Source organism: Roseibacillus ishigakijimensis, from assembly GCF_016595415.1.
Taxonomy (GTDB): domain Bacteria; phylum Verrucomicrobiota; class Verrucomicrobiia; order Verrucomicrobiales; family Akkermansiaceae; genus Roseibacillus; species Roseibacillus ishigakijimensis.
Genome location: NZ_JAENIO010000007.1, coordinates 1 through 57,671 on the forward strand (window position 1 = coordinate 1; position 57,671 = coordinate 57,671).

General features: G+C 59.3%; 43 protein-coding genes (1 of these 43 running past the window's edge). 22 read left to right on the top strand and 21 right to left on the bottom strand.

The window, feature by feature from the left end; all coding sequences use genetic code 11:
* The coding region (locus JIN78_RS04180; protein ID WP_234037786.1) for a DUF6714 family protein at positions 1-658 on the top strand (658 nt) is incomplete at its 5' end.
* 87 nt (positions 659-745) lie between these two features.
* On the opposite strand, the gene JIN78_RS04185 is transcribed toward JIN78_RS04180, so the two are convergent.
* The 9 genes from JIN78_RS04185 to galE all read right to left on the bottom strand — a co-directional run bounded on the left by JIN78_RS04185 (position 746) and on the right by galE (position 13,178).
* Positions 746-964, bottom strand: coding sequence for a hypothetical protein (locus JIN78_RS04185; RefSeq protein WP_200390685.1), 219 nt, complete (start codon positions 962-964; stop codon positions 746-748).
* 174 nt (positions 965-1,138) lie between these two features.
* Entirely contained in the window at positions 1,139-2,014 is an 876-nt protein-coding gene (locus tag JIN78_RS04190) for a ThuA domain-containing protein (RefSeq protein ID WP_200390686.1), read from the bottom strand.
* A 19-nt stretch (positions 2,015-2,033) separates the two neighbouring features.
* Positions 2,034-5,756 (bottom strand): PVC-type heme-binding CxxCH protein, encoded by a 3,723-nt coding sequence (locus tag JIN78_RS04195; protein WP_200390687.1) that lies wholly within the window; start codon positions 5,754-5,756, stop codon positions 2,034-2,036.
* A gap of 86 nt (positions 5,757-5,842) precedes the next feature.
* The gene (locus tag JIN78_RS04200) at positions 5,843-7,174 is read right to left on the bottom strand and encodes a DUF1501 domain-containing protein (RefSeq protein WP_200390769.1); all 1,332 of its coding nucleotides are present in this window, start codon (positions 7,172-7,174) and stop codon (positions 5,843-5,845) included.
* Between the two features lie 11 nt (positions 7,175-7,185).
* On the bottom strand, positions 7,186-9,507 hold the full coding sequence (locus JIN78_RS04205; protein WP_200390688.1) for a PSD1 and planctomycete cytochrome C domain-containing protein: 2,322 nt from the start codon (positions 9,505-9,507) through the stop codon (positions 7,186-7,188).
* Between the two features lie 181 nt (positions 9,508-9,688).
* Positions 9,689-10,600 carry a prepilin-type N-terminal cleavage/methylation domain-containing protein gene (locus JIN78_RS04210; protein ID WP_200390689.1) on the bottom strand — a complete coding sequence of 304 codons (912 nt, stop codon included), beginning with the start codon at positions 10,598-10,600 and terminating at the stop codon, positions 9,689-9,691.
* A 21-nt stretch (positions 10,601-10,621) separates the two neighbouring features.
* On the bottom strand, positions 10,622-11,338 hold the full coding sequence (locus JIN78_RS04215; protein ID WP_200390690.1) for a type II secretion system protein: 717 nt from the start codon (positions 11,336-11,338) through the stop codon (positions 10,622-10,624).
* A gap of 27 nt (positions 11,339-11,365) precedes the next feature.
* Positions 11,366-12,058 (bottom strand): prepilin-type N-terminal cleavage/methylation domain-containing protein, encoded by a 693-nt coding sequence (locus JIN78_RS04220; RefSeq protein WP_200390691.1) that lies wholly within the window; start codon positions 12,056-12,058, stop codon positions 11,366-11,368.
* Positions 12,059-12,173: 115 nt separating this feature from the next.
* Complete coding sequence (gene galE, locus JIN78_RS04225; RefSeq protein ID WP_200390692.1) at positions 12,174-13,178, bottom strand: UDP-glucose 4-epimerase GalE; 1,005 nt, start codon at positions 13,176-13,178, stop codon at positions 12,174-12,176.
* A 55-nt stretch (positions 13,179-13,233) separates the two neighbouring features.
* Here galE and JIN78_RS04230 point away from each other — a divergent pair, with 55 nt between their 5' ends.
* On the top strand, positions 13,234-14,088 hold the full coding sequence (locus tag JIN78_RS04230) for a protein-disulfide reductase DsbD domain-containing protein (RefSeq protein ID WP_200390693.1): 855 nt from the start codon (positions 13,234-13,236) through the stop codon (positions 14,086-14,088).
* 68 nt (positions 14,089-14,156) lie between these two features.
* On the opposite strand, the gene JIN78_RS04235 is transcribed toward JIN78_RS04230, so the two are convergent.
* The 3 genes from JIN78_RS04235 to nuoB form a co-directional block, all read right to left on the bottom strand.
* Positions 14,157-14,885 (bottom strand): rhomboid family intramembrane serine protease, encoded by a 729-nt coding sequence (locus JIN78_RS04235; protein ID WP_200390694.1) that lies wholly within the window; start codon positions 14,883-14,885, stop codon positions 14,157-14,159.
* Between the two features lie 98 nt (positions 14,886-14,983).
* Positions 14,984-15,556 (bottom strand): NADH-quinone oxidoreductase subunit C, encoded by a 573-nt coding sequence (locus tag JIN78_RS04240; protein WP_234037787.1) that lies wholly within the window; start codon positions 15,554-15,556, stop codon positions 14,984-14,986.
* The gene (gene nuoB / locus JIN78_RS04245) at positions 15,553-16,098 is read right to left on the bottom strand and encodes an NADH-quinone oxidoreductase subunit NuoB (protein ID WP_200390695.1); all 546 of its coding nucleotides are present in this window, start codon (positions 16,096-16,098) and stop codon (positions 15,553-15,555) included. The genes JIN78_RS04240 and nuoB overlap by 4 nt, the downstream gene beginning before the upstream one ends.
* A 265-nt stretch (positions 16,099-16,363) precedes the next feature.
* Between nuoB and JIN78_RS04250 the strand changes: the two genes are divergently transcribed.
* Together JIN78_RS04250 and JIN78_RS04255 are read left to right on the top strand one after the other, a co-directional pair.
* Entirely contained in the window at positions 16,364-18,580 is a 2,217-nt protein-coding gene (locus tag JIN78_RS04250) for a hypothetical protein (protein ID WP_200390696.1), read from the top strand.
* A 29-nt stretch (positions 18,581-18,609) separates the two neighbouring features.
* Positions 18,610-21,828 carry a sulfatase-like hydrolase/transferase gene (locus tag JIN78_RS04255; protein ID WP_200390697.1) on the top strand — a complete coding sequence of 1,073 codons (3,219 nt, stop codon included), beginning with the start codon at positions 18,610-18,612 and terminating at the stop codon, positions 21,826-21,828.
* 63 nt (positions 21,829-21,891) lie between these two features.
* On the opposite strand, the gene JIN78_RS04260 is transcribed toward JIN78_RS04255, so the two are convergent.
* Positions 21,892-23,685, bottom strand: a complete 1,794-nt coding sequence (locus tag JIN78_RS04260; RefSeq protein ID WP_200390698.1) for an SLC13 family permease — start codon at positions 23,683-23,685, stop codon at positions 21,892-21,894.
* A gap of 364 nt (positions 23,686-24,049) precedes the next feature.
* On the opposite strand from JIN78_RS04260, the gene JIN78_RS17700 reads away from it, so the two are divergent.
* The 3 genes from JIN78_RS17700 (at position 24,050) to JIN78_RS04275 (ending at position 27,256) form a co-directional block, all read left to right on the top strand.
* Positions 24,050-24,853, top strand: a complete 804-nt coding sequence (locus JIN78_RS17700) for a PEP-CTERM sorting domain-containing protein (protein WP_200390699.1) — start codon at positions 24,050-24,052, stop codon at positions 24,851-24,853.
* A gap of 78 nt (positions 24,854-24,931) precedes the next feature.
* The gene (gene rph / locus JIN78_RS04270; RefSeq protein ID WP_200390700.1) at positions 24,932-25,711 is read left to right on the top strand and encodes a ribonuclease PH; all 780 of its coding nucleotides are present in this window, start codon (positions 24,932-24,934) and stop codon (positions 25,709-25,711) included.
* 27 nt (positions 25,712-25,738) lie between these two features.
* Complete coding sequence (locus JIN78_RS04275) at positions 25,739-27,256, top strand: PAS domain S-box protein (protein WP_200390701.1); 1,518 nt, start codon at positions 25,739-25,741, stop codon at positions 27,254-27,256.
* A 19-nt stretch (positions 27,257-27,275) separates the two neighbouring features.
* On the opposite strand, the gene JIN78_RS04280 is transcribed toward JIN78_RS04275, so the two are convergent.
* Positions 27,276-28,985: an ABC transporter ATP-binding protein gene (locus JIN78_RS04280; RefSeq protein WP_200390702.1), complete on the bottom strand. Its 1,710-nt coding sequence runs from the start codon at positions 28,983-28,985 to the stop codon at positions 27,276-27,278.
* A 103-nt stretch (positions 28,986-29,088) separates the two neighbouring features.
* On the opposite strand from JIN78_RS04280, the gene JIN78_RS04285 reads away from it, so the two are divergent.
* Complete coding sequence (locus tag JIN78_RS04285; protein ID WP_200390703.1) at positions 29,089-29,856, top strand: phytanoyl-CoA dioxygenase family protein; 768 nt, start codon at positions 29,089-29,091, stop codon at positions 29,854-29,856.
* Here JIN78_RS04285 and JIN78_RS04290 read toward each other — a convergent pair.
* A complete protein-coding gene (locus JIN78_RS04290; RefSeq protein WP_200390704.1) occupies positions 29,816-32,059 on the bottom strand; it encodes a hypothetical protein in 2,244 nt (747 codons plus the stop codon). The two genes, JIN78_RS04285 and JIN78_RS04290, sit on opposite strands and share 41 nt — an antisense overlap.
* 353 nt (positions 32,060-32,412) lie before the next feature.
* Between JIN78_RS04290 and mgtE the strand changes: the two genes are divergently transcribed.
* Positions 32,413-33,786 (top strand): magnesium transporter, encoded by a 1,374-nt coding sequence (gene mgtE, locus JIN78_RS04295; RefSeq protein WP_200390705.1) that lies wholly within the window; start codon positions 32,413-32,415, stop codon positions 33,784-33,786.
* 12 nt (positions 33,787-33,798) lie between these two features.
* On the opposite strand, the gene JIN78_RS04300 is transcribed toward mgtE, so the two are convergent.
* A complete protein-coding gene (locus tag JIN78_RS04300; RefSeq protein ID WP_200390706.1) occupies positions 33,799-34,104 on the bottom strand; it encodes an HPF/RaiA family ribosome-associated protein in 306 nt (101 codons plus the stop codon).
* Between the two features lie 114 nt (positions 34,105-34,218).
* Here JIN78_RS04300 and JIN78_RS04305 point away from each other — a divergent pair, with 114 nt between their 5' ends.
* The 3 genes from JIN78_RS04305 to JIN78_RS04315 all read left to right on the top strand — a co-directional run bounded on the left by JIN78_RS04305 (position 34,219) and on the right by JIN78_RS04315 (position 36,930).
* Positions 34,219-35,325 (top strand): tetratricopeptide repeat protein, encoded by a 1,107-nt coding sequence (locus JIN78_RS04305; protein ID WP_200390707.1) that lies wholly within the window; start codon positions 34,219-34,221, stop codon positions 35,323-35,325.
* A 75-nt stretch (positions 35,326-35,400) separates the two neighbouring features.
* Positions 35,401-36,267, top strand: a complete 867-nt coding sequence (locus JIN78_RS04310; RefSeq protein ID WP_200390708.1) for a hypothetical protein — start codon at positions 35,401-35,403, stop codon at positions 36,265-36,267.
* Between the two features lie 63 nt (positions 36,268-36,330).
* Positions 36,331-36,930: an N-acetylmuramoyl-L-alanine amidase family protein gene (locus JIN78_RS04315; RefSeq protein ID WP_200390709.1), complete on the top strand. Its 600-nt coding sequence runs from the start codon at positions 36,331-36,333 to the stop codon at positions 36,928-36,930.
* A gap of 33 nt (positions 36,931-36,963) precedes the next feature.
* On the opposite strand, the gene JIN78_RS04320 is transcribed toward JIN78_RS04315, so the two are convergent.
* Together JIN78_RS04320 and JIN78_RS04325 are read right to left on the bottom strand one after the other, a co-directional pair.
* Positions 36,964-37,602, bottom strand: coding sequence for a response regulator (locus tag JIN78_RS04320; protein WP_200390710.1), 639 nt, complete (start codon positions 37,600-37,602; stop codon positions 36,964-36,966).
* A gap of 7 nt (positions 37,603-37,609) precedes the next feature.
* Positions 37,610-39,565 carry a sensor histidine kinase gene (locus tag JIN78_RS04325; protein ID WP_200390711.1) on the bottom strand — a complete coding sequence of 652 codons (1,956 nt, stop codon included), beginning with the start codon at positions 39,563-39,565 and terminating at the stop codon, positions 37,610-37,612.
* Positions 39,566-39,735: 170 nt separating this feature from the next.
* Here JIN78_RS04325 and JIN78_RS04330 point away from each other — a divergent pair, with 170 nt between their 5' ends.
* The 3 genes from JIN78_RS04330 to JIN78_RS04340 are packed head-to-tail and all read left to right on the top strand — an operon-like array spanning position 39,736 to position 46,365.
* Positions 39,736-44,025 carry a sulfatase-like hydrolase/transferase gene (locus JIN78_RS04330; RefSeq protein WP_200390712.1) on the top strand — a complete coding sequence of 1,430 codons (4,290 nt, stop codon included), beginning with the start codon at positions 39,736-39,738 and terminating at the stop codon, positions 44,023-44,025.
* A gap of 27 nt (positions 44,026-44,052) precedes the next feature.
* Complete coding sequence (locus JIN78_RS04335; RefSeq protein WP_200390713.1) at positions 44,053-45,561, top strand: response regulator; 1,509 nt, start codon at positions 44,053-44,055, stop codon at positions 45,559-45,561.
* Between the two features lie 48 nt (positions 45,562-45,609).
* Positions 45,610-46,365, top strand: a complete 756-nt coding sequence (locus tag JIN78_RS04340) for a PEP-CTERM sorting domain-containing protein (RefSeq protein WP_200390714.1) — start codon at positions 45,610-45,612, stop codon at positions 46,363-46,365.
* Positions 46,366-46,474: 109 nt separating this feature from the next.
* Here the strand turns inward: JIN78_RS04340 and JIN78_RS04345 are convergent, their stop codons facing one another.
* Genes JIN78_RS04345 through JIN78_RS04355 form a run of 3 tightly spaced genes read right to left on the bottom strand, consistent with a single transcriptional unit; the run spans position 46,475 to position 51,432 of the window.
* The gene (locus JIN78_RS04345) at positions 46,475-47,167 is read right to left on the bottom strand and encodes a response regulator transcription factor (protein ID WP_200390715.1); all 693 of its coding nucleotides are present in this window, start codon (positions 47,165-47,167) and stop codon (positions 46,475-46,477) included.
* Positions 47,164-48,936: a sensor histidine kinase gene (locus JIN78_RS04350; protein ID WP_200390716.1), complete on the bottom strand. Its 1,773-nt coding sequence runs from the start codon at positions 48,934-48,936 to the stop codon at positions 47,164-47,166. Before JIN78_RS04350 ends, JIN78_RS04345 begins: the two co-directional genes overlap by 4 nt.
* Positions 48,937-48,966: 30 nt before the next feature.
* Positions 48,967-51,432, bottom strand: coding sequence for an ankyrin repeat domain-containing protein (locus JIN78_RS04355; RefSeq protein WP_200390717.1), 2,466 nt, complete (start codon positions 51,430-51,432; stop codon positions 48,967-48,969).
* A gap of 157 nt (positions 51,433-51,589) precedes the next feature.
* On the opposite strand from JIN78_RS04355, the gene JIN78_RS04360 reads away from it, so the two are divergent.
* From JIN78_RS04360 to tmk, 7 genes are all read left to right on the top strand, one after another.
* Entirely contained in the window at positions 51,590-52,015 is a 426-nt protein-coding gene (locus JIN78_RS04360; protein ID WP_234037788.1) for a Fur family transcriptional regulator, read from the top strand.
* 12 nt (positions 52,016-52,027) lie between these two features.
* On the top strand, positions 52,028-52,777 hold the full coding sequence (sufC, locus tag JIN78_RS04365; RefSeq protein ID WP_200390719.1) for a Fe-S cluster assembly ATPase SufC: 750 nt from the start codon (positions 52,028-52,030) through the stop codon (positions 52,775-52,777).
* The gene (gene sufB, locus JIN78_RS04370; protein ID WP_200390720.1) at positions 52,774-54,213 is read left to right on the top strand and encodes a Fe-S cluster assembly protein SufB; all 1,440 of its coding nucleotides are present in this window, start codon (positions 52,774-52,776) and stop codon (positions 54,211-54,213) included. Before sufC ends, sufB begins: the two co-directional genes overlap by 4 nt.
* A gap of 17 nt (positions 54,214-54,230) precedes the next feature.
* Positions 54,231-54,434 carry a hypothetical protein gene (locus tag JIN78_RS04375; RefSeq protein ID WP_200390721.1) on the top strand — a complete coding sequence of 68 codons (204 nt, stop codon included), beginning with the start codon at positions 54,231-54,233 and terminating at the stop codon, positions 54,432-54,434.
* 275 nt (positions 54,435-54,709) lie between these two features.
* A complete protein-coding gene (locus JIN78_RS04380) occupies positions 54,710-55,948 on the top strand; it encodes a SufB/SufD family protein (RefSeq protein ID WP_200390722.1) in 1,239 nt (412 codons plus the stop codon).
* A gap of 215 nt (positions 55,949-56,163) precedes the next feature.
* Positions 56,164-57,363, top strand: a complete 1,200-nt coding sequence (locus tag JIN78_RS17930; RefSeq protein WP_200390723.1) for a cytochrome P460 family protein — start codon at positions 56,164-56,166, stop codon at positions 57,361-57,363.
* A 96-nt stretch (positions 57,364-57,459) separates the two neighbouring features.
* A protein-coding gene (tmk, locus tag JIN78_RS04390) for a dTMP kinase (protein WP_200390724.1) crosses the window boundary here: on the top strand, positions 57,460-57,671 show its 5' end (the start). The gene runs 376 nt beyond the window's last position; only the first 212 of its 588 coding nucleotides appear in the window; its start codon is at positions 57,460-57,462; its stop codon lies beyond the right edge, outside the window.

Consider the following 57,671-nt stretch of genomic DNA (forward strand, 5'->3'; position numbering starts at 1 on the left):
CTTTCATTTTATGGGGTTGGGTTTGGCGTTTTTCGCCGTTCCTCACCACCAAAATTATCGCTTAACCCCTGGCCCGATTTTCGGGGTCCACCTCAATTGGAGAATGAGACGAGCCTCGGAAAGCGACATCGTGGAAATGAGGTCCTTGGGTTATGACTCCGTCACAATTGAGGAGGCCAAGCGCGATTTGGAGAGGAGCAAGGTCGCTGATGAGATCATCCGGAGTATCGAAGTCGCCTTCGCAGGGGTAACGCTTGGTGAAGGGGTGGGGCTGCGAGAAGCACAAGGGTTGGATGATTATGAGGATGAAGCTACCTGTGCACAATATCGTGAGGGCGACGAGAAGGAGGATTGGTCGGCGATTACGTCTGATCAACTGAATGCTTGTAATAGCAGTTTGAGTTTTTTTGACGCTGAGGGAATGCGCTTTCACCTGCCAGCCTATCTGATTTCAGATCTGCGGGGAGAATATAATTTTGAGGTAGATTTTAGCCTAACGTATCTGACACAGCAATGCAGAGAGCAGTATTCGCTCTTTTCACGAGAACAGCGGGCTGTGGTCAGGACGTATCTTCTGTTTCTTCGCGAGGACCCAGAATACGGGTTTGAACGTCCAAGTATTGAACGAGCCCTACGTGTTTTCTGGACAAGCGGTTAGGCTATCTGGCGCGAAAAACGGCGTCTTCGCGATTTCTGCTTCCGCTCAGCGAGGAGGGAGGGTGCCCGCGGGACTCGATCCGGTGGCTTATTGTTTGACGGTTTCCACTTCGCGGGTGGATCCGTCGGCGTTGGCTTCGGTTTTGCGAGTGCGCACGACTTTGCCAGCGGCGGAGGTGATGGCGATGCCGGTGGCGATGAGGGCGATGACGATGAGCCAGACTTGGGGGACGCCGAGGGCCATGGCGCCGTAGATGATGCCTCCAATGACGAGTAGAGAACCGATGAGATAGGCGGTGATTTTCATAGCAAGCTTCTCTTTGCTATTGCCGGGCCAAGTGGTTGGTGGAGTTTCCGGGTGTCTTGTGATAAGCAGGTTATCGAGATGGAGCGAGGGGGAGGGGAGTCTTTCTCGGCGGCCCCAGCTGTGATCGCGCAAGCATGCACCATGCAACTTGCGCGATTGAGCGGGCGGATTTTATCAGTTGCCGGGGGGGATGGGGAGGCCTGCGGGGGGGATCTCCGCTTCCCGGCCCAGGCACCAGAAGGCGCCGTTGAGGAAGAGCCGGGTGACGCTAGGGTCGTCGAAGCTCTTGCGGGCACCGATGGTGCTGACGAGGCCGCGTCCGGGGAAGTCCGCGATGGTCCAGACCACGGGGTGGGGGCTGCCGATGAGGCGGGTGGCGTCTTTCTCGGCAAGGATGTGGCAGTGGTTGCGCTGGAGGAAACCTTCGCCTAGGTCGCTGACGAGCTCGGCTTGACCGGTGCCCTGCAGGGCCTGGCCAATGACGAGGGGGGTCACTTGGCCCGCGAGGGGATTGGCCCCGTAGACGAAGTCGGGGGTCCAGAAGCGGGGTTCCACGCCACGTAGGATGGGGTGCCGGGCGATCATTACGGAATTGACCTGACTGGTCTGGTGCCCGTGGTGACCGCGATAGGGGGTGCCAAAGAAGCGGAGGGGAAAGGCTTCGTTTTCTTCCTCCAAGGGGTGGCCGGCGGGGTAGCGGAAGGGATGGGTGCTGGTGCGCACCGCGAAGTAGTTCCCGCCTTTTTCCATATAATCCGCGAGGGCGGTGACCTGGGCTTCGGGGAGAATGAGGAAGCGTAGGTAGAGGATGAGGAGGTCGCTCTCCGCGAGCGCTTTCTGGAGGCCGGGGAGGTGGTCGGTTTCTCCTTGTTTCTCTGCCCGGAGGTGGACCACGTCCAAGTCATGCTCGTCCTGCAAGATGCGGCCAATGCGCCCCAGGGTGGTTGCCGAGCCATACTCGGGCTCCCCGGTGACGATGAGGACCTGCTGGCGCTCGGCTGCGAGGAGGGTGGCGGTGCAGCTGAGGAGAAGGAGGATCAGTGTTTTCATCTGGGTCGGTGGCTGGGATTCACTTCACAACGAGGTAACCCTTCATGACCCGCCAGTGGCCAGGCACGGTGCAGAGGTAGGGGTAGCGGCCGGGCTCGCTGGGCACGCGGAAGCGCACTACGACGGTTTCCTCGCCATCGGCCATGGGGGTGTGGAAGAGGACCTCCTCCATATCCGGGATCCAGTCGCGGCTCATGGCGGTGGGATCGGCGAGGAGGGTATCGACGCCGTTGCCGATTTTTTCCAAAGAGCCGGGGGTGCCGATGACCACGTTGTGCTGGAGGCCGTCGATGTTGTGGAAGCGTAGCTCGAGGGGGACTCCGGCTTCCACTGTCACGGTTTCCTCTGCGAATTTCAGCTGATCCGGCACGGTGGAGATGGTGGCTAGGCGCAGGCTGAGGTCGGCAGCGGCGGCGGCGAGAGCGTCCTGCCCGTCATCGCGGGCGAGGGCCTGCAACAGTTGGTTGGAGAGGACGAAGGCGGGCTCGCCCCGGTGGGCCACGGGGGTCTCCCGCAGGGTTTGCAGGCGCGCCTGCAGGAGTTTGGCCGGGCTCTCGGTGGGCCAGTTGTCTGCGCCACGGGTCAGCAGGGCTTGGGCGGCGGCGGCGGTGTAGGCTTCCTGAGGCCAGAGCTCGTGGGCGAGAAGGGTGAAGATTTCCTCTTGGTAGCCGGGTGCTGCGCCCAGGGAATGGATGGCGGCCTGGCGGAGGGTGGGAGCGAGGTCCTTGTCTTTGGCCAAGGCGAGGAGCTCTTGGGTGAAGGCGCTGCGCACCCTGGGTGAGGCGATGCGGGCCACGCTGCGCACGGCCTCGGCTTCCTCGGTCAGCAGTTGGCGGGTTTGCTGCAGTCTCTGGGCATGGAGAGCCTCGCGGGTCTGTGCGCTCTGGGCTTGCGCCAGGGCGTCATCGAGGGCCGGCAGGGGCAGCTCGAGGGGGTCTCCGGTCCAGTGATTCAGGAGCTGCAACCAGTCGGGGAGGGAGTCGCTCTGGCGGGTGTCGACCTCGGTGATGATGGCCAGGAGGGTGTCAGCCAGGGGGGCTTGTGTTTTTTCGGCCTGATAGGTCAGAGCTTTGTGGCGCAGTTCGGCGGGTAGTCCGGCGCGGCGCACGAGGGCCTGTTGCACGGTGGGGGTGAGGGCCATTTTTGCCAAACGTGCGGGCTCGACCATCATGGGGTGGTCGGCGAGGACGGGCTCCAGCGCTTGCACGGCATTCTGGTAGGCGGCTTCCAAATGTTTGTCGCGAGGTTGGTCGCCGATGGCTTCGAGCACGGGCACGGCGATCTCGGGGGAGGCCCAGGTAGCGGCGACGACGGCTTCCAAGCGCACCTTGGGATGGCTGTCGCGCGCTTGTTGGAGGAAGAGCTCCTTGGCTTGCGAGAGGTCCGGCCACCAGCGGGCGAGGACTTGGGTGGCTGCGGAGCGGGCCTGGTGCACGGGCGAGGTGAGGCAAGCCTGCAGCAGCTCTTCGTTCACCCAGCCGCGTTGCTGGTGCAGCCAGAGAGCCTCCATCTGGTGGAGGGCAAAGTCTTCGCGCTGCGGGTCGAGGGCCTGCACCCAGGCGGTCAGGGCGGGCTGCAGGGTCTCATCGCTCAGCTTCCAGAGCTCGCGGCGCACACGGTAGCGGGTGCGGTTTTCGTAGGTCTTGAGGAGGGCGAGCAGGGCGGGGGCGTCTTGGCCGGCGATCTTGGCGGGTTCCACGAGGTCGCGTCCTTTCGCCGTGATGCGCCAGATACGGCCGTGGTCGTAGTCGCGGCGTTCGTCGCGCAGGGAATACTGCATGTGGCCGAGGACGGGATTATACCAATCAACCACGTAGAGCGAGCCATCGGGGGCGAACTTCAGGTCCACGGGGATGAAGCTCTGGTTGCGGGCTTCCATCACTTCGCCCAGATTCTTGTGGTCGAATCCGCTGCCCTCTTCTTTCCAGTCTTCCAGCAAGACGCCGTGGTAGTTTTTGTAGATGTTGGAAAAGACCTTGCCTTGTAGTTCCTCGGGGAAATGGCGGCTGGAGATGAATTCCTGGCCGCAGAAGCGGGTGTCCTCGGTGACGCGCAAGGCTTTGGCTCCAAAGCCGGGGTAGTGAGGCTGATTGACCATGGCGGGGTTGAGGTAATCGCCCACGTAGAGGTGTTCTTTCCATTTGTTGATGGCATGTCCCCAGGGATTGCCTCCGGGGGGGCGGCGGCTGACTACATCCAGCTCGCCAGTGCGGGGATCGTAGCGGAACATCCCGTTGTCAGCGGTGCGGCGGGGGCCGTGGGGGGTCTCGATTTGGGAGTGTTGGAAGACGCTCTCCTGCATGTAGAGAGCGCCGTCCTGTCCCCAGACGAAGTTGTGGATGGCATGGTGGCTGTCCTCGGAACCAAAGCCATGGAAAAGAATGGTCGTTTCATCCGCGCGGTCATCGCCGTCGCGGTCGTGAAGATAGACGAGATTGGGCTCTTGGGAAACGTAGACTCCCTCGGTGCCGAGCTCGAAGCCGAGGGGGAGATAGAGTCCATCGGCAAAGACGGTTTGCTTGTCCGCGCGTCCATCGTTGTCGGTGTCTTCCAGGATGAGGATTTTGTCGTCGGGCTTTTCTCCCGGCAGGGCATGGGGATAGGAAGGCATGGTGGCGACCCAGAGGCGGCCCTTGGCATCGAAGAGGAAACAGACCGGATTCTTGAGGTCGGGAAAGTCCTGCTCACTGGCAAAGAGCTCGACTTCATAGTCGTCCTGCACGCGAAAGGTCTTTCGCTCTTCGGCGGGGTCCAAGAGCTCCGAGACTGCCCGGGGGGAGACAATTTTGGCCGCAATCTGCTCGGTATTTGAGTAATCGGCCTTCGCGGGAAGTTCTTCTCCGCGGGCGCTTTGCCAGATTCTCTCGTCGTGCAGGCGCGCCATTTGACGAAGCTTTTTCCGCTCGGCGGGGAAGTTGGTCACGCCGAAGGGGTGCTTGCGCTCTCCGTGGATGTAGAAGCTATTGACGGTGCGGAACCACTCGAAGAAGACCTCGTTCTTGGCGATCACTTCCCGTTGCAGATTACTACGAACTTCCTCACTGAGGTCTTGTTCTTGCGGGAAAAGGCGATGGGGCAGGAGATGGGGGAGAAGCTCGCGATAGCCCCCGGGGGTGAGGTGGATGCCGTTGATCGTCCAGGCTCCGCCGGGATTGTCCTTTTGGAAGAGGGCTTGGGAGGGGGTGAAGAGATCGACGAAGGGGACATTCTTTGTGGCCGCGACCTCGGCCATGGCATCGCGGTAGAGGGCGAGGAGGCGGTTGCGCTCGTCTTTGTCGGGGACGCGTTCGTCCTCCACCGCGAGGGGGGAGTAGAGGACGATATCCGGCGCTGACTCACCATTGTAGTGGTGCTTCTGCAGCTCGGAGAGAAAGGCGGCCAGGTCTTTCCGGAAGCGGGGGAGCCCGTCCTCGCCGCCGTATTCCCAGGTTTCATTGAAGCCGAAGCAGGCCAGAATGACATCGGCTTTGACCTCGCCCAGATAGTGGTGGGTATCGCCAAACTGGGGAGGCCGCGGCTGGAGGCTGACGGTATCAGCGGGCCAAGCGAGGTTGCGGACAGTGAGGTTGTGGGAGGGGAAGCGAGCGTGGAGCGAGGTCTCGACCTCTCCGAAATATTGCATCCGCTCGGCGAAGGTGTTGCCGATCCAGACGACGTGATCGTCCTTTTCGAGGAGTTGTCCTTGGGAGAATAGCGAGGGAGTGAGGCCCAGAAGCAGGCCGCTTACGAGTCGTTTGGTCATGAATGATTGGTGCCGGTTTGACAGGCTCACGAAAGAAAAGCCTCCGGCCATGAACTTCCGCGAGGGGGTAGGATTGCCCTGAAAGATCAGGCAAAAACCTCGTGGGCCACCTTGCCCGCGACATCGGTGAGGCGGAAGTCGCGCCCGTTGTGGTGGTAGGTCAACTTCTCGTGGTCGAGCCCCAGGGCATGCAGGATGGTGGCGTGGAAGTCGTGGGTGTGGACGTGTCCGGAGATGACTTTGCTGCCGCTCTCGTCGGTGGCCCCGTGGACGTAGCCGCGCTTGGTGCCGCCTCCGGCCAGCCAGGTGGTGAAGGCTTTGCTGTGGTGGTTGCGTCCTTTGCTGCCCTCGGCCTTGGGGGTGCGGCCGAATTCGGAGCACCAGATGACGAGGGTTTCGTCAAGCAAGCCCCGTTGTTTGAGGTCCTTCAAGAGCCCGGCGATGGGGCGGTCAATGGCGTCGGCCAAGGGTTGGTGGCTGAGCAAGTTGCCATGGGCCCCGTCCCAGTTCTTGTGGGAACCGGTATCGAAGAGCTCCACAAAGCGCACTCCCGACTCGACCAGCCGGCGGGCGGCGAGGCATTGCCAGGCAAAGGTTTCCGTTGCGGAGTGATTGAGGCCGTAGAGCTCCTTGGTGGACTCGCTTTCGCGGGCAAAGTCGAAGATGGTGGGGGCCGCCAGTTCCATTGCGGCGGCGGTCTCGAAGGATTGCTGGCGGGCGAGGAGGTTGCTATCCGGGCGGCTGGCGGCGTGGTGATGATTGAGCCCCGCCACCATGTTGAGCAGGGCCGGTTGGCTCGCTGCGCGCGCGGGTTGCAGATTGCGGATGGGCTCGGCTCCGGGGCGGGCCAGCACGCCCTGGTGGTTGGCGGGGAGGAAGTTGGAGTCCCAGGCCAATGAGCCGGAGTAGGAGGGCTCCTTGGCCAGCACGATATGCCCCGGGAGATTGGGGTTGCTACTACCGAGGGCGTAGCTGATCCACGCTCCCAGGCTGGGGCGCGGGGTGGTGACCGAGCCGGTGTGCATGCCGAGGGTGGCCGCCGTGTGGTTGTTGTGGTCGCCGTGCATGGAGCGGATCAAGGTGATGTCGTCGATGCAGCGGGAGACTTCGGGGAAAAGGTCGGTGGTCAGGGTGCCATTTTTTCCGGCGGGAGAGGCCGTCCAGGGGCTGGGCAGGTAGTTGCCGTCCAGCTGGGCGAGCCCGGGCTTGGGGTCGAAAGAGTCGACATGGGAGACTCCTCCGGAGAGGAAAATCATGATCACGTTCTTGGCCCGGGGGGCAAAGTGGGGGACCAATTCCGCCCGGGGGCCGGTGCGGGCAAAGGCGTGGCCTCCGAAGCCTGCCATGGCGGCTGCGGCCCCTCCGGTGCGGAGGAATTGTCGGCGGGAGAAGTGAGGGCTGGCAGTAAGGTGGTTCATGGCTTGAGAAATTATTCGAGATAGGCGAACTCGTTGCTGAGGAGGAGGGCTTGGGCGAGGGTCTGCCAGGCGACCGCCTCGTTGCTTGTGTCCGCGTGTTCGGGGAAATGCTGGAAAATGAGCTCGCGTTCTTCCTTCGCCGGGGGGCGTTGGTAGGCGATGGCAAAGGCTGCGGCGAGGCGGTCTTCCGCCTCCCGGGCGCTGGAGAGCAGTCGCTCGGCAAAGGCGTCCGCAAACTCGTGCATGCGGGGATTATTCAGGAGGTAGAGGGCCTGCACGGGCACTGTGCTGGTCCGCCGCTGACCGGTTGAATTGGTCGGATCCGCTCCGTCGAAGAGGGAGAGGAACTCCTGCTGGCGGATGCGGGAAGTCATTAGGAAGACACTGCGGAAGTTGTGCTGGAAGGTGCCTTCGTAGGGTTTGTGCTGGGTGTAGTTGGCTTCGCCCAGACCGGGGAAGGGATGGGGGCCGGGGTTGGCGAGGTCCAGCAGACCGGCCGCAGTGAGGGCGGCATCGCGCAGCTCCTCTGCCGTCAGGCGTCGGCGGTCGAATCGCCACCAGAGTTTGTTGGAGGTGTCGCTGACCGGTCCCTGGGAGTCGGGGCGCCAGGCTTGCTGATAGGTGGCGGAGCTCAGGATGAGGCGGCTGAGCTCCTTGAGCGACCATCCCGAGGCGATGAAGCGGCCGGCAAGGTAGTCCAGCAGTTCCGGGTGGGTGGGGAGGGCTCCGGACATGCCGACATTGTTGGGGGTCTCGGCCAGGGCCCGGCCGAAATGCCAACCCCAGACGCGATTGACGATGACGCGGGCGGTGAGGGGGTTCTCGTCGGAGGCAATCCACTCCGCGAGTTGCAGACGGCCGCTCTCGCCTTCCGGGATTTCCGGCTTTTCCTCTCCTGCAATGACGCTGAGAAAACCCCGGGGCACGATGGGGCCCTTGCGTTTGTGATTGCCCTTCAGGTGGATGGGCGCGTCGTGTCCTTGCCCGCTGTCTTTCACGGCGAAGGCCAGCTCGCTGAGCGCGTGTTGGGCCTTGAGATCGGCCACAATCTCGGCTCCCACTCCTTGGGTTAGCTTGATGCGGCCGCTCTCGAGGATCCGCTCTTTCACCGAGCGGTTGACTTCCTCCACCTTGGCATTGATGGCGGGGTCGGGGGTGGTGGCGACCAGATTGAAGGGCACCTGGCGGCCTTCCCGGCCGGCGTAGGGGTAGCGGGTCGAGGAGAAGTAACCATAAAGCCCGTAGTAATCACTGGCCGGGATGGGGTCGAACTTGTGATTGTGGCATTTGGCACACGACATCTGCATGCCGAGGAAGGCCTGCCCCATGGCATCGATGCTGTCGCTGATGACGAGGGGGAGGTCATTCTTCAAGTCATCGCAAAAGCGCACGGAATTGGCCACGAAGCTGGTTGCGATGATGCGGCGGCGATAGACTTCCTCGTCTCCTTGCGAGTCCATCAAGTCCCCGGCCAGCTGCTCTTTGATGAACTCGTCGAAGGGGAGGTCCTCGTTGAAACTACGAATAACGTAGTCGCGGTAGAGGGACATCTGCGGGATGGGAAAGTCGGAATTGTCACCTGCGGTATCGGAGTAGCGGGCCACGTCCAGCCAATGGCGGCCCCACTTGCGCCCGTATTCTGGCGAGGCCAGGTAGCGGTCGACTAGTTCGGTGATTTTTCCCTCCTCGGCGAGGGCGATTTCTTGGCTTTGGGGAGGGAGTCCGGTGAGGCCGAAGCTGAGGCGGCGGGCGAGGGTGCGGCCATCGGCGGGCGGACCGGGGGAGACGGTCTCTTCTTCCAGGCGGGAAGCGATGAAGTGGTCGATCTCGTTTTGGGCCCAGTCCTGCCACTGTGGGCTTTTCACCCGGGGGACGGCGACCTTTGCCAGCGGCTGGTAGGACCAGTGCTCGGCACCTTTCTCTGCCTCGGAGAGAGGATCGGGAGCGGTGCGGGCGCTTTCCGGCCACGGTGCCCCTTCCTCGATCCAGCGGGAGAGGTGGGCGATTTCTTCCGGGGAGAGAGCGGCGGAATCCTTGGGTGGCATTTGCGTGTCCGGATCCTGGCGGGAAATGGCGCGGATGAGGCCACTGGCTGCGGGATCTCCGGGCACGATGGCCGGTCCGCTGTCTCCCCCTTTCAGCAAGGCGGCCCGGGAGTCGACCACCAGCCCACCGCGGGCTTCTTCCCCGACATGGGAGTGACAGTCGTAGCAAGCGGTCTGCAGAATCGGGAGCACGGTCTCCACGAAGTGAGAGTCTGCCGTGCTTCCGGAGCGCGCCGGGCTGGGCAGGGTCAGGGTGCCCCAGAGGGCGATGGAAGAGATGATTTTCACCAGTGGCCACCGAACGGGGAACTGGCGATTTTTCTTTCAGCAGCGGGTCGTAGAGTCCCTATCCTTCCCAAGTCTGCCTAGGTTCTGACGATTTTCGCGAAAAAGAGGGCACGAAAAAGGCCACCGGAGAGCGACGGGGTCGCCTCGGGTGGCCTTGGAAAATTTGCTGGTGGCGGTCCCCTTAGGGTTGGGGCAGCAGGATGGTTTTGGAGAAATAGTGGCTGTTTTTCTCCAGCAGCTGCTGCTTGGCTCCTTGGGGCATGCTTCCGTTGCGCAGGGTTTCCAGCGCGGAGTTGTTGATGACGGTCAGCGAGAGGTCGGCAGCCACGATGCGGCCATTGGCGTAAGGGGCGTCACTGTCGTTGTCGGCAAGGATGCCATTGCCGCTCAGACGGAAGTCATCGACGGTGTCGCTGCCTCCCGAGTTGACCACGAGCACGCGCTCGGTGCGGGTGACGTTGTTCTCGGTGTATTCGATGACGAAGGAGAGGCTGAATTCGTAGATGTTCTCACAGACGAAGTTCTCGGGGTCGGATTCCGCAGTCTCGTAAGCGCGGTAAGCTTGCTCGAGGTCCTCTTGTCCGAGCAAGTTCTCGAAGGTTTCGTCGGGGTTGATGAGCTGGCGATAGAGGATGAAGCTGGCGAAGTCTTCGTTGTCTGTATCGCTGACCGGGTCCCGATAAAGGAGACGGTAGCCCACGGTGGAGACGTCGCCGCCGCGGTCTTGGCTGGAGTTCAGGTCACCATCGTATCGGTCGGTGGCGGCGGTGAAGAAGACTGCGCGGGAAGCATTGGGGCTGGGATTGCCGTTGGGGCCGGGAGGGTTCCGTTCGGTGGAGATCCAGAGCCACTGGAAGTCGTTGCCCGAGCGCACGACGAGGGATTCCAAATCGCGGGCCATCTGGTCGAAGGCGGCCTTGGCTTCGCGGGCGGCCTTCACTTGATTGCGGCTGGTGGCGTAGCCATCCAGCGCGGTGGCGGTGATGGTCACCAGCATGGAAATGATGATGGCTGTCACGGCGAGGGCGACAAGGAGCTCCACCAGAGTGAAGCCCTTGCGGGATGATTGGGAAGAGGTGGGAAAGGTTTTCATGGTGTTGCTGAAGAGTGGGTTTTAGCGGCGCACGGCCATCGAGCGCGAGAAGAGAGGCGAGCCCAAGGTGCCCTCGAAGTCGGAGCCACCCTTGGACAGGGGGCCGGAGACATACTGGTAGCTATTGGCGGGCAGTTGGTAGAAGTCAGCCTGGAAGGGGATGACGGCATCCTCGAAGCTGTCGGCATTGGAAGCGCTGTTGCCTTCCGCGCTGACGAGGCCTTCACCTGCTTCCGCAGCGACGAGCCCGCCATCGGCATCCCGCACTAATTGGCGCATGCGAACGACGAAGACTTTTCCTTCTACCGCTTCCATCAATTGTTCCAAATCGGAATCACCCCCGCCCAAGCGGCGCACGGCGGACTGCACGAGGTAGTCCTGCCCGGGAGAGCCTTGGGTATTGGTGTAGGGCTCCAGGCGGCCGTCGGTGATTTGGGCGGTGTCACCCCGGTAGTTGAAGAGGATGACGGCGCTGTCGAGGGAGCCCGAGGAGGAAATCCATTCGAAGGCTTTGTCGAAGGCGGTCTGGTATTGGCCGGTTTCATCTTCGCGCAGAGTGCTCAGCTCTTTCTCAAGGGCGGAGGCGAGACGATCGGCATCTTGCACGCTGATGGCCCGGCTGATGCCGCTGGTGGCTGGTCCAAAGACGGCCAGAAATGTGGTGAGGAGGACGGCGACCACGGCAATTGCCAAGAGGGTCTCCATCAAAGTGAATCCGGAACGGGAATGGTTCTTCATGATTGAATGAGAGAATTTAGAAGGTGATTAGTTGGTAATGAACTCAGTATCGCGAATGGGCGAAGTGCGGCCATTGCGCCAGATCACGAAGCCAGCAACATCCTTGCCGATTACGGTCGGATCTTGCGCTCCGGGACGGGTCACCCCACGGGCGAGGACGAAGGCTGCGCCAGGATCGTTCTCTCCCTCGGCAACGCAGAGTCCTTCCGCATTGAATTCGTAGTAGTAGTAATTCGGGTTGCGGGTGCTGCGGCTGTCACCGGGAAAGCGGATGGCTTCGTCTTTGGAATTGAAAGTGCCCAGTCCGTCGACCCGGTTGGACGCTTGCGTGCTGTAGGTGGGGTGGAAGTAAACGCCGGTGGGAAGAAAGGTGCCTCGGGAGGCGACCCGCCAGCGGCGGCCGGTTTCTTCTCCCGAGTCGTCGTATTCGATTTCTTCATAGGCAACGACAAAGAAGCGGAGGTAGCGGTCTTCCTCGTTGGATTCGGCATGGATGCAGAGGCGGGCCCGGGTCCCGCGGCCAATGGCGAGGTTGCGGGCTTCATCCATGAGGGCCTGGGTTTGGGAAAGCCCACTGACGGTGGCCTGGCCTTTGTCGATATTCTGGATACCGATGGCAGCCACCGAGAGCATGACAGCCATAATGCCAATGACGACCAAAAGCTCGATGAGGGTGAAGCCGCGAGACGGCGCTGGAGATAGGGAATTATTTCTCATCATGAGAGTAGAGTTTCTGCAAAAGAACCTAGACGGTGGCCAGCTAAAAGCAAGGGAATGTATTCACAAAGTAGTTTTCTGGGCCTTTTTTTTTGGAAAAGCGCTTTGAATGACCGAATCACTTTTCGAATTGGCCGTTGCGGGGGCCGGTCATCCATTGCCAGGCGGACTCCACCATGGCCTTGGCATCCTTGTGTTCGGCCTCCCAGCCGAGAATCTCCTTCGCCCGGATGGGGTCTGCGATGAGTCGGGCCGGGTCGCCCGCCCGGCGGTCGCCGTAAACGACGGGGACTTCTTGGCCCGTGACCTCTTGGGCGGCATCGAGGATTTCCCGCACCGAGACTCCCAGGCCAGTGCCCAGATTGCAGCGGAGGGAGTCGCCGCCCTCCTTGAGGTGGTCGAGAGCTTTGGCATGGGCCTTCGCCAAGTCGACGACGTGGATGTAATCGCGGATGCAAGTGCCGTCCGGAGTGTCGTAGTCGGTGCCAAAGACGGTCATCGTGTCGATCTTTCCTTGGATGGCCAACAAGACGTTGGGGATGAGGTGGGTCTCGGGGTCGTGGGCTTCGCCGATGAGACCGTCACCCCAGGAGCCGGAGGCGTTGAAGTAGCGCAGGCAAACGCTTTTCAAGCCCCAAGCGGTGTCGCAATCGGCGAGGATTTGTTCCAGCATCAGCTTGCTCCAGCCGTAGGGATTGACGGGTTGGAGGGAGTGGTCTTCCACGATGGGCACGGCTTCCGGCTCCCCGTAGACGGCGGCAGTGGAGGAGAGGACGAAGCCTTTCACCCCGTGGTCGCGCATTGCTTCCAGGAGCACGAGGGGGGCGGCGGTGTTGTTTTGGTAATACTTGAGCGGGTCTTTCACCGATTCGCCCACATTGATGAAGGCTGCGAAGTGGAGGACGACGTCGACCTTGTTTTCGCGGAAGATTTTGTCGAGGAGGTCGCGGTCGTCGAGGCTGCCCTCGATGAAGCGCACGGAGTCGTCGACGAGGGCGTCGCGATGGCCATAGATGAGATTGTCGAGGACGAGGACATCGCGATCTTGGGAAGCGAGGAGGCGCACCGTGTGGGAGCCGATGTAGCCGGCTCCGCCGACGACGAGGGTAGTGAGTTTGCTCATGATTTGAGGCCACAATGCAATGGGATCGGGGGCGGGTTGTCAAATCCTCCTTGGTTTGACAGCAGAGCGGCTTTTCTCGCGTAGGGGAGGTATCAAAACTCTCATTATCATCACCCTGCTCTCGTCGTTCGTCGCATCACTCCGGGCCGCCGACGAGGGAGAGACCCCAGTGGGGGTCGAGCTGGCTTTGCTCCCGGAAGTCTCGGTCATGGCTCCCGGCGAACCCTTCCGGGTGGGCTTGCACATCCGGCATCACTCCCATTTTCACACCTACTGGGCCAATCCGGGTATCGTGGGGGTGCCGACCCAGTTGGAATGGAAGCTCCCGTTTGGCTTTGAGGCGAGCGAGATCCAGTGGCCTTATCCCGAGCGGGTCGATATGGCTGGTCATCCCGCCCACGGCTTTCACCGTGATGTCTTGTTGATGGTGGAGATCACCCCCACGGCAGAGATCTCGGTGGAAAGGGTGACCCTGGAGGCGGGGGTGATTTGGATGGCTTGTGCACAGACTTGCCATCCCGGGCAGACCTCGCTGGCACTCACCTTGCCGGTGGGGGAGCAGAGTGTGCGCCATGGCGAGAATGGTCCGCTTTTTACCGCCGCCGAGAAGGAGCTTCCCCGTGCTCTGCCTGCGGAGAGTGGCCGTCTGCGCTCGGTCCGGGAGGCGGACGAGATTGTTTTTGAATTCAGCGGGTCTCTGCCGGAGGGGGAAGACAGTCCCTATTTTTATTCGAGTGACGGTCAAGTCTCCTCCGAGAAGCCTCAGAAATGGGAGGCAATCGAAGCTGGGAAATGGCGGGTGACCCTGCAGCGATCGGATTTTGGTCCCGCCGGGAAGAAGACTTTACCGGGGGTGCTGCGGACGGCCGCAGGCTGGCGGACGCTGGAGCTGGCCTATCCGGCGCCGTGAGGGGGCGGATTGTGGGGAGCGCTGGGCGGCGGTTTGGCCGGGGGCACCTATCTGTTTGAGGGGCGGGCTCAGGCCGCGTCAGTGTTGCGGGCTTCGCGCTCGGCTCTTTCCTTGCGCAGTTGGGCGAGGGTGATGGGCTTGCGGTGGTATTTGCGCATGGCTGCCATCCCGGCCAGGGCTCCCCCGAGGTGGCAGGCGTGGCCGATTTGAAAAATCTCGGGTCCCAGCAGGTGGCTCAGGCTCCGGCCCAAGTCGCTCAGAAGAGGGATTCCCAGCGCGGGTGAGAGGGCGAGGAGGGCGGTTGTCGCGATGAGGATGCCATCGCGCAAATTGCGGGCCCGCACCGGGAGGGGAAAGAAGCGGGATTCGGGGGAAATGGTGGTCAAGGCGATGAAGAGTCCCAGGCCTGCGCCCGATGCTCCCACTAGGAGCCCGTCATTGCCCAAGGCGTGGGCGAGGCCGCCGCCCAACGTGGCCAGCAAGGCGGTGCGCCACACTTCCTTCTCGCCAAAAATGTCATGCAGGCGTCCCCCAAAGTAATAGATAAAAAAGGCGTTGGTGAACCAGTGGAGGGGGGTCCCGTGCAGGAAGGCGTAGGTGAGGAGGGTCCAGGCTTGGCCCCCCGGCCAGAGGTTGTCTTGGGAGAGCCCGAAGACTTGATACCAGGGAGCGAGCGGGCCTCCCGTTCCCCCGGTGAGGTGACAAGGGAGAAAAATGAGTAGCAGGGTCGCGGGGACGAGAGTGTGGAAATTCCAACCCGGGCGCGGAAAACGGAGACGTTTCGGACGAAACTCCATCGAATTGTGAGTCACAGTAAAGGGGAGCGACTCCGATGGAAAGTTTTCCTTAAAAAATTTTGTCCCTGGTGGCAGGAAGGCCGGGAAGGCTTGCGACCTCAGCTCTCGCCCTTGGCGCGGGGCTCACCAGTGACGCGGTCGCTGCCGGGGCTGGTGACGAAGGGGCCTCCCTCCATGGGAGCCACGCCGGTATTGGCCACGTCGGGCATCTCGGTGGGCTTGCCCGCGAGGGGGAATTCTTTGCGCAAGGGGTGGAAGGGGTAGCCTTCCCACATCAGGATGCGACGGAGATCGGGATGGTTTTCGAAGGGGATGCCCATCATGTCCCAGACCTCGCGCTCATGCCAATTGGCGGTCTTCCAGATGCCGACCGCACTAGGGACTTTTTCGCCTTCCGCCACTCGCGAGCGGATGCGGAGGTGCTTGGAATCATCCACATTGGCGAGCTCGTAGACCATTTCGAAGCGGGGCTCTTCCTGGTCGTGGTCAATGCTGGAGATATCGAGAAGGAAGTCGTAACCGAGGGCGAAGGCTTCTTTGAGGGCAGCTTCCAGCGAGGAGAGAGCGACCACGAGGGTGGTTTCGCCGCGGAATTCCACGGTTTCGAGCACGGCCTCGCCCAGCTTCTCGCGCAGGGACTCGGCATCGGAGGCAATCAATTCGGCATTCATGCGTGGGCGGGGTCGTCTTTTCGGCTGGAAGTGAGCGTTTGTTCGCCTTCGATCTTTTTCTGCAAGCGCATCAGGCCTTCGAGGAGAGCTTCCGGGCGGGGCGGGCAGCCGGAGATGTAGACATCGACAGGGATGAGGTTGTCGATCCCCTGCAGCACGGCGTAGCTGCGATACATGCCGCCGGAGGAGGCGCAGGCTCCCATGGCGATACACCATTTGGGCTCGGGCATCTGATCCCAGATGCGTTTGACCGCCAAGGCCATCTTGTAGGTCACGGTGCCCGAGACGATCATGACATCCGACTGGCGGGGGGAAAAGCGCATCACTTCCGCGCCGAAGCGGGAGATGTCGTAGCGCGAGGCCCCGGTGGCCATGAGCTCGATGGCGCAGCAGGCCAAGCCCATGGGCATGGGCCAGAGCGAGTTCTTCCGCATCCAATTGATGGCGGTGTCCACGCGGGTAAAGATGATGTTGCCCTCGATCTTGGAATCGTAGGCGGCATGCGCTTCAGCGGAAGCTCCGGAACTGTCACTCGTGACCATAACAGGCGTCACTTTACTGACCAGCGGGCGTCTCACAACCCCTTTGTGAAAAATTTCACAAAGTCTCCGGTGGCCTCTCCCGGATCGGCCGAAGTTGTGTCCCTGCGCGTCGGCTTGGTCATTTTTCGAAGTGCCGAGACGGGTTCAATCCGATTGTCAGGCGGAATTCGATTGACTTAATGTTAAAAATGTTTTTTTTAAAACTAAGTGATAAAATTTTTCAAGCCTCGATTTTCTCCTAACCTCCCTATTTTCAGCTAAAAAGATGAAAAAACCTATTCTGTCACTACTCGCCTGGTTCCCACTTTTAAACGGTCAAGTTCTCATAGATGCTACTTTCGATGGTATCGACAATGATCTTAACGCCGCCTTTAACGTTATCGATAATGGCCGCAGTTCTCCCGGGTGGAACGCGGAAACTGGACTCATTGACCGCGGTGCTGCTGTCTCCGCTACAGCGGGAATTGTATCTGAAAGCACCGTTGATTTTACCCTCCTAGGTGAAAATGCCCTGCGCCTTGAGGTGGTTGTGGATGGGGGCTCGGGTGTGATAGGGGCCAATGGTATTTTCGTGGGTTTTCAGGAGGCGGACGGAGGAACAGATTCCGGGTCCGAGCTGTGGAATAACCTTGCTCCGTCCTTTGGTCTTGTCATTGATGGTGGCAAGTTTCGGGCTCTATGGGGTGTTTCCTCGGGTGGTCGGGATTCCATTGGAGTTTTTACAGACCCAAACTATGGGGTAGCTACTGCAGAGTCGGTGAACGACGGGTTTACCGTTCTTCTTTTTATCGACACCGAAGGTTACCTCATTGAAATTGAGGGGCTCGAGACTGGAGAAGGGGTGGCCATCACAGGCGGAGATGGGATCTGGGGTGAACCGAGTGAGAACACTCCCTTCCCCTTCGAGGAGTTCACGACTGCCATGCGAGTAGCTGTCACTGGGCAAAATTCTAATAGTGGTCTGGGCACACTGGATCTTGCTTCGATTAAGCTAGAAATGATAGGAAGTCTGGATTCCGATGGTGATGATTTACCAGATTCTTGGGAGGACCGGCATTTTGGAAACAATGATGGAGTTATCGAAGATTCGGATCTGACCCCTCAGTCGGGTATGGGAGATCCGGATTCTGATGGGCTCAATAACTCAACCGAGTATTCCCTTGGCTTGGACCCCAATGATGAGGATTCTGATGATGACGGTTTGTCTGATGGTGTCGAAGTTAACGAGGAAGGGACTAATCCCCTATTGGCTGATACTGATGGTGATGGGCTCTCGGATGGCGGAGAGGTGTCGGGTGGTCTGACGGACCCCAAATTGGCTGATACAGATAGCGATGGCGTAGATGACGGTATTGACGGAGAGCCAGCCAATCCAAATAATGATGATGATGGGGACGGTCTCACAAATGTGCAGGAAACGGAAGGAACCCTCAACCCTTACTTGAGTGGAGCCCTAGGCCCTCCTCCGGGAGATCCTACCAATCCCTTGGCGATGGACAGTGACGGAGACGGTCTTGCAGATCGAACCGAAATCGAGGACAGCAATGGTTCGGTGACGGATCCGAACCGGGTCGACACTGATGTTGATGGTATTCAGGATGCCATTGAGATCGAATCAAATTCTGATCCGGTGTCCGCCGAATCGGTCCCCGTCTTTGCTTCTGTGAATTGGAGCGCTGAGGTATTTGATGCCGCTTCCGATCTAAGCAACGAAGGGGCTCTTGAGTTCGCCGAAAACTATAATGGCTCTGATCTTACTGTTGATGGAATTCCTTTTCTGGGCGTGCAACGTTCCGGAAGTAACAAGGGGAGTGAGCGGGTAAAGACTTTCTTAGGAAGCCAGATTGGAGGCACTTTGGCACAATTTTATGATGGTGAAGTTCCCGAGATTGTGCCCTTGGTAACGAATTTCTGGTTCGCTGGAGGAGGAGCTTCTAACGATAAAATTGCAATTGGTGGGTTAACGGAAGGAAAGACTTATCTGATCCAGTTTGGGCAAGTTGATGATAGGGCCGACGCAAGCATTGTTGGACGCTATGTGAGGCTTGATGACTCTTTTGGTGGAAACAGTTCTGGAGACCCGGTAGGTTTGACGAATACTATTTATGGCGGACCAGGTAATCCTCCTTTACTTTACACTGGAGTCTTTACTGCCGTTTCATCTTATCAGGTCTACTCACAAAAAATTATTTTGCCCAACGGGAATACCGCCGGGAGTCATCTGTCCTTTATGCAAGTGAGGGAAATTGAGCCAGAAGGACAGATTGTGGTGTTGGCTTGCGACTATGATGAAGGTGTCTTCTCTATCGATTTTGGAGGTTTGCATCCGGATAAAAGTTACCGATTGGTTCGAGGGGCGGACTTGCTTGCTTTTGACGAGGTGGTGGAGGGGCCTCGTCTCGCTTCGGGAACCTCAGATGTTTTCGGAGATTCTTCGCCCGATGACGAAAAGGCCTTTTATCGTCTCGAAGAAGTTGAATGAGAAATTATAGTTTAAAATGTAACAATAGAATGAAATATCAGATTCTCAGGTTGAGGTGGATTTATGCGGGATTACTCATGGGGCTGTTGCCCAATGTTTGCGCGCAGTTGGTGCTCTTGGACGCGACTTTCGATGGGGTAGAAAATGATCAGAATGCCAGTTTTCAGTTGATCGATAATGGCAGAGGCAATCCTGGTTGGAATCCGGAAACTGGCCTTATTGATCGGGGAACTGTTACCAGTGCGACAGCGGGAATCGTCTCCCAGAGCACGATTGACTTCACCCAGCTTGTGGGAAAGAAGCTCTCTCTGAGGGTTGTTTTGGATGGGGCTTCGGGAGCAATCGCTTCCAATGGGGCCTTTATCGGTTTTCAAGAGGCTGAGGGAGGGGCTAATTCCGGGAGTCAGCTTTGGAATAATCGAGGGCCTTCTTTCGGTTTGGTCATTGATGGAGGCAAGTTGGGTCCTAGTCTAGGAGTGGGCGCGGGAGGCAACAATGGCGGCGGGGTCTCTCTGCTACCTTTCGAAGTGACAACTGGGGCTTCAATCAATGACGGATTTTCAATTGAAATCATACTCGATGAATTTGGTTTTCGTTTTCATCTCGAGGGCTTGGAAACTGTTTCAGGTGATCCCATCATCGGGGGGGAAGCCAGTTGGAATGAGACTGGTTTTGACTTCGACGACTTTGGAGCAGGGATGCGGGTGACGGTAACTTCTCAGAATGGTACTCAGAATTTTGGGGGTTTTGACCTTCAATCTATTTTGGTGTCGACTGATTCGCTGATTAAAACAGATCGTGATTCTGACCAATTAGATGATCTTTGGGAAGAGCAGTATTTTGGGAATAATGATGGTGTTGCGAATGACGATGAACTCCTTTTGCAAGGCGGAGGCGATGATCCCGATTTGGATGGCTTGACGAATGTGGAAGAGTTTCATCGGCGGACGATTCCTAATGATGACGATAGTGACGATGATGGCATCAACGACGGTGATGAAGTCAACGGAACTCTAAATCCTTGGGCCGGTGGCGTTTTAGGTTCACCCCCTGGAGACTCGACTAACCCACTTGTGGCTGACAGCGACGGAGACAGCAAAAGTGATGGTGAAGAAATAATGGCTGGGACCGATCCCAATTCCATTTTGCCTGTCGTGGGTCCGTCGTTTCCTTTCGTGGATAGCGATGGTGATAGTTATCGAGATGAAGCGGAGATTGCTTTCGGAAGCAACCCGGAGGATGGGGAAAGTTTCCCTGACTTTTCTGGTGAAAAGGGGACTCCTAATGTTGTCATAATCTATGCTGATGATCTGGGTATCGGTGATGTTTCCGCATATGGTGAATTATTTGGAACTCCCAGCCCGGCCGAGACTCCTTACCTCGATCAGCTCGCCGCAGAAGGAGTTCTCTTTACTCAAGGGCATTCTTCTAACGGGATATGCACACCTAGCCGTTATGCCTTGCTTACTGGTCGTTACAATTGGCGGGAATTCAATGGAATCACCTTTCATTACGGTGGGACTATGGGAGGCCAAGAAGTACCACGACCGGAAGATGTAACCTTGGCGGAGTATTTGAAGGGGCATAATTTCGATACGGCGGCTTTTGGAAAGTGGCACTTAGGAGGAGCATTTTACTCCCCATCCGGGGAAAGGATTTCTGGGAATCCTACAAATTCGCAGGATGTTGACTGGGCTCGGCCAGTCGAACACCACGCGGTGGCGAACGGTTTTGACTACTTTCGAGGCTTGGCGACGACGATTAATATGGGTCCGTATGTCTATCTTGAGGATGATCGGGTTCAGATTTGGGATGAGAATTTGAACGCTGGTGCTGGCGGGTTTCGTAATGCAACAGCAACTGATTCCTTCACTTGGCTTACGACGGGAGAGTTGAACTCTTCCGTCGTCGGAGCAAAAGATTCGCGGGCATCCCTTGGAGATCCTAGTTATCGACAAGTCGATGCCGAACCAATAATGATTGAGCAGGTCGAATCTTATTTTGCGGAAAGAGCCATGTCGAATGATCCTGATCCGTTTTTCGCCTATGTTTCCTTGTATTCACCTCACAAACCGTGGGCGTTAACTCAACCATTTGTTGGAGAGGATAGCAGTCGAGGTTTTCATTATGGGGATTGGATGCGAGAAGTAGACGCCCGGGTCGGGCGAGTAATCTCCGCGTTGGATAACAATGGTTTTAAGGAGAATACCTTGCTGATTTTTACGGCCGATAACGGTCCGGAAAACGATGCTGTTATACAAGCGATTGCATTCGGTAAGGACTCGAATTCCGCCTTGCGGGGCAATAAACGCGATGTTTGGGAAGGAGGGACTCGGGTGCCTTTCATAGTCCGTTGGCCCGGACAGGCAGCACCGGGACTCAGAGTTGACGATCTTGTCTGGCAGGGGGATATTTTTGCGACTATCGCTGCTTTGCTTCAGGATGATATTGCGGATGGAATCGCGCCAGATGGCGAATCCTTTTTGAACATTTTGCGGGGTCAAAAGAAGCCGTCTGGAAGTCGTGAAGGAATAGTGATAGCGTCGGGACGGGGTGATTTGGCATTCAAATCGACTACAGGTTGGAAGTTTATCGATTCCTCGGGTGGTGGGAATAGCAATTCCTGGGATTCACAGAACAATCAGATTCCCAATGCGGCGGGGACCAATCAAGGCTTTCCCAAGCAGTTTTTTCAGCTGAATCAGGATCTAGGAGAGGATTTTAACTTGCTTCAAGGTCTGAATAGTGAGCGGGAAATTCGAACCCGAATTGCAGAACTCTCTGAAGTTGACTATTGGAGTATCCTTGATCAGTTGAGAAACACGGAGTCTTCAAGATTCTTTCGGCGGAACCCCGATAATGATGGTGATGGTCTTCCCAATTCGATTGAAAAAGCGCACGGCCTTGAAATGGAGGATCCAAAAGACGCGAGCTATGATTTTGATGGAGATCAACAATCCAATTGGGTTGAGTATCTTTTTGGAAGTGATTTAGCTGATGGGAGTGATTTTTTTTCTTTGCATGGTCTGAAGGTTGCTGATGGTTTTGAAGTCCGTTGGCCAAGTCTTCTCGGGCGACACTACACTCTCTGGTTGTCACGAGAATTGAGTGAATGGAAAATGATTTCCCAGTATCCGGGTAATGGAGGAGAGCTTTTGGTTAAACTCAGTCGAGAGCAGATTACGAATTTCGACAATCGCGGTGTAGATTCCCGTCTTTTTCTTCGAGTTGAAGTTTCTTTGAACTAGGTTGATTCAATTGTGGCAGGGTCCGCCGCTACCACAATTGAATCATACGGCCCTTGCTTGTGGTTAGAACGGCCAGAAGAGGGGAATGAGAAGCACGGCGGCCAGCCAGAGGATGAGGTTGAGGGGGAGGCCGACTTTGACGAAGTCGGCAAAGCGGTAGCCGCCCGCGCTGAAGACGTAGGTATTGGTCTGGTAGCCGATGGGGGTGGCGAAGCTGGCGCTGGCCCCGAACATGATGGCGACGACAAAGGGGCGCGGATCGACCCCCATTCCTTCCGCGATGGTGATCACGATGGGGGTCATCAGCACGGCCACGGCGTTGTTGGTGACGATTTCGGTCAAGGTGGAGGCGAGGAGGTAGATCACGGCCAGCACGATGAGGGGGCCAAAGGGGCTCAGCCACTGGGTAACGCCTTCGGCCACCAGCTTGGCGGCCCCGGTATTTTCCATGGCTTGTCCCAGGCCCAACATGCCGAAGATGATGAAGAGAATGGGCCATTCCACGCTGTCGTAGGCTTCGCGGGGATCGACGCAACCTAGGATCATCACGGCCACTGCGCCCACGATGGCCGCCGAGAGGATGGGCACCCCGAAGGCGGCGAGGATGACCACGGCCAGGATGATGGCGATGGCCAGGGGGGCTTTGTTCCGGCGGTAGGGGCGCTCCACTTCGGTATTGAGGAAGATGAGGTCTTTCTGGAGGTTCTGGAAGCGGGCGAGGTTGGCTTCCGGGGCTTCCAGCAGCAGGGTGTCGCCCAGGTTTAGGCGCACGTCTTCCAGTTCCCGCTCCCAGAGATTGGCTCCCTTGCGGTGCAGGGCGGCCACGATGATGCCGTATTGCTGGTGGAGGCGGAGTTCGCGTAAGCTTTTACCGAGATAGTCGGATTGCGGGCCGATCATGGCTTCGGCGATGCGGACGCGGCTCTTGGATTTGGTGTCCCGGCTGGTGTGAAAGGTGACGAGGGAGGACTCCGCAATCTCGGCAATGCCCCGTTGACTGGCTTTGAGAACGAGGACGTCGTCTGCTTCGAGGATCTCCTCCCCCAGAGACCAGGTGTCGATGCGCTGGCCCCGTCGCACGAGGTAGAAGACGCGGAAAGCTTTGCTCTTCCACAGGGGGGTGTCCTCCAACTTTTTGCCCACTAGGGGGGATTCCTCCATGACGGTGGCGCTGGAGAGGAAGTCCCGGGAGTCATCGTTGGGCAGAAGGGTGGCGAGGGTGGGGCGGTCGGGGAGGAGCTTGCGGCCGATGGTGAAAAGATAGGCGGTGCCGATCAGGGCGTAGAGAATGCCGAGGGGCGCGATCTCGAAGACCCCGAAGGGCTCCAGCCCGCTGCCGGTCGCGACCCCGGCGACGAGGATGTTGCTGGAGCTGCCAAAGAGGCTCATGGTGCCGCCGAGAATGGCGAGGAAAGAGAGAGGCATCAGTAGGCGGGAGCCCTGGATGTCCGCCGAGCGGGCAAAGGCCAGCACCACGGGTAGGAAGACCACCACCAGGGGCGTGTTGTTGATGCAGGCGGAGAGCGGTAGAACGATGAGGGCCATGATGGCAAAGCCCCGGGTCTCGCTCTTTCCTGCCATCTTCTGAAAGACGTGGGCGAGCTGGTTGATCACTCCCGTGCGGGCAAGGGCCGCACTGAGAACAAACATGGCTCCAATGGTGAGGGGGGCTCCATTCTGGAAGACCTTGGCGACATCTTCGGCGCTGAGCATCTGGCAGATGATACAGAGAGCGAAGGCCCCCAAGGCGACGAGATCGGCGGGCAGCCATTCTTTGACGAAAAAGAGAAAAGTGCCCCCCAGGATGAGGAAGACAGCAATGATTTGAAAGTGCTCCATCTTGGTCTGCTCAAGCATAGGAGAAGCACCCCTTCTTTGTCCTTAAAAATCGTGGGGGCTGGAATCATTCCGAGATGCTATTTGTTCGTCCGTCGGCGTTTGCCGAGGGCTGATAGATAGTCCCCTCTTTGATTTCATCTCACGGAAAATTGTTTTAACGCATCAATGATAAAACGATTAATTTTCAAATTGATTTTTTTCATAAAAGTGGTATCCGCCGGGCATGTTCGAGCCTCCCTTGTTGAACCTGCGATTCTCTATTTCCTGCCTAGCCGCTTTTTCTTCCCTCACTGCATGGGGCGCGGGCGACAGCGCCTATTTGATAGATTCCACTGGTTTGACCCGGATCACGGGGGTGGGGACCGCAAACCCGCAATCAAGCGTGATTCCGGGCGTTGCGGGCAAGGACATCGAGTTTAATGCGACCAGCCGCCAGTTTTATGTCCTGGCTGAAGCTCCGGCCGGGGGGCGCCTGCTCGAGACCTATGACAATCAGTTCAATTTGGTTTCTTCTTTTCCGCTGACGTTTTCCAGCGGGGGTGCTTTTGGCGCGGCCAGTTTTGCTTTGGACTCCGGCACTGGAAATCTCTATGCCACCGAGGGGGGCGTCAACGGAGGCACGGCGACTTCTTCTTACCTGGTCGATCCGGCGACGGGATTGGCCTCTCTGTATGAGACGGTGGCTGACCGCTCTCACCAAAGCCTCTTTGTTTTTGGGAATGAGATTTATTACAACGACGAGAATTACATTTTCTCAGATGCGATTCGCCAAGGTGCGGGTGATCCTCCTCCGCTTCATCGCATTGGAGTTGGAAATATTGCCGAAGGGGCTGATCCCGAGGAGACTTATCCCGCTCTCACCAGCGATGTGATTGGGTCGGCTCTGGTTGGGCCGGACGGCTTTCTCTGGGTCTCGGCCAATTATCAAGGCGATAATTATTTGATTAAGTATGATTATACGGGAAATGAATTCTCTACTTTCCAGTTTATCATTGATGACCATGTCACGAATCATGGTCGCTTGGAAATCTACGACACCAGCTATAACCATACGATCTTGCCTCTTGGCCCCGGGATGCCCGACGGATTTACCATCGCTGATTCCGCTTCGGTGCCTGAGCCCTCGAGCGTGTGGTTCTTTGGAGCTGGGTGTGCTTGCGCGTTCTTGCGGAGGCGAAGGGGGTGAGCGTTCTGTCGGATAGTAGGCGGCCCTGGGGCTTCATTTTGCTCGCCACGGGGGAGCCTTTCCGGTTGGGTCTCGGGCATGACTCGACCAGACGGACGCCAAGCCGATGAAATGCGCGAATTGACCTTCACTCCGAACGTGGCTCCCCATGCCTCGGGGTCGGTGTTGGTCTCCTTTGGGAATACCCGCGTGATTTGTGCGGCGACCATTGAAGAGTCGGTGCCGGGCTGGATGCGTTACCAGAAGGTGGAAGGCGGCTGGCTGACGGCCGAGTATTCTATGCTCCCCTATTCCACCCACGACCGCAAGCGGCGCGACATCACCAGCGGCAAGCTCGATGGGCGCTCTACGGAGATTCAGCGGCTCATTGGTCGCTCTCTGCGGGCGGTGATCGACTTGAAAAAGCTGGGGGCCCGCACTCTGTGGGTCGATTGCGATGTCCTGCAGGCCGACGGCGGCACCCGCACGGCCTCCATCACCGGAGGGTGTGTGGCCTCCGCCATCGCCATCAACAAGCTCATGGCCGAGGGCAAACTGAACGACTTTCCCATGAAGAGCCTGGTGGCCGCCATCTCCTGCGGTGTCTATCAGGACGAGGTGGTGCTCGATTTGAATTATCCCGAAGACAAAGATGCCTCCGTCGACTCCAATCTGGTGATGACCGAGAATTTGTCCTTTGTGGAAATGCAGATGTCCGGGGAAGAGGCGACCTTTAGCGAAGACCAAATGGCCCAAATGGTGGCCGTTGGAAAAAAGGGGATCTCCGAGATCGTAGTCAAGCAGCGGGAGGCGATCCTCGCCGCCGAGCGGGCTGAGCCCGTCGACCTCGCCAGTTTGGCCGCTGCTTTTCAAAAGTAAATCCGGGCCGCCGCCATTGAACCTTCCATGAATCCCGATCCCACTGATCCCGAATACCTGATCGAGTCGACCAACGCGATGTTCGTCGTCTGCGGGAAAGAGGGGCGGATCCTGACCGTCAACCGGATGGCGGAATTGGTCACCGGGTATCAGCGGGAGGAGTTGATTGGGCAGGATTGGTTTTCTCTCCTCGTGCCCCGCGATCGCTATCCCTACGTTTGGGAAGCCTTCCTCGCTTGTCGCGATGAGGAGGATTTCGTCTGGGAGTTCGAGAACCCCATCCTCACCAAGGATGGCAAGGAACGGTTTGTGTCCTGGCGGAATACGCCTTTTCAAGAAAACGGTGAGACGGTGGGCACCATCTCCTTCGGGATCGACATCACCAATCAGAAGCGCTTGGAAGGGCAGCTCTTGCAGGCCCAGAAGATGGAGGCGGTGGGGCGACTGGCGGGTGGAGTGGCCCATGACTTCAACAATATGCTGACGGTGATTCTCGGGCAGATTGAAGTGATTCTCTCCTCCCTGCCTGCGGACCACGGGCTCACCGAAAGCGCCCGGGCCATTGAGAAAGCCGGCCGCCATTCTCGCGATGTCACCCGACAGTTGCTGGCCTTTTCCCGCAAGCAGATTTCTTCGCCCGAGGAGATCGATCTGAATGAGCAGATCGGGGCCATTCGTAGCACGGTGTCGCGGTTGATTGGCGAGAGTATCAATCTCGTCTTTGAGCCCGGACCGGACCTTTGGCAGGTCTGTATCGACCCGATGCAGATTGAGCAAATCATGATGAATCTCTGCATCAATGCCCGGGATGCCATGCCCGACGGGGGGGATTTGATCGTGCGCACCCGCAATGAGGTCATCACCCGGGAATACAGTTCGCGCCAAGTGGAAGTGGTCCCCGGGGACTATGTGCGCATTGACTTTGAAGACGAAGGGGAAGGAATGGCGCCCGGGGTGCTGGCCCACATCTTCGAACCTTTTTACACCACCAAGGAGTGCAATCAGGGCACGGGCCTGGGGTTGGCCACCGTCTATGGCGCGGTCAAGCAAAACGGGGGATTCGTCAACGTTTACAGTGAGGTGGGGCAGGGGACCACCTTCGCCATTTTTCTCCCTCGCTCCGGGAAGTTGCCCATTCGCAAGGTGCCTTCGCCAGCCGGAGAGGCTGTCGCGAATACCGAGACCATTCTTTTGGTCGAGGACAATGAACTGGTGCGTGAAATGACCGAGCAATACCTCCGCAGCATTGGTTACCGGATTCTTTCCGCTGACGGCCCGACCCAGGGGCTGAGGGAGCTGCAGGACCACCGGGAAGAGGTCGATCTTCTCCTCACCGATGTGGTGATGCCCGAGATGAATGGAGTTGAGTTGAGCCAAAAGGCCAAGGAGATCGCCCCCGAACTCAAGATTCTCTTCATGTCGGGATACACGGAAAACGTGGTGGTGCGCAACGGTCTGCTGAAGGACGAGATCGCTTTCATTCAGAAGCCCTTCAGTCTCGATGCCTTGGCGGACAAAATCCGGGGCGAGCTGCAGAAGGCTTGAGAGGGCTCGCGCCTGCCGATCATTCCTTTTGCAAGCGGGCATAGACCCCTCCGCGGGCGAGGAGTTCCCCGTGGGTGCCTGCTTCCGCGATTTTTCCCGCGACGAGGACGTAAATGCGGTCCGCCTCCTGCACCGTGCTGAGACGGTGGGCGATCACGAAACTGGTGCGATTGCTCCGCAGGCGGCCCAGGGCTTCCTGGATTTGGCGTTCGGTCTCATTGTCCACCGCGCTGGTGGCCTCGTCGAGGAGGAGGAGGGGAGGGTTCTTCAGCAGGGCGCGGGCAATGGAGATGCGCTGGCGCTGTCCGCCGCTCAGCTTGGCCCCGCGTTCGCCGGTGAGGGTGTCGAGCCCCTCGGGCAGGGCACGCACGAAGGAGGCGGCATTGGCGGCCTCCAGCGCGGCCCAGATTTCATCATCGCTGGCCTCGCTCTTGGCTAGGAGCAGATTTTGTCGCAGGGTGGTATTGAAGAGAAAGCTCTCCTGCGTGACGTAGCCCGTGTGATCGCGCAGCCATTTTTTGGAAAGCTCGCGCACGGGCACCCCATCGATGAGGATTTGCCCCTCCTGGGGGTGGTAAAAGCCGGTGAGGAGATTGAGCAGGGTGCTCTTGCCCGAACCCGTGGGACCGACGAAGGCGATGGTTTCGCCCTTCGCTGCCTGCAGGCTCACGCCCTTCACAATGGGCTGGTCGGCTTCATATCCGAAGGTCACTTCCTCGAAACGGATTTCTCCTGCCAGATGGGCCGGCTCTTGGCCTTTCGTCAGGTTGCGCTCCGCTTCGTCGTCGAGGATTTCGTAGACCCGTCGTCCGGAAACCAGCCCGCTGGTGAAGGTCTTGCCCAGTTGGCTGAGGCGGGAAATGGGCTCGAAGAGGTAGCCCCAGGCAAAGAGGAAGGCCCCGATGACTCCGATCGTCACCGAGCCATCGGTGAGGAGCCAGTAAGAGCCCATCGCCAGCATCATCACGATGCCGGACTCCGCCACCAGGCTCACGCTGGGCCAGGTCACCGCATTGGCCCGCACCACATGCATTTGCGCCGCGCGCACCTGATCGCTTTTTTCGGAAAATTCCACCAGCTTCTCGGGCTCCACGGTGTAGGCCTTGATCTGGCGGATGCCGGCCAGGCTGTCGTGCAGGGAGGCATTCAGATCAGCGGAAGCCTCCGCCACCCGGGTGTAGCGGGGGGCCCCGAACTTCGAATAGAGCCAGGTGGTGAGGCCCACCAGCGGCATGGGCGCGAGGGTGACCAGGGTCAGACCCACGTGGTGACTGAACATGAAGGCGAGGATGACCGCGATTTGAATCACGCCGCTGAGCCCCTGGTCGATGCCTTGGATGACCACTTTTTCCATGGCCGGGACATCATTGCCCACCCGGCTCATGATGTCGCCACTGGTGCGCTGGTCGAAGAAGCGCAGGGGCATGCGCTGGATTTTGTCAAAAAGCTCCCGCCGCAGATCGTGCACCACCCTTTGCTCGAAGGCGGTATTGAGCACTGTGCGGCCCATCACCATCACTTGGCGCAGGGCGATGGCCCCCACCGCCAGTCCGGCCGTGGACCAGATGAGGTCGGCGCGCTCGTCCGCGATGATGACATCCAGGAAGCGCTTGGTCATCAGGGGCGGAACGAGGACGAGGAGAGTGCTGCCGATGGCGAGGAGGAGGACGCCCAGAGCGAGGCCGGGGTAGTGGGTCGCTTTGCGAAAAATGCGGAGCAAGGTCGCCATGGCAGAAAGGCTCTGATTTCCAGCGCCAGCTGGCAAGGTCGTGATGGGTCACTCTCGCTCTAGGCTTGCCAGGGGGAGGGGCTTTTTTTAAGGGACCGGGTCCGTGATTGCTTCCCCCGCTCCAGCCAGTGCTCCCTCCCTGCCCGGAGGCTTCACCTTTCTGCGCGATATCTTTGCGACGGAGGAGCTCGCTGCAGCGCGGCGGGGACAGGAAGCTCTCATGGCGGGGGAGAACGACCGTCAGCCCCAGTTTGCCTGGCCCGCGCCCCGGGCGCGCAAGGCCCGCTCGTGGAAGCTGCCCTACGCGACCCACTTGCGCAGCGAGCTGGCGGGGCTGGCTCGATCCCCGCGCTTGCTGGAGGCGATCGCGGAGGCCTCCGGAGCACGCACGCTGCGCTTCTGGTTCGATCAACTCCTTTGGGAAGAGCCCGCCCGGCGACCGGGGAATGATTATCATTGGCATACCGAGCGCAGCCGCTGGAAGACCTGTCAGGCTCCCCTCATGGTCACCGCCTGGGTGCCTTTGGCAAAAATCGCGCCCGCGATGGGGCCCATCACGATGGCCCGGGGGACGGCGGAGCGGCGCTGGCTGGAATTCCCCGACGGCTGGGCCCCGGCAGCGGAGGACATCGTGCCCGCCTCCGTGCAGCCCGGCGAGGCCGCGCTCTTTTGCTGGCACACCGTCCATGGCAATCCCCCCAACCGGGCCACCGCTCCCCGCCGCGCCATCGCCCTGCACTACGCCGTGGATGAGCTGAGCTACCGTCGCCATGGCAAGTTCAGCCACCTCAACGAGCGCTGGGTGCGCCAGCGGGATGGCCAGCCCGACTTTACCGACGAGCGCGTCTGTCCGCTGGTGTGGAGGGGGTAGAGGGTCGCCGCCGCCGCAGGAGGGGAAGGCTGGCGAGCAGGGTGAGCAGGCCGGTGGCCGGTTCCGGCACGGTGGTGAACTGTAAAAGGCTGCCGGTCTGGGAAAAGACGCCCGCGAAGGAGGCGTCCGGCGCGGTGTATTGATAATCGGCGGGGTCGATGGTTGAGCTGCCGAAATGGATGAGGTCGTAGGTCCGGCCCGCGACCCAACCATTGTCCTGAAAGTCGAAGGTCACGACCGAGCCATCGCTGGCAAGGGCGCCGGTGACGGTGATGAGATCGCTGGTGGCGGGATTGAGGCCGAGCTCGAACTGGATGCGGCTGTTGTCCGCCAAAGTCAGGCTCTGAGCGGTAAGATGGCCGGGCGAACTCCCGGGAGCCAGAGTGGAGTTTTCCAAATTGAGGGCGGCGAAGGTTCCGCTGCCGCCGATGGTGGTTCCGCGATAGGCGTTGGCCGTTCCGGTGAGGCTACCTTCCAAATAGAGGCCACCCTGCCCCACATTCAGGGTGGAAAGGTCGTTGTCGCCATGGAGGGTGAGGCTTCCATTCCTAGTCTTCAGCAGAGTGCCTCCGCCGGAGAATCCGGCAAAGTTGGGAGCGGTGCTGATGGCGTTGCCCATGATGTCGATACTGGCCCAATCCGAGATGACGATTTCTCCCGCCTTGAAGTTCTCGAAGAGATTTTGCACCGGATAGTCGATGTCGAGTTCCGCTCCGGTGTCGAAGTGGATGCGCGAGTCGGAGTCGGGGTGGGTGGTGATGGTCCAGGCGTGAAGATCACTGGAGGGGCCGATATTGACCACCCCGGTCGAGCCCGCCTGGCTGCCGATTTGCAGATGGTGGGCGATGAGGTTGCCCCGGTTGATGAGGTTGACCGTCCCGCTGCCGGAGACGCCTACCAGGGTGTTTCCCGCGGTGTTGTTGAAGACCCCTTCGCTGACGTTCAGAATTCCGACCGCATTCTCCTCCACGCCGAGGCGGACCTCCCGCCCGTGCGCGGCGGAGCCGAGGAGAACCTGGGAATTGTCGTTGAGGGAGAGGCTGCCGGTGCCGGCCCGGCCGATGTCGAGGCGATTGGTGCTTCCTCCGGTGATGACGATGCGGCTGTTGTCATGCAGCTCGATGGAGCCCTGGGAGCCGGCGCTGGCCCCGAGGGTCAGGAAACGGGTGGTGAGCTGGGCGTCTTGCTCCAGGCCAAGGGTGTTCTCTGCTGCGGTGGCATAGCCGAAAGTGAATTCGTTCGAGTTGGTCCACTGGGAGGTGCCGCGCAAAGTGGCGGAGCCGGAGGAGGAGCCGAAGGTGCCCAGAAAGGTGTTGTAGCTATTCAGCTCGCCCCCCGACATCGTCAGCGTTCCGGTGCCGCTCCCACTCCGGCCCAGGGAAAATGTATCTTCAATCGTGAGAGTTCCGCCGGTCTGGAGGTTGAGAGACCCGGAGCTTCCGTCAGCCAGGCCCATGAAGAGGTGGCGGCTCTCAACGGTTCCCCCCGCAAGGTTCAGGGTGCCTTGGGAGCTCTGGCCCAGAGAGATGAGTCCGCTACTGAGCCAGGAGCCTCCGCTGATATTGAGGATGCCCGTGCTGCCGGATTCTGCGGCGACGACAGAGTTCCCCGTCGTGGAAAGGGTGGCACTCTCCGTCAGATTGACGGTTCCGCTTCCCGCTCGTCCTACCACGAATCCCTCGCCGGTGCTATTGACTTGGAAGCGGGCCGTTCCTCCGAGCGTGAGCTTGCCGGTGGCTCCGCCGAAGTAGCCGAGGACGGAGCTGTCGGTGGTGACCTCACTGTTGTTCGAGAGCGTGAGATCTCCCTCCCCGCCCCGGCCAATGAGAATGTCCAGATCGTTGTTCCAGGTGCCGTGAAAGAGCTGCGCGGAGCCGGAATCTCCTCCGTTGTAACCCAAGTGGGAGAAGCGGGTCTGCAGGGTGGGAGTGGAAGCCGGGACCCCGTCCTCTCCGAGGTGGATGGAGCCCGAACCGTCGCGCCCGACGAGCAGGCCATTGGCATTTGCCGCGTCGCGAATCCAGGAGGTCCCGCCGTTTCCCAGCCTGACCTCAGTCGAGTTGTCTGGCACGTCGTCCGACCAATGGGAGGCCTCGTGCCAGAGCCCGTCACCGTTGAGAGTCCAGTGGTTCTGGGCGGCCAAGGGCAAAATGGTGAGGAGTGGGAGGGAGGTGGCCAAGCGCGGCAAATGGAGGTTCGTCATCGGTGTGGATCGTTTGGGCAAGCGTAAGCATGAGAGATGATGAAACGGCAATTCACCTAAAGAGTGGTGTTCGTATGACAGAGGGAGAGGGTTCGTCGAAGCGAGGATTCAGTAAGGAGGCCGACCTCGGGTGAGAGAAGCTGAGGATCTCTGGATGGATGGCAGGCGCGCTGAGTTTTAGTGCGATGGTGGTTTTCTTTGTGGTCTTTCCCGGGGTGAGATGTTGAGGCTTTTCCTGTCGATGAGGAGTTGGCAGGAGAGGCGGATTTAGGGCTGGAGATTTGGCTTCAGTATTTTTTCAGTTGGTGATTCCCGTTCTTGCTCAGGCCGGGGAGTCGTGCTTCTCTCCCGGCGTGCCTGAACGACTTCGTCCCGCCCTAGAGTCCCGTGATGGTTCCGCATTTCTCGCACTTGCCGAGGAGCTGCATTATGCCGATTTGGCAGCCTTTTATGAGCAGCTGGAGGATGAGGAAGAGCGCAACTTCGTGGTGCGCACCTTGTCGCCGGTGACCTTCTCGGATGCTCTCGCTGAGCTGCCGGACTCGCTGCGGGAGGATGCCATTTTGCGCTATCAGCCCTCACAGCAGCGGGAGTTGCTCAATGCGCTCTCCGACGATGATCGGGTGGACATTTTGCAGGACATGTCCGGGGAGACGCAGAGCCAGCTGCTGGATCTGCTTTCCCATGAGCAGAAGGAAATCACCCATACTCTGCTAAAGTATGACGAGGAGACGGCCGGGGGACGGATGACGACCAGTATCGGACTGGTCACCGCGAATTTGACGGTGAAGCAAGCCCTCGACAAGCTGCGCGATCTGCAGGAGTCGGCGGAGACTTTGTCCCGGATTTTTGTCATTGATGAGCGCGAGCGGCCCATTGGCTTTGTGCGTCTGCGCGATTTGGCTTTCGCTTCCCGCGATACCCCGGTGCGAGACATCATGTTCGACGTCAATGAGACCATTTTGGCCACCGCCGACCAGGAAGAAGCGGCTGCGATGGTGCGCAAGTATGACCTCTTGGCTCTCCCGGTGGTGGACGAGAGTCACCGCCTTCTCGGGGCTATCACTTACGACGATGCCATGGAGATTCTGGAAGAGGAATCGACCGAGGATATGGAGAAGCAAGCGGGTATCGCCGGGGAACAATCGGAGGAGAGCTATCTCCGCACCCATTTGTGGACGCATCTGCGCCGCCGCGTGGGCTGGCTCCTGGTCCTCGGCTTTCTCGCCATTGCGTCTGGCTACGTCATGATTCGCTTCGAGCCGGTCTTGAACTCGGTCTTTTTGCTCGCTCTCTTTTTACCCATGGTCATTGCGACAGGCGGGAATACCGGCGGGCAGGCCTCCACGATGGTGATTCGGGCCATGTCTCTGGGAGAAATTGAGAGCAAAGATGCTTGGGAGGTAGCTTGGAAAGAGTTGCGCCTGGGGTTGAGCCAGGGCCTCATCCTTGCCAGTGCGCTGGCGCTGACTTGTCTCTTGGTGTTGCCCTTGCTGCTGCCGGCGGAGATGAAGGAGATCCATCTGGGCCGTTTCACTCTGGCGGTCTCCTCCGCCTTGGCCGTCCAGGTGGTGGCGTCAACCTTGATTGGCGCTCTCTTGCCCATCGGGGCCCGCTGCATCAAGCTCGATCCGGCGGTGATCGCGGCACCGGCGATCACCACCATTGTCGATGTCTCTGGGATGGTGATTTACTTCACCACGGCCCGGCTCTTTCTCGGCTTGTAGGGCAGTCAAGAGTCAGCGGTTTTGCAAATGTTTGGGCTTGGCCAACTGCACTTCCGCCCGCTTGAAGGCGAGGGAAATTGATTTGTCGAGATTGCTCGCGCTGGCGTGGGCCTCGATGAGGCGATGGCGGCTGTCGTGGACGAGCAAGTGGACCTCCGATTGGCGGGAGAAGGCTCGCAGGTGCAGCTCCGCTTTATTCAAATCCGGATGGAGATGTCGGAGATGCTCGTGTTTGCGTTCGATCAGTTCGCGGGTGGTTTCCCAAACGCTGGTGTGCTCGCTATCGAGGTGCTTTGTGCAGTTAATAGTAGTTTTCATAAGGCCAATCCTTTCTGCAACAGGAAGTGTGCCAAGGACTCTGCGCCGGAACGATTTTGGAAAAATGATGTTGGTTTGACGTGGGGGGGTGGGATTTGCTATTGGCCCCGGCCTATGGGTTCGGCTGAGAATCAATTGGGTGTCTTTCGGGCTTCCTGCTGGGTGCTGGGGTTGGTCGCCTTTGTGGAATTGGCGGCAGTCGGCCTTGCTCTGGGTCTCGATCGTCAGCGCGAGGCCTTGGCGGCGGCAGAGCCGGTGGTGGTGGAAAAGATCGTCACCGAATACCGCACTCTTCCTCCGCAGAAGGAAACCGTGATCAAGGAGGTCATCCGGGAAGTGCCCGCCCCCATCCCGGAGCTCCCCGAAGGCCCGCCCCTGGACTACAACTTCGAGCCCGTGGCCGACCTCCGGCTCGGGACCCCCGCCATTGCCGATCCTTTGGTGGAAAAGCAGGTGGAAGACTCCCGCAAGCTCCGCATTGCCGGGGACAACATGCGGGCGCTTCTCAAGCTGGAGGATGCCGCCAAAAAGGCGCCTGATGACGCCAACGTCCTTTACCAAACCGCCGAGGTCTACAGTGCGATGGGGCTCTATGATCGCGCCGCCGACTACTACCAGCAGGTCTTCTCGCTCGGCACCATCAAAGCGGGCAATCTTTACGAAATGGCCGCCATCAAGCTTCGCGACGGTATCGAGCAGCCCGAAGACATGGCCGCCAAGTTCGCGTTGGGCCGCGTCTGGGTCTATCGCGATACCAATTATCAGGCCGGAGAGCGCGTGATTCTGACCATTCCGGTGTCGGCCGCCCCGGGGCTGAACAAGTCCGCCGATGAGTTGGAGAGCGCCCTGAACGTGCAGGTCTTCCTCTACGATGACCTCAATGGCGAGCCCAAGCTGTGGGACAGCAGTCGCAGCACGATGGAGACCAAATGGGTGACCGCGCCGGTCGATTGGCAGGAGAACGGGGAGGAACTCCTGCGGGTCACCTACACCATTCCCAGTCAGGATACCGGCACCAGTCACCTCCTGGGGCAACGGAAATACTTTGGGCAAGTGGTCGAGCTCTTTTATGAGAACGCCCTCATTGACAAAGTGGCTTCCCCCCGTCGTCTAGCTCGCGAGGTGGAGGCCCGGGGGGAGGAAGTCCATTATTATCCTGAGAACTACATCCCCGACGATTTCAACTTCGACAACCCCCTCCTGCCTCCCTTGCCGGAATAGCTTGGCGGGGAACTATTCCGGTGAAAAACACGGGTTTCGCTTGCCGAGCCGCTGGATATGTTCTTGATAGGAGCCTTGAAAACGTTCGTCCAACGCTTCCTTGCCTTCTTCCTGCTCCTCTGCGGCAGCGCCTTTGAAGCCGCCGCCCAGCTCAATGTCGACATCGAGTTCTCCCGCCGGCAATTCATCCCCCATGAATCCATCCCCATGTCGGTGCGGCTGACCAATCGCGCCGGGGCCGAGCTCCTGCTCCACGGTGACAACCGTCGTTCCTGGCTCAATGTGCTCGTGCAAGACCAACAGGGCAATCCCGTCGCTCCCTACCGCCCCATGAGTTTCCAGGCAGCCAAGATTCCGGTGGGACGCTCGGTGGCCAAACAGCTCGACCTCAACAATCTTTTTCCCCTCCACTCCTACGGGAAATACACCGTTTCCACCATCATCACCCTGCCCACCGGCGAGTCCTTCCAATCCGCCCGCAAAACCATCGACCTCACCCGTGGCCGCGTCATCTACGAGCAGCGGGTCGGCCTCGGTGGCAAGGCCCGCGATTACCGCCTCATCACCTTCACCCCCGCCCGCACCTCCATGCTCTACTTCCAAGCCGAATTGGTCGATGAGCGCCGGGTGGTGATGACCTATCCGCTGGGCGAGCACCTCCGCCACATGCACCCCGAGGGCACCGTCGACCGCCAGGGACGCCTCAATGTCCTCTACCTGGCGGCTCCCGATCGCTATGTCCACATCCTCATTGATTCCCGGGGCCAAGTGGCGGACCGGACCATTTACAAGCAGGGGCAAACTGGAAAACCTCGCCTCGTGGCCTTTGACAATGGCGAGATTCAAGTCGCCGGTGGCATCGAATTCGACCCCGAGGCCCAGCAAGCGCAACGGGACCGAATTCGGAAAATTTCCGAGCGTCCCGCCGTTTTATTCGATTAAATTTCAAAAATTCTTGCCGATTTTCCTAATTTTCCTTAAAATTTAAGAAATCTTGGGGAGTTTATGAAGTCTATCGCACGCACACTCGTTCTTTTGGTGCTCAGCGGACTGCTGAGCGTGGTCAGCGGAAAGACCATCATCATCGACGCCGGCCATGGCGGCCACGACATTGGCGGTCATTACGGCAAGGTTTACGAGAAGCACCTCGCTCTCGATACTGCCATGCGGCTGGAGTATTACCTCAAGCGCAAGGGCTATCGCACCGTGATGATTCGGGACACCGATCGCTTCGTTCCCTTGGCCGAACGCTCCCGCATCGCCAATAAGTATCGCGACGCTATTTTCATCAGCATTCACTACAACTACACGTGGAAGAGCCATGTGCAGGGCTTGGAGACTTTTTACTGCGGCAGCCACAGCCGGGCCTTGGCCGAGGCTTGTCACCAGGGGATGCAGGGGGAGGTGCGGGCTGCCGACCGGGGGGTGAAGTATGCCCGCTATCACGTCATCCGGCACTGCAAGCACCCCTCCATCTTGATTGAAGGAGGCTTTCTCAGTCATTCCGGCGAGCGCCAGAAGGTGATGAAGGGCTCCTACCGTGACCAACTGGTGCGCGGCATTGTCGACGGCATCGTTCGCTACGACCGCAGCGGCAAGTGGTGAGCAGGGAGCCCCGGGATGGTCGCGGAGGCGTGGCTAGATGAGGCCCTTGCGGATGGCGGCGGCCACGGCGGCGGCGACGTTGGGCACCTGGAGCTTACGGTAAATATTTTCGGTGTGCTGGGCCACGGTGCGGTAACTGATGTGTAATTGCTCCGCGATTTCCTTCTTGAGGTATCCCAGGGAGAGCAAGCGGAGGATCTCCTCTTCACGCTGGCTGAGGAGACGATCTCCCCCCGGTCGTCCCCGCCCGGTGAGAGCTTGCAAGACGATGCGGGAAAGCTGGGGATCGATGAGACAAGCCCCTTGTTGAATCTCGAAGAGAGCTTCCCGGATGGAAGCGATGGGGGTGTCCTTGAGGAGATAGCCGGAGACGCCAAGCCGGATGGCTTCCAGGGTGGTGCGATGGTCGGCGTTTTGGGTCAGGACGAGGATATTTCCCTTGGGGTGTTGCTTGAGAAGAGGGGGGATGAGCTGGAGACCGTCGCGATCGGGGAGGTGGAGATCGAGGAGGGTGAGGTCGGCGCCGGGAGGGGGAGTGGTGGTGAGGTAGTCCTCGGCACAGGAGAAGGAGGCCGCGAGGGTGAGACCCTCGGTGAGGCGGACCATGTGCTGCAGGGAGGAGCGGTAGCGGGCGTTGTCCTCGATGATCTGGACGCGAATGGCTGGAGGCATGGGGAAGCTATTTCAGGATGAGATGGAGGTGGAAGCCGTCACCGGGGGCGGTGGTGACGGTGAGGGTGCCGCCCAGGCGCTTGGCGCGGATTTCGAGATGGCGGGGCGGGCGGCTGTCCGCCGGAGCTCCACGTCCGTTGTCGGAGATGTGGAGGTGGAGGTGTCCCTGGTGGCGCTTGATGGCGACCGAAGCTCGGGTGGCGCGGGCATGCTTGCGGATGTTGTTGAGGCTTTCTTTAATGAAGAGGAAGAGATCCCACTGGCGGGCGGGGGGGAGGCGGGAGAGGCGGGCCTGGGGGGCGATTTCGCAGTAGTGATCCAGCCCGGTGAGTAGGCGGCTGCAGAGCAGGGCGATTTGTTTGCGGAGATTGAAAGCCGGGCTGTTGGTCTCGAGCAAGCCCACGAAGTCACGGGTTTCCGCCGAGGTGAGGCGGGCCGTTTCGAGGGCCTCCGCGAGCAGCACCTTCTGGTTCGGCGTGGGTGTGGGCAGGGATTCGGCGAGGAGCTCGGTGAGGTGGACGAGGCCGCTGGCATTGGCTCCGATTTCATCATGCAAGTCGCAGGCGATGCGGTCGCGCACCCGTTTCCACTTGCGATCGGCGAGGAGCTTGGCAAAGGCGAGGAGAAGGGGAAGAAGGATGAGCAGCAGGATGAGAGCATCGCGGAAGAGCTCCTGCCGTTGCTCCCGGCGGAGGTGGAGTATCTGGCGCAGGTTGGCCAAGCGGCGTTCTTTGGCTGCTCGTGTGGCCAGCCCTTCGATCCACTGGCGGAGGGGGAGGATTTTTCCTTCCGTACTCAAGCCGTCGGTCAGCCGCTGGAGGTGGGGATGGGGGCGACCCGCATTGCTGGTAATGGCAAGGGAGGACGTCTCCTCGCCGCTGACCACCTGCCCCTGGGAGAGGAGTTGGACCTCACTCAGAATGATGCGGGGTGGTCGTTGGATGCGGAACTCGGGCACGGGATCGAGGAGGGTGAGGCGGAAATAGCGTCCCGCTACCGAGGGGAAGCGCTGCAGGTGCGGGCTGGAACCCGGGGCGGTGAGCGGGGTCGCGGTGCGTAGCACGGTCTCTCCCTTGCGGTCGCCGGGCGCGTGCAGGCGCTCGAGCCGGAAGCGGGAGGGAAAACCGACTCCGCTGGCCTGGGGGAAGTTGAATTGCAGGGAATGAACTGCGGGCCAGAGTCGGATTTCGTCCAATGTGCGGGAGCGGCCGAGGTCGAAGAGCAGTTCGAGGCGGGAACCATTGAAGTAAAAATCCAGAAAAGGATGGCGCAGTTGCCCGTCCACGGGGGAGAAGAGGCAGAAGCCGTCGGTGAGATAGCGCCGGCTCCAGATTGAGCCGTAGTCCTTGTCGGTGGAAGCCTCCACGCGGGCACCGAGGGCGGCATTCCATGGACCGGCGAAGGCCAGGATCTCGCTCAAGGCGGTGACGTATTCTCCGTCCCACCAGGAGGGGTCGTCGCCCATGCGGGTGCAGCTCAGGCGCAGGCGATCGGCGAAGACCGGTTGGGCGAGGGGGAAGAGCTGGGGCTCGATCCCGGTTACCGCATAGTCCTCATCCCGGTAATCAACGACCGTCTGGTAGTCTTTCCCAGGAGCAGCGAGCTCGATGTGAAAGCGCTTGGGAAAGCCGAGAGGGGTGACTTCCAGCGAGTCTGGCGAATAGGTGGCTGGCACGAAGGCGAGGAGGTCGAGGTCCGCCGGGCGGGCGAATGAGAGTTCGATGGTGACCCGGTCGTGCTCGTCGTGGGAGAAATGGGACCGGTAGCCAAGGGTATGCGGGCTGGGATTCAGCCGGATGCGGGGAAGAGGTGCGATCTCCTGCTCGAGGCGCGCGATGTCGTGTTCGAGGGACTGGAGGTCGTCGGGGCGCTGGCATGAGGCCGCGCAGCCCAGGAGCAGGAGCGCGACGAGGGCTCCCGGCCAGCGGAAGGGGCCGGAGACGGAGCTGGCAGGGCGGAGCACGAGGCCAGCTTACGAGGAGAGGGGGAGGCGGCAACCCATCTTTTCCTCACATCGCGCGCATCGGTCGAATGACCGATAGGCAAGAGGAAGGCCTTAACCTTTATTTGCAGACTGTAGAACTGCCGCCTCCACCGGGAAGTGGGAGGCGTGGCCGGTTCCTCTTCTCTCTCATGAAAATAGCGTTCCTCTCCAGCCTGCTCGGCTTGGCCTTGCTCTGCCCTTTCGCAACGGGGGCTCCCAACATCGTCTTCATCCTGATGGATGACTTCGGATACAATGATGTCGGAGCCCAGACTTATCCCGCGCCGCCGAATCAATATCCCCATTCCGGGCCCACTCCAGTTCCCCTCGCAAATTCGGGTCCCATTCCGGAGCCTAACGTGGCCTTTGGGTTGACGCCGCGCATCGATTCCCTGGCGGCGGATGGAATGCGTCTCACGCAGTTTTACTCCTCGCCGGCTTGCTCGCCCTCGCGGGCCAGCTTCATGACGGGACGCTATGATCGGCGCATTTCCACCAATAAGGTCTTCTTTTCCAATCATGGTGACGGCTTGAACACCTCGGAAGTGACGGTGCCGGAGGTGTTGCGGGAGACTGGTTACCTCACTGCGATGGTGGGGAAGTGGCACCTGGGCTACAACCCGGGAAGGCACAACCCTTTTCAAATGGGTCCCTTGCGCCACGGCTTTCATCACTTTCTCGGCTTTCCCCACAGCAACGACATTGCCAATCACGACCTGATTCGCGACGAGGAGGTGCTGATTCGGGACTTCAGCTCGCCCAGCCAGCAGGCGGAGATCACCTGGCGTTACACCGAGGCGGCTCTTGAATACATCGAGGATTTCTCGGCGCAGGAGAAGCCCTTCTTTCTTTATCTCGCCCACACCATGACGCACCAGCCTTGCTGGCCGTCGGACCGTGAGTTCACCAATGCCGATGGCAGCACTTGGCCGGTCTTTCTCGGCTCCAGCGGGGTGAGTAATTACTACGATGTCGTGGCTGAGGTGGATCACAGTGTGGGTCGGATCCTCGACAAGCTGACGGCGCTGGGGCTGGAGGAGGAGACGATTGTGATCTTCGCCTCGGACAATGGCCCTTGGTTGCGGCTCTCCAATCGCAATCTCACCGATCGCTCGGTGGGGTCGGCCTATCCCTTGCGAGGAAACAAGGCCCAGACTTGGGAGGGGGGCTGCCGGGTTCCCTTCTTCGTGCGCTGGCCGGGTGTGATTCCTGCGGGCTCGGTGCGGGACGACACCACGGGCTTGATTGATCTCTTGCCCACCTTCACGGCCTTGGCCGGGGGGGATTTGCCCTCCGACCGGACCATTGACGGGGTCGACCTTTCCGCCCTCTGGCGGGGTGAGGGGGGAGCCGAGCGGCAGAGCTACGCTCTTTTCAATACTTCCAATGATGGTTTGGGTTCGCTCAGCGCGATCATCAAGGACGACTGGAAGTTGCGGGACGGCAAGCTCTACAACCTGGCGGAAGACATCCAGGAGTCCGTCGACCTCGCGAGCTCGCAGCGCCGTCAGTTGGCCGAGATGGAAAGGGAAATGACGGCGGTGAGTGATTCCATTGCGGCCGAGTCCGCTCCGCGCGGCGAGTTCACGAGTTACGAAGTTCTTCTTTCCGCCAACGAGCTGGAGGTGCCCGAAGGGGGGGAAGCCTCTCTGGAGGTGAGCCTTTCGGCGGACCCGGGAAAGGCCGTGCTCGTGACCACTGCCCCCTTCAGTGGAGACGGCGACTTGAGCGTGGCCGCCGGGGGCGTGTTGACCTTTGACAGCACGAATTGGGCGCTGCCCCGGACCGTCACTCTGGCGGCGGCGGTCGATGAGGACGACGAAGGCTCCGGGGCCACCTTCCGGGTGACCACGGATGACATCGCGCCGGTGCGGGAGGTCTTTGTTTTCGAAAAAGATGCCGAAGCGGTCGACCCGGTGGAGCTTTCCCTCCTTTGGCCGAAGGCGAGCCCGGTTTGCCTAGCCGGAACGACGACAGGTCTTGTTGCCGAGGGTGCTGCGCAAGTCGGGGAGGGTCTCGATCCTGCGGGCACGAGCTATCAGTGGAGCCAGATTTCCGGTCCGGCGGCGGCCAGTTTCACCCACGTCACTGAGGCGCGCACGGGAGTGCGTTTTCCCGTCGAAGGCCCCTACCGTCTGCGGCTGACCGCGAGCCATCCCGAGGCGGGAGGGGCGGCAGCAGTGGATTTCCGGGTTGAGGTGGGAGAATGGCGGGAGGAGGAAGAAGGGGTTTCCTATAAATTTGCTCCCCTCTTCGCCCACAACGCCTCGAGCGACGAGGATGGCAACGCGGTCTGGGAAGAGGCCGTGGGTCCCGGGGGGCGCGAATGGAGCCTGGCGGAGAGTGTGACCCGCAGCAGTGGGGACCCGGCACCGGATCTCGCCTTCATCGAGGCCGCCTACCAGTTCCCGGGCGGGACGAACCGACCGGCAGGCGGGCTTTCCAATCATCTTGATGCCTTCAGCCAGGACGACGCCAGTATCGAGCTCTGGTTCCGTCCGCAGAGTCTGCCGGTGGCCGTTCCCCAGGTGCTCTGGGAATCGGGTGGAGAGGTGGGAGCCTCTTTTGTTTTGGAGGGAAACTCCTTCAAATTCGCGGTGGACAACCAATCGACCGGGGCCGTGGCGGAGGGGGTCCTCGCTCCGGCTGCCGAACGCAATGGCTACCTCCACGCCGTGGGCGTCATTGACCTCGCCGGGGATGAGATCCGGCTCTATCTCGACGGGGTGCTGGTCTCCAGCCAGGCCATCCCGGCGGTGGAGGATTGGTGTGGCACGAGCGACTCGGGTCTGGGCACCATTGCCCATTCCTCGCAGGGGGAAACCACCGACCGCACTCATTTGGGGGCCTATCTTTTACAACCGGCCGGGGTGGAACTCTTTGCAGGCGAGGTGGCTCACTTTGCCTTCTACGGACGGACCCTCGCGGGGGACGAGATCGAGGAGCTTCTCTCTGGTCCAGTGGGAGAAGAAGTAGTGACTGGGATTTCGGGGGACTTCAAGCGGGAGCCGGAGCTGGCTTACGATGCCGCGCAGGATGGGGGAGAAGACCTCGTGTGGGAGAATGAGCAACCTCCCGGTGGTCGGGACTGGACCTTGGCAGAGAGCGTCATCCTCTCCTCCGCCGATCCGGCCCCGCAGCTGGACTTTATCGAAAAAGCCTTTCAGTTCAGTGGGTCCACCACCTTGCCCAGCGGGGCGGTGTCCACCCACCTCGATGCCTATAGCACGGGTGATGCGAGCATTGAGCTCTGGTTCCAACCCGCGAGCCTGCCGGTGGCCACGCCGCAGGTGCTCTGGGAGGCAGGGGGGGCGATTGGAGCCGCGCTGATCTTGGAGGAAAATCTCTTGAAGTTCGCGGTGGCCGATAATTCCCAGGGAGCAGTGGCCGAGGCCGTGCTCGCTCCCGCAGCCAGCCAGGATGGATTCGTGCATGTGGTCGCGGTCATCGACCTCCCGGGGGATGAGGTCCGGCTTTACCTCGATGGCAGCTTGATGGATAGCGAGGCTCTCCCCGCCGCGCTTGGCGATTGGTGCGGGACGAGTCACACCGGGCTGGGAACGCTGGCTCATTCCAATGGCGCGGAGACCGCGAACATCACCCACCTGGGCGGTTACCAGCTTCTTCCTGGTGGGGTGCGGCCCTTTGCGGGGCAGATTGCCTATTGCCTTTTCTACGATGAAGCCCTTACTGCCGAGGATGTCGCCGCTTTGGCTACGGGGCCCCGCGAGATGAGTCCGGGCGAAGCCGCCAAGAATCTGGCACCCTTGGTTTTCGCCGGAGCGGCTCCGGACGCGAGGCAGGGCGAGGAAGCGGCCTTGCGGGGGGAAGCGAGCGATGATGGCCTTCCCGAGGGGAGCACTCTCGCCACCCAATGGCGCTTTCTTTCGGGGCCTGCGCCGGTCGTGTGGCATGATTCCTCTCTCCCGGACAGTGGAGTGACCTTTGAACTGGAAGGCAATTACGTGCTTTGGCTGGAGGCCGATGACGGGGTGGTGCGGGTTTATGATGAGCTGGCTCTCAGTGTGACCGGGCTGGGCTATCAAGCGTGGATCGAGGGCTATTCCCTCTCGGAAAACGGCCGGGACTTCACTGCGGATCCCGATGGGGATGGGCTCCCCAATGGACTGGAAGCCTTGTTCGGTACTGATCCAACCCAAAAAACTCCCGGCCTGGCGCTGCAAGCGACCGAGGGTCTGGTGACGGTCCTGACCCACCCCCGCCTACCGGGGGGCGCGGTCGATGTCTCCGGCACCTGGATGTGGTCCCCTGATTTGCAAAATTGGTATTTGGCCGATGGCCAGGCGGGACAGGAAGAAGTTGGCGCCACACTGGTGGTTAGCTCGACGTTGGAGGCGGCAGAGGAAAGGGCGGAGATGACTGCCAGCGGGGAATTGAAACAGTTGTTCCTGCGCCTGGTGGCAGTGCTGGAGCCCTGAAGAACGGCAGGGATAAACGGAAACTCTATGAAAAAAATAAGGCACGGAAAAGCAATCATCGGGGGAGCGGCCGGTATCTTGACCTCACTCTCGCTCTCTGCGGTGGAGATCGACATTGACGGGCGTCTGGCGAACTCGGAGGAAGAAAGTGCTCTGGAATGGGGAGACAACTCCGGACGGGGGGATTCGGGCACGGTCAATAGCGTCCCGGTGGGCACCAACCGACCCGACCCGGTCTCCGACGACGACGGCACTGTGACCCTGACCGTCACCGCCAATATTCAAGATTGGCGCGTGCATTACTCCGCAGGGGAATACGATGCCGGAGAAGAGTGGAACGTGCGGAGCTCTCACAATGGGCTCGATGCCGAGGCCGCCCTGGCCAACGAGGCCTACTTCTCCATCACCTTGGATACAACTGCCAACGGTTTCGATCTCATTGACTGGGAATCGGTGAGCGTCAGCTTGTGGCGCAATGGCAGCGGGGCGGATCCCACCTTCCAGCTCGCGGTCGATGCCAATGACGATGGTTTCGATGTCGGGGATCTGGTGGGAAGCCCCACCACCTTGGAGCCCGGCCTCGCCGGAGCCAGCACCCTGAGCTTGGGCCGTGACGATTTGCCCAAAGGGGTGATGACGGCGGAGGTGCGCCTCTACCACTGGGGCAATGGCAGCCCGTCGGGAAACATGCACCTGTATGACGTCGTCGCCGGGTATGAGGTGGCTGCTGGCTCGGGTCTCGAACTCACCCTCTCACAGGAGGAGGACGGGCTGGAGTTCACTTGGCCGAGTCTGGCCGGCTTCCAGTATGATTTGCGAAGCAGCACCGACTTGACCGCCGATCCGGCGACATGGCCCCTCTATGACGATGGCGAAAAGGTCTATGAAGACATCGTTGCGAGCGAAACGGGAACGCACGTGCTCTCCGGAGTCCGGCAAGTGGGTGCGCAACGATTCTTCGTCCTTGTTCGAGAGCCCGTGCCTCCGCTCTTTGCCGCCGACTTCGAGAGCGACAACGGCAACTTCACTGTCTCCACCCGGGAGGGCTCGGACTGGGAGTATGGGACCCCCGATACCGATTCCGCAGGGGGCCGGATAACGACCGGAGCCAATGGCTCGTCCGCTTGTTGGGGCACCGTGTTAGGCAGCGCCTCCGGGGATCCGGAAAGTGGCGAGGCGGCGGTGAAAGGCTTTTACCTTCCCCAGACGGAGACCACCCTTTCCACCCCCGTGATTGACCTGACCGCCGTGACCACCCCGGTCAGCCTGAGCTATCAGGAAGCCCTCGACCTCGCTGAGGGCGCGACTGCGGGGGTCTTTGTCGTGGACCACGCCACCGGAGAGGCCCTTGGAGAAGCCCTCGCTACCGCCAGTGATGGGGATTCCAGTGAAGCGCCCTGGACTGCGGTCAACGACCTCCCTCTTCCCGCCGAGGCCCTTGGGAAGGCCATTCGTATCGAGTTCCGTTTCCAGGCCGGATCGGAGGCCGATTACGCGGGCTGGTATCTCGACGAGATTCGGCTCGAGGCCCGATAAACTCCCTTGGCCCCCTTTTTCCTCAAAAAGAAAAAAACAAAAGACTCCATGAAAAAGACAATGACAATGAAAGGCTCGCTGGCGCTGGGATGCGCTCTGGCGACGGGTGCCCACGCAGCGGTCATCGACATCGATGGCCGGCTGGCTGACTCAAACGAAGCCAGTGACCTGGAGTGGGGTGACAATTCCGGGCGGTCGGATTCTGGTGGCTCCACCCCCATCGGGAGCAACAGACCAGCGCCTGTGGTGGATAGCGACGGCACGGTGAATTTGACCGTGGCGGCCAATATCCAGGATTGGCGCACTCCGACTTCTTCAGACCCCTATGAAGCTGGCGAGGAATGGAATGTGCGTAGCTCCAGCAATGCCACCACCGCGCAAGGAGCCTTCACTAACAACGCCTTCTTCTCCATCACTCTCGACTCCACCGCCCTCGGAGGCTCCCTCTTCGACTGGGATTCGGTGAGCGTCAGCCTCTGGCGAAATGGCACCGGGGCGGACACCGACTTCCAGCTTGCCATCGACGCCGACGGCAATGGCTTCACCGTTGACGACCTGGTCGGCACGGTGAGCAATCCCGGCGCGGGAATCGGCGGGGCGACGACCATCTCTTTCGCGGGTGGGGAGCTTCCCCAGGGCGTCACCACCGGGGAGGTGCGCCTCTACACCTGGGGACAAGGGAGTATCTCGGGAAATATCCACCTCTATGATGTCGTGGCGGAATACACCGTCGTGCCCGAGCCTTCCAGTGCCCTTCTCTTCGGCTTGGGCGGTCTCTTCCTGGTGTGGAGGAAAAGAGGATAAGGGCTCCCTCCTTTGAAAAACAGGCGGAAGACTCGAATAAGGGTCTTCCGCTTTTTTTTGACTCATCCTGAGGAGGCACTGACGGATTGCGGGTGGTGACGGCCTGGCCCTAAGGCTGCAGGCGATAGCCCTGACCGGGCACGGTGAGGAGGTGACGGGGTTGACGGGGGTTGGGCTCCAGTTTTTTCCGCAAGGAAGCGAGATGGTTGTCCACCGTGCGGGTGGTGGGATAGCTGCCGTAGCTCCAGACCTGATCGAAAAAGTCCTCGCGGCTGACGGGTTGGCCCAATCGACTGGCCAGAAGCGCGAGCATCCCAAATTCCTTGCGGGTGAGAGAGATTTCGCGTGGGCCGCGGTGAACGCGCTGTTGAGTGAAATCAATGGTGACTTCGCTCAAAGTGAGAGTGCGGGGGGCGGATTTTCCGGTTTCTAAGCGGCGAAGGAGGGCGCGCACGCGGGCATGGAGTTCGCCCAGACTGAAGGGCTTGACGAGGTAGTCATCGGCGCCGGAGTCCAGTCCGCGCACCCGATCGGCCACCAGCCCGCGGGCGGTGAGCATGAGGACGAGGGTTTGTTCGCCCCGTCGGCGCAGTTCCTGGCAGAGGGCAAAGCCGTCCAGCCCGGGCATCATGATGTCGAGGAGGATGAGATCGGGCTTTTCGCTGAGTGCTTTTTGCAGACCTTGTTCTCCCTCCTCGGCAGTGAGCACGCGGTGGCCTTCGGCGGTCAGCGAGTCGGCGAGCCCGATGCGCAACGGGGCTTCGTCTTCGATGATAAGGATGCGGGCGGACTGGTCTTTCATGAGCTTAACTGAAGGGGAAGAATGACTTCGACTCGGGTGCCGCTCTCAGAATCCTCGTTGTTGGTGATGCGGACCGTGCCCCCGTGGGCGTGGGTGATGTGGCGCACGAGGCTGAGCCCGATGCCCGCGCCGGTTTTTTCGGTATTCGTTTCGAGGCGGTGAAAGCGCTGGAAGACGCGCTCCCGCTCGCTGGGTGGGATGCCTGGCCCGGTGTCGCTGACCACGAGCCGCAACTCGTGCTCGTGGCTGGAGACGTGGAGCCGGATGGCGCCCTTTCTGGGAGTGAACTTGACCGCATTGTCGAGGAGATTGACGAGCAACTGGCGGATGGCGAGCCCGTCGAGGAGAGGAGAATAGTCGGGAGGCAGGGAGATTTCTTCGTGAAGGGTTTGCCCTTTCTCTTGGGCGCGGGGGCGTAGCAATTGCGCGGCTTCGCGGGCGAGGGAAGCCAGGTCGGTGGGCTCGCGGTGGTAGTGCTGGAGGCCTTTTTCCAGTCGGGAAAAATCGAGGATGTTTTCTACCAGCACTTGCAGGCGGCGTCCTTCGCAGCCGATGAAATGGTGATATTCGGCTACCTTCCCGGGAGAGAGCCTTTCTTTTTCCAAGCGCTCGGCGAGCAAACCGATGGAAGCGATGGGGGTGCGCAGTTCATGCGAGACGCTGGCTACGAAGTCCGCCTGCAGGGCGGTCAGCCGTCGTTGTTTGTCCCAGGCTAGAAAGAGATAGAAGCTGGCAATGGTGATGACGAGGCAGCTGGTGGTGAGGAGGATGAGAAGTTCGCGCAGCTCGCTACGAATCTGCTGCTGCATCTTCCCCGGGTCGAGGGAAAGATTGAGGGTGAAAGGGCCGTTGCGCAAAAGGGGGGACTGGGAAGCTTCCTCTGCGGTGAGCTCTTTGACGGTGTTTGTACCGAGGGAGGGGAAGGGCAGAGGGTGCTCGCGGTAGCGCAGGCGGGGGGCGAGCCATTGCGGCGTTTGCCAGACGGGCGGGGGTCCGACGAAGCTCTGGGCGACTCTTTCCTCCACATGGCGGGCAAGTGAGGGGAGAGAGATGACTTGGAGGACGTTGCCTTGCCGCAGAGTGAAACGGCCTTCCTTGGGCCAGGCGCTTTCCCCGTTCTCTGGAGGCGGGTCCTTTTGCAAGGCGTTGAGGACGGTGATCTGGGTCGAGATCACGCTGCTGGCGAGAGTGAAATCGGCTTCAGGGAGATGGGGACGGGCATCGTTGAGCAGCCGCTGGTTGAGTTCTCCGGGTTGGGCGGTGAGGCTGCGGACCAGCTCTTTGCCGAAAAAGCGACTGCGGGAATCTCCGGCGAGGAGCATCAGGCGATGCCAGACGAGGGGCTCGAGCGGTAGCCCGCTCTGCGTGCGGGCCTCGGCGAGATGGGGATCATCGCGCAGGGCGAGCAAAGCCCGGAGGGCCTCCTCGCGTGCGAGGTTCAGTGTCGCTTGGAAATCGGCCTCCAGCTGGCGGCTGGTCTCGGCTGGTTGGGCGGCGAGAGGAATCCACACCGAGGCCAGGTCTTCACAACTGGGGACGGCAGTGGTCACCGCCCGGTTCTGTCCAAGGAGGCCGGCGCGAATGGACTCGCCACCTGGCTCGCCGGTGAGGAGGTCCAGGAGCCACGTTCCGTGCTGGTAGGCTTTTCGTTCATAGTCGGCTTGCAGGCGGCTTTCTTCCCGTTGGTAGTAGGCGAAGGCGAGGAAGGTGAGGACAAAAACCTGGAGGGAGAGGCAAAGGCTTGGCCAGTGGGATGCCCTTCTCTTCATGGATTTTGCGAACTTGGCCATCTTGCGCATTCAGGGAATTTCCACGATGTCGCCCCATTGCAGTTGGAACCGCGCGCTCTCGGGCTGGGTGGGATCGAGGGTGATGGTGCTCTCTTCTCCGTCGGTTAGCCGGTTGATGGTGAAGGGTTTTTCGAGGTCGAGCTTGCCCTCGTATTCGGTGCGTAGTTTTTTCAGAATGGCACCGAAGGTCGGGGCTGAATCGTTGTTTTCTTTCTCTGAGAATGGGAGGAAAAAGGGCTCCGGTGCACCGCGGCCTAGAAGGCTCGGTCTGGAAAAATCGAGGAATCCTTCCAAGGCGGGGAGCCCGTATGAGAGGGCCACTTGTTTTGGACGTTTGGGGTTGTGGTTGAGATCAAAGTGGGCCGCGTGCCAGAGGAGGGGGAAAATTTCCCGGGTGCCCTCGCGCAGGGTGGTATCCCCGTTGGAATTGGTATTGAGATAGAGATCATGGTTGGCGAGATAAGCGAGCTTGGGATTGGAGCCTTGCTTGAGAAGGAGTTTGATCGCGTCAATGGGAAGAGGGCCCTTAGCGGGACTGCCAGAAATGCTGCCGGAGATCCGTTGAGAGCGGTTTGTTTTTCCATCTTCAAGTAGAAGGAGGTTGAGAGGATGGGTATGATTCTCGGGCCATCGATCCGCTCGCTCCTTAACGCTGCCGTTGGGATTGGCTCCTGCCTCAAGGAGGGCCTTGAGAAATTGATAGCCGATCGAGTCAGTGGTCGAACAATCTTTCCGGCAGATTGCGGAGAGCAAGGTCAAATTTAAGCTGGATTGCGCGTGATTGAGATGGACCTGAGTTTCCACCTCGAGAGAAGGCTTGAAGGCGAGGGCGGCATGCAGGGTCGCCAGTAAGCGCTCTATTTCGGGGTCTGAAATTTTTTTGGAAATGGGCTGCAAAGGACCTCCCAGAGTCATCGTTCTTCGCTGTTCAGGTAAGTCCTCGATGAGGGTAAAGAGGCTCTTTGGATTCAACTCGGCTTGGAATTCCCGCAGAATCCTCAAGCACTCGACTCGCTCTTGTTCGACCGCGAGATCGGCGGGAGTCCGGCCCTCTTTGTCTTTGTGATTGGGCGAGACTCCCTCTTCCAAGGCTTGGCGGAGAGAGTCGCCTGCGTCCAGTCTCACGCATTGATGGAGAATGTGCTTTCCCGCCTTTTTCCAGCTGGCTCCACCCGAAAGGAGGATCTCGATCATCTTTTGAGCCCGTTCTTTCTCCTCCTCGTTAGGCGAGTTGGTTCTTTCGAGAGCTAAGCCGAGTAAGGAGAGGTCAGGGGGAAAATGGAGATTGGGATCGCCGCCGTGCTTGAGAAGGAGGGCGAGGACTTCAGGGCTGTGAGGAGAGTTGAAACTAATAGCCCTTTTCATGAACTCCTCCGCACTGCGCCCTGGGGCCCAAGTGATGCCAGCCTGAAGCAAATCTTCGATGATTATGAAAGAGTATTCGTTGGTTCGGTGGAGAGCAGTCGAGAACGCCATTTCCAGAACTCCTTTTTTGACTTCATTGCCAAAGTCTACAGTCTCATCATAAAGATATTCGCTGAGAGGGACCTCCTGTTTGATTAGGATGTGGAGTAGTGATCGTTTTCCTAAGTCAATCGATAGATTTGTGAGGTTTCGAAGATTATCTTCCGAAAGCTTGTCTGACATGGTAATCCCACCTTCGGAGAAGGCTGATATCAGCCTACTGAGAGTGTTGCTGTTGTCATCATAGTAGAGGGCTGCTTTCAGAGCCGAAAAATTAGGAAGAATATTGTTCGAGCACAGATAGTCGATGATGTGGTTTCGTTTTTTTCGCACTGCTTTTTCCAAAGCGTCGGAACCCGCCTCATCGTCCGCTCCTCCGGCCTCGGTGAGCAACTGGCAGGCTGCGAGATGACCAGCACTCGCAGCGAACGTCAGAGGGTAGCCATCGCCATGGTCTTGAGTTTCCCAGTTAATCAGCAAATCAGCACCCTCTTTGACGAGGAATTCGAGAACTTTGAGCTGACCGTTCTTGGCTGCCAGATGGAGGGGCGGGAGGTCTTCGCCGGGGGCGGGGGCATTGATGAGATCGGGGCTCTGGGTGATGCGCTTTTTCAACTCGGCCATGCGTTCGTCCTGCTCGTCGCGGTCCGGGGCTGCAGCAGGAGCTTCGGCTTCGTGTCCGAGAGCAAGGAGGTTCTGTTGCGCCAGCATCGCCACGTCCTCCTCTTCGGGATAGCGGGTGAGGAGGCGTCGGTAGAGGGTCACCGCTTCCTCGTCGCGGTCGAGCTTGCGCAGACATTCCGCTTGGCGAAAGAGACTGCGGGCGGCAAGAGCGCGGTGTTCTTCCAGTCGTTTGGTGAGGGTTTGGTAGCTCTCCAGTGCGGCTTCGGCATCTCCCGTGACTTCTTCGGCATAGAGGGCATCGCGGAAGAGGTCCTGCGGGGAAGGCTGGTCCTCTGCTGGGCAGAGAAGGGGAAAGGCGAGAATGGTGAGGAAAAGGGGTGCTTTCATCAGGTCTCCATCCTGCCACAAGGGAGCGGGAGAGTTGTCACGAAAGTGTCTTCTTTCACCTTTTCTGGAAAAAATCTTAGAATCATTCCTATTCTTACTTGAGATCGGGTCTCTTCGGGGTAGTTTCCCCGCGCCGATGGATTCCAAACCTTTTCCCATGCCCGCTCACTCTGACGAAATTCCGTCGGAATTGGGAGGGCTGCGCATGACCAAGCAGCGCAAGGAAGTCTACGGGGTTTTGTTGGAGCATCGCGACCACCCGACGGCGCAGGATGTCTTTCTCCGTTCCAAGGAGCGGATGCCATCCATCTCGCTGGCAACGGTTTACAATTGCTTGGAGGCGCTGGTGGGCCATGGTTTGGTGAGGCAGGTCAACTTTGATCGCTCACCTTCGCGCTACTGCCCAAACTTGGAGGAACACGTTCATTTCCAAGATGAAGCCACCGGTGAAATTCATGACGTGGTCTTTAAAGACGGCGTTAGACTTGAAGATTTTCTCGAATTGCCGCAAGGCGTCGAGGTCAGGGAGCTGGAGCTGACCCTGAAAGGCACTCTGCCGGGCTCCACCACCACTAGAAAATAATACCAACCGACGATGAGTCTCCTTATTGAAAATTTGCACGCGAATGTGGACGGAACCGAAATCCTGAAGGGTCTTTCTTTGGAAATTCCCAAAGGAGAGGTCCACGCTATTATGGGGCCCAACGGTTCGGGTAAATCGACTCTTTCCAAAGTGCTGGCTGGCCATGAGGACTACGAAGTGACCGCAGGCAGCGCGACCATGGACGGCGAAGACCTCTTTGAGCTGGAAGTGGATGAGCGTTCCCGTGCCGGGCTATTCCTAGCTTTCCAGTATCCCGCCGAGGTCCCCGGAGTATCCAATGCCAACTTCCTGCGCGCGGCGCGGCAGGCCCGCTTGCCGAAGGGCGAGGAGATCGATGCCGTGAAGTTCTACCACGAGATGTATGAGAAGATGGACGTGCTGGAGATGGACCGCAAGTTCACCGCCCGCGCCGTCAACGAAGGCTTCTCGGGAGGGGAAAAGAAGCGCAACGAGATTCTCCAGATGATGATGCTGGACCCGAAATACTGCCTCCTCGATGAGACCGACTCCGGTCTCGACATCGATGCCCTCAAGGTGGTGGCCAAGGGAGTGAATGCGATGCGTTCGCCCGAGCGGGGCTTCCTGGTGATCACCCACTACCAGCGCCTGTTGGACTACATCGAGCCTGACTACGTCCACGTCATGTCCGATGGCAAAATTGTGAAAAGTGGCGATAAGTCCCTCGCTCTCGAGCTGGAGAAGAGTGGCTATGACTTTTTGAAAGAGGAGGTGGCAGCATGAGTTACGACACCGCAACGCTGGAACCCGATACGAGCACGGCGGAGGCGATCGACATCGATCGCTCCAAGGGGGATTTCACTTTCCCGGAGAATCACAAATACGATGCCGGGCGGGGCTTGACCAAGGCCACGGTCGATTACATCGCCGATGTGAAGAAGGACGCGGATTGGATTCGCGAGTTTCGCCACAAGGCCTTGGAGGTTTTCGAAAGCAAGCCCATGCCGACCAATTGGGCGACTAAGGACCTCGATAATATCGATTTCGACATCATTCGCTACTACCTCTCCGATGGCCAGAAGCCGAAGCGGAGTTGGGATGAAGTGCCGGCCGAGGTGCTGGAGACTTTCGAGCGTCTGGGGATTCCCGAGCAAGAGCGCGCCTTCCTCGCGGGGGTGGAAGCGCAATATGACTCCGAGGCCGCTTACTCCAATATGAAGGAGGCGCTCGAGAAAGAGGGCGTTATTTTCGTGAACTCCAAGGAGGGTCTCAACGAGTATGAGGAGATTTTCCGTCCTTATTTCGGCAAGGTCATTCCGACGGGCGACAACAAGTTTTCCGCCCTCAACAGCGCGGTCTTTTCCGGAGGCTCCTTCATCTACGTGCCCAAGGGGGTGAAGCTGAAGCAGCCCTTGCAGGCCTACTTCCGCATCAACTCCGAGAACTTCGGGCAGTTCGAGCGGACCCTGATCATCGCGGACGAGGATTCCGAAATCACTTACATGGAAGGGTGCACCGCGCCCAAGTTCGAGACCGCGACTTTGCACTCGGCAGTGGTGGAGCTGGTGGCGCTTAAGAATGCCAAAATTCAATACATCACGGTGCAGAACTGGTCCTCCAATGTTTACAATCTCGTCACCAAGCGGGGAGTGGCTCATGAGGGAGCGGAAGTGCGCTGGATTGACTGCAATATCGGCAGCCGACTGACGATGAAGTATCCCGGCGTGGTGATGAAGGGCGAAGGCGCCCGCGGCGAGGTGGTTTCCATCGCGCTCGCGAACGATGGTCAGCACCAGGACACCGGTGCGAAGATGATTCATGCCGCGAACAACACCACCTCCAACGTGGTCTCCAAGTCCATTTCGGTGGGCGAAGGGCGCTCCACTTATCGGGGGCAGGTGCACATTCCCAAGCACCTTAAGGGCTGCAAGAACAACACCGAGTGTGATGCTCTGCTCATCAACTCCCACAGCCGGACCGATACCTACCCCGCCATCACCGTGCGCGGCAACGACCACGTCACCCAGCATGAGGCCAGTGTGAGTCAGGTCAGCGAGGAGATGCTCTTCTATATGCAGCAGCGGGGCATCGGCGAGGCTGAGGCCATGAGCCTGGCGGTCAACGGTTTCATCAACGACCTCGTGCGCGAGTTCCCGATGGAGTATTCCGTTGAATTGAAGCGGCTCATCGAGCTGGAGATGGAAGGCAGCGTGGGGTAGAATTTTTCTCGCTCAAGATGAAATCCGAATCCTCCTCTTCCCGTGGCAAGTTAGAAGTTTTCGATTCCTTTGAGGAAGCGAAAGCGGTTGAGCGTGAAGAATGGATGGCGATGACTGGTCGTGACAAAATGACTCTCTTGGAGTCCCTCCGCAAGCAAACTTACCCCCATGAACGAGGAACTGCACAAGGACTTCAGAGAGTTTTTGCAATTGTCGATTGAGCGCGATGTCCGGTTCTTGATTATCGGGGGCATGGCATTTTTCGTTTTGGGAATCCACCTTGGAAGATTGAGATTTTCGTCTCTATTCCCGGGGTTGAGTTCGAAGACTGTTTCCAGCGTCACACTCATTGGCCAATCGGAGAGATGCAAGTTCCCATGATTTCGTTGCCAGACCTCAGAGCGAATAAGATGGCCAGTGGCCGCCCCAAGGATTTTGCCGATTTAGCGCATTATCTTCCAGATCCTCAAAGTGACAAATAACCAATTTTCAAGAAATGACTACCCTGACTACCCGCTTTCCCGCCTGGTATGAGAAGCTCCGCAGTGACGCGGAGAAAGAATACGAACGCCTCGACTGGCCGACTCGCAAGGACGAAAACTGGCGGTTTGGTTCCTATAAGAAGGGGAACCTTGCCGACGCGCAAATCGTGCACGGGGGACAAGCTGAGGGGCTCCCCGAGCCCGCGCTGACCGACGCCCTGCGCTTTGTCTTCTGCAACAATGAGTTGATCGCCACCGAGGGCGAGATTCCAGAAGGAATCGTCGCGGGTCCGCTGGAAGATGTCTTGCGCGATTACGGTGATTGCATCGAGGGCATTTTGCCCCCGTTGCAGGGCAAGCTGGGCTCCCCGAAGCTGGCGGCCCTCCATCGCGCCAAGAGTGAAGGCGGTATTGCGCTCAATATCAGCATTGCTTGCGAGAAGCCGATCGAGATCGTTCACCTCGTCAGCGGCGAGGGCGTGACGACCCTGCCTTACACCCTCATTGTCGGGATGTCGGGCGGAAAGGCGACGGTGCTCGAGCGCTTTGTGAGTGCCAATGAGTCCGATGCCGCCACCGTGGTCTCGGTGAGTGATCTGATCGCGATGGACAAGAGCGAATTGCGCTATCTGGTCTCCCAAGAGCTCAATGAGCAGAGCCAATTCATTCGTTTGGCCGATTCCAAACTGGGCAAGAATACCCGTACCAAGACGGGGTCGATTCATATTGGCGCGAGCTGGGCGCGGGAAGAGACTTACTCCACGGTCGATGGGGCGGAGAGCAACTCCGAGATTCTTTCGGTGGCCATCCCCACCACCGGGCAGGAATACGATCAGCGCACCTTCCAGCACCACGGCGCGCCCCATACGGGCAGCGATCTTCTTTTCAAGAACACTCTCTTCGGCAAGGGCAAGACCGTGTTTTCGGGCTTGATCTTCGTCGATGAAGGGGCCCATTACACTGATGCCTACCAGACTTGTCGTAATTTGTTCATGAGCGACGAGGCCGAGGCCAACTCCATGCCGGGGTTGGAAATCAATGCCGACCAAGTGAAGTGCTCCCACGGCAGCACCTCCAGTCGGGTCAGTGACGAGGAAATCTATTATCTCTGTAGTCGCGGGATTAATCCGGCCAGCGCGCGGCGCATGATTGCGCAGGGTTTCTCGGCAGAAGTGGTGGAGAAGTTCGAAGATGAGGCGCTGGAAGCCTTCGCCATTGGTCGCATCGAGGCCAAGTTTGCCCGAGTCAGCTGAGCTCCTGCTGACGATCTCTTTATTGCAGCCCGGGATAGACTCCCGGGCTTTTTTTGTGGTCTAAGACAATTTGCTGATAATTATTTACAAATAATCGCCAAGATTTCTTCTAATTTTCTCAGGTCTTTGTTAGGTTTCCACTGTTCTTCGTTCCTTTCATTGCCCCAGTGGGTTGGGAATGCGGATCTTAATAACCTCAACATGCTCATAATAAGATGTCTACCACTCAAATTGTTTCCGCTCGGGCGTTTGGCAAATTGGCCACCGCCTCCGTCGCTCTCTTCGTCCTTTCGGCACCCCTCTTTCTGACTTCCTGTGAGAAAAGCACTGCCCAAGCGGAGGGGAAAGCGAATGCCTTCTTCGAAATCAATGCCGATGGCGAGTTAATACGCCCCACTGGCTACCGGACTTGGGTCTACGTAGGCACCCCGCTGACTCCCAATGATATGAATGGAGGGGCGGCTACCTTTCCGGAGTTTCATTCGGTCTATATTGATCCGGTGAGCTACGATCACTATCGGACCACGGGAGAGTTTCCGGATGGCACCATTCTGGTGAAAGAGATGTCCCTGGTCGGGAGCAAGACCGCATCCAGCGGGGCGGGCTACTTCATGGGGGAATTCTCCGGGTTGGAGGCGACGATCAAGAGTAAGGAGCATTTTCCGGATGCTCCGGGGAACTGGGCTTACTTCACCTTCACCAATCCCAAGGAGGGAACGTTGGCGGACAAAACCAAGGCGCACCCGAGCAGCTCCTGCAATGCTTGTCACGAAACGCAGGCCCAAGACGATTTCGTTTTCACCCAATACTATCCCGTGTTGCGAGCAGCCAAGGGCGTGGGTGATGAAGTCGTTCCCGAAAATGGAGCGGAACGCACCGCTTCCAATCCCGAGGGAACAGCAGCGATCAGCGATGCGGATGCAGAGGCCTCTGCCGAGCAGCCTGCGGTCGATCCCCAGTGGCTGCCTACTGCGGAAACACCCGAGGTGGACCTGGAGGTGCCCTTGGAGCGGGAAGCTCTCTTTGCTTACTTGAAAGAAGGAAAATACAAGGATTTTCCGGCCAAGGAGACCGACATGCACCCCTCCGTGGGGCCTCACCTTGACTACAGCTGGCCGGTGCGCGTTTTCATGAATAAGATCGTGGCCGATTCCATGACCGCGGGTAATGATCAGCACCCCAAGGGGTCGGTCGTGATTAAGGAACTCTTTGATAACGATAAGAACCTGACTGGTTGGGCGGTGATGGCCAAGACCCATGATGACACCGATATGGGCAAGGGCTGGTATTGGACTGAGTTCACCTCGGCAGTGGATGCGACCAAAGAAGTGGGTGGCGGCAACGGCGTGCCGGGATGCTTTGGCTGCCATTTTGCAGGCAAGGATATGGTGCGTTCCCACTTTCCTTTGAAGTGAGGCAGCCTTCCGTCTCAATATTTTTCGTTCAGCCCTCCTCCGGGAGGGCTTTTTTGCGGGAGGTTTTCGGTTCGATGGGGTATTGCCTTGCGCGAAATGCTGATTGTCTTTGAAGGAATTGATGGCACGGGCAAGTCCACCCAAGTGGCTTTGTTGGCCGAGGCCTTGCAAGAGCGAGGTTACGAGGTGGTGTCGTCCCGGGAGCCCTCCGATGGCCCCTTTGGGAAAAAATTGCGCGATTCCATGGTGACAGGCCGCTTGGGGCCGGAGGAAGAGTTGGCGCTTTTTCATGAGGACAGGCGCGACCA

Excerpts from the sequence above, each read along its gene's own strand:
- JIN78_RS04185 (WP_200390685.1), bottom strand. The coding sequence starts at position 964 with ATGAAAATCACCGCCTATCTCATCGGTTCTCTACTCGTCATTGGAGGC.
- JIN78_RS04190 (WP_200390686.1), bottom strand. The coding sequence starts at position 2,014 with ATGAAAACACTGATCCTCCTTCTCCTCAGCTGCACCGCCACCCTCCTC.
- JIN78_RS04195 (WP_200390687.1), bottom strand. The coding sequence starts at position 5,756 with ATGACCAAACGACTCGTAAGCGGCCTGCTTCTGGGCCTCACTCCCTCG.
- JIN78_RS04200 (WP_200390769.1), bottom strand. The coding sequence starts at position 7,174 with ATGAACCACCTTACTGCCAGCCCTCACTTCTCCCGCCGACAATTCCTC.
- JIN78_RS04210 (WP_200390689.1), bottom strand. The coding sequence starts at position 10,600 with ATGAAAACCTTTCCCACCTCTTCCCAATCATCCCGCAAGGGCTTCACT.
- JIN78_RS04215 (WP_200390690.1), bottom strand. The coding sequence starts at position 11,338 with ATGAAGAACCATTCCCGTTCCGGATTCACTTTGATGGAGACCCTCTTG.
- JIN78_RS04220 (WP_200390691.1), bottom strand. The coding sequence starts at position 12,058 with ATGATGAGAAATAATTCCCTATCTCCAGCGCCGTCTCGCGGCTTCACC.
- galE (WP_200390692.1), bottom strand. The coding sequence starts at position 13,178 with ATGAGCAAACTCACTACCCTCGTCGTCGGCGGAGCCGGCTACATCGGC.
- JIN78_RS04235 (WP_200390694.1), bottom strand. The coding sequence starts at position 14,885 with ATGGAGTTTCGTCCGAAACGTCTCCGTTTTCCGCGCCCGGGTTGGAAT.
- JIN78_RS04240 (WP_234037787.1), bottom strand. The coding sequence starts at position 15,556 with ATGAATGCCGAATTGATTGCCTCCGATGCCGAGTCCCTGCGCGAGAAG.
- nuoB (WP_200390695.1), bottom strand. The coding sequence starts at position 16,098 with ATGGTCACGAGTGACAGTTCCGGAGCTTCCGCTGAAGCGCATGCCGCC.
- JIN78_RS04250 (WP_200390696.1), top strand. The coding sequence starts at position 16,364 with ATGAAAAAACCTATTCTGTCACTACTCGCCTGGTTCCCACTTTTAAAC.
- JIN78_RS04255 (WP_200390697.1), top strand. The coding sequence starts at position 18,610 with ATGAAATATCAGATTCTCAGGTTGAGGTGGATTTATGCGGGATTACTC.
- JIN78_RS04260 (WP_200390698.1), bottom strand. The coding sequence starts at position 23,685 with ATGCTTGAGCAGACCAAGATGGAGCACTTTCAAATCATTGCTGTCTTC.
- rph (WP_200390700.1), top strand. The coding sequence starts at position 24,932 with ATGACTCGACCAGACGGACGCCAAGCCGATGAAATGCGCGAATTGACC.
- JIN78_RS04275 (WP_200390701.1), top strand. The coding sequence starts at position 25,739 with ATGAATCCCGATCCCACTGATCCCGAATACCTGATCGAGTCGACCAAC.
- JIN78_RS04280 (WP_200390702.1), bottom strand. The coding sequence starts at position 28,985 with ATGGCGACCTTGCTCCGCATTTTTCGCAAAGCGACCCACTACCCCGGC.
- JIN78_RS04290 (WP_200390704.1), bottom strand. The coding sequence starts at position 32,059 with ATGACGAACCTCCATTTGCCGCGCTTGGCCACCTCCCTCCCACTCCTC.
- JIN78_RS04300 (WP_200390706.1), bottom strand. The coding sequence starts at position 34,104 with ATGAAAACTACTATTAACTGCACAAAGCACCTCGATAGCGAGCACACC.
- JIN78_RS04305 (WP_200390707.1), top strand. The coding sequence starts at position 34,219 with ATGGGTTCGGCTGAGAATCAATTGGGTGTCTTTCGGGCTTCCTGCTGG.
- JIN78_RS04315 (WP_200390709.1), top strand. The coding sequence starts at position 36,331 with ATGAAGTCTATCGCACGCACACTCGTTCTTTTGGTGCTCAGCGGACTG.
- JIN78_RS04320 (WP_200390710.1), bottom strand. The coding sequence starts at position 37,602 with ATGCCTCCAGCCATTCGCGTCCAGATCATCGAGGACAACGCCCGCTAC.
- JIN78_RS04330 (WP_200390712.1), top strand. The coding sequence starts at position 39,736 with ATGAAAATAGCGTTCCTCTCCAGCCTGCTCGGCTTGGCCTTGCTCTGC.
- JIN78_RS04335 (WP_200390713.1), top strand. The coding sequence starts at position 44,053 with ATGAAAAAAATAAGGCACGGAAAAGCAATCATCGGGGGAGCGGCCGGT.
- JIN78_RS04340 (WP_200390714.1), top strand. The coding sequence starts at position 45,610 with ATGAAAAAGACAATGACAATGAAAGGCTCGCTGGCGCTGGGATGCGCT.
- JIN78_RS04345 (WP_200390715.1), bottom strand. The coding sequence starts at position 47,167 with ATGAAAGACCAGTCCGCCCGCATCCTTATCATCGAAGACGAAGCCCCG.
- JIN78_RS04350 (WP_200390716.1), bottom strand. The coding sequence starts at position 48,936 with ATGAAGAGAAGGGCATCCCACTGGCCAAGCCTTTGCCTCTCCCTCCAG.
- JIN78_RS04355 (WP_200390717.1), bottom strand. The coding sequence starts at position 51,432 with ATGAAAGCACCCCTTTTCCTCACCATTCTCGCCTTTCCCCTTCTCTGC.
- JIN78_RS04360 (WP_234037788.1), top strand. The coding sequence starts at position 51,590 with ATGCCCGCTCACTCTGACGAAATTCCGTCGGAATTGGGAGGGCTGCGC.
- sufC (WP_200390719.1), top strand. The coding sequence starts at position 52,028 with ATGAGTCTCCTTATTGAAAATTTGCACGCGAATGTGGACGGAACCGAA.
- sufB (WP_200390720.1), top strand. The coding sequence starts at position 52,774 with ATGAGTTACGACACCGCAACGCTGGAACCCGATACGAGCACGGCGGAG.
- JIN78_RS04375 (WP_200390721.1), top strand. The coding sequence starts at position 54,231 with ATGAAATCCGAATCCTCCTCTTCCCGTGGCAAGTTAGAAGTTTTCGAT.
- JIN78_RS04380 (WP_200390722.1), top strand. The coding sequence starts at position 54,710 with ATGACTACCCTGACTACCCGCTTTCCCGCCTGGTATGAGAAGCTCCGC.
- JIN78_RS17930 (WP_200390723.1), top strand. The coding sequence starts at position 56,164 with ATGTCTACCACTCAAATTGTTTCCGCTCGGGCGTTTGGCAAATTGGCC.